This window comes from Micromonospora sp. NPDC049101 (assembly GCF_040648675.1).
GTDB lineage: Bacteria > Actinomycetota > Actinomycetes > Mycobacteriales > Micromonosporaceae > Micromonospora.
The window spans coordinates 111089-165089 of sequence record NZ_JBEZED010000006.1 but is presented as its reverse complement, the minus strand read 5'-3'; the positions used below and the strand labels follow the sequence as shown (position 1 = coordinate 165089).

61 protein-coding genes and 1 riboswitch (2 of these 62 cut by a window edge) are annotated in these 54001 nt (G+C 71.9%); of the genes, 33 read left to right on the top strand and 28 right to left on the bottom strand.

Going from position 1 to position 54001, the window contains the following annotated elements:
* The 5 genes from AB0B57_RS10570 to AB0B57_RS10550 form a co-directional block, all read left to right on the top strand.
* A protein-coding gene (locus AB0B57_RS10570) for a bifunctional nuclease family protein (RefSeq protein ID WP_357067563.1) crosses the window boundary here: on the top strand, window positions 1-54 show its 3' portion. Its footprint begins 411 nt before the window's first position; 54 of the gene's 465 nt are visible here — the last part of the coding sequence; its start codon lies off the left edge, out of view; the stop codon is at window positions 52-54.
* A gap of 198 nt (window positions 55-252) precedes the next feature.
* Window positions 253-849 (top strand): MerR family transcriptional regulator, encoded by a 597-nt coding sequence (locus AB0B57_RS10565; protein WP_357067561.1) that lies wholly within the window; start codon window positions 253-255, stop codon window positions 847-849.
* 258 nt (window positions 850-1107) lie between these two features.
* A complete protein-coding gene (locus tag AB0B57_RS10560) occupies window positions 1108-1506 on the top strand; it encodes a group 1 truncated hemoglobin (protein WP_357067559.1) in 399 nt (132 codons plus the stop codon).
* 2 nt (window positions 1507-1508) lie between these two features.
* A complete protein-coding gene (locus AB0B57_RS10555) occupies window positions 1509-2690 on the top strand; it encodes a globin domain-containing protein (protein ID WP_357067557.1) in 1182 nt (393 codons plus the stop codon).
* Window positions 2691-2742: 52 nt separating this feature from the next.
* Window positions 2743-3438 (top strand): cell division protein DivIVA, encoded by a 696-nt coding sequence (locus AB0B57_RS10550; RefSeq protein ID WP_357067555.1) that lies wholly within the window; start codon window positions 2743-2745, stop codon window positions 3436-3438.
* A 47-nt stretch (window positions 3439-3485) separates the two neighbouring features.
* Here AB0B57_RS10550 and AB0B57_RS10545 read toward each other — a convergent pair whose 3' ends face one another.
* The 3 genes from AB0B57_RS10545 to AB0B57_RS10535 are packed head-to-tail and all read right to left on the bottom strand — an operon-like array spanning window position 3486 to window position 5338.
* A complete protein-coding gene (locus AB0B57_RS10545) occupies window positions 3486-3764 on the bottom strand; it encodes a DUF1905 domain-containing protein (protein WP_357067553.1) in 279 nt (92 codons plus the stop codon).
* 23 nt (window positions 3765-3787) lie between these two features.
* Window positions 3788-4444: an NAD(P)H-binding protein gene (locus AB0B57_RS10540; RefSeq protein ID WP_357067551.1), complete on the bottom strand. Its 657-nt coding sequence runs from the start codon at window positions 4442-4444 to the stop codon at window positions 3788-3790.
* A gap of 9 nt (window positions 4445-4453) precedes the next feature.
* Window positions 4454-5338 (bottom strand): sigma factor, encoded by an 885-nt coding sequence (locus AB0B57_RS10535; RefSeq protein ID WP_357067548.1) that lies wholly within the window; start codon window positions 5336-5338, stop codon window positions 4454-4456.
* Window positions 5339-5485: 147 nt separating this feature from the next.
* On the opposite strand from AB0B57_RS10535, the gene AB0B57_RS10530 reads away from it, so the two are divergent.
* The 4 genes from AB0B57_RS10530 (at window position 5486) to gcvP (ending at window position 11186) form a co-directional block, all read left to right on the top strand.
* A complete protein-coding gene (locus AB0B57_RS10530) occupies window positions 5486-5842 on the top strand; it encodes a DoxX family protein (protein WP_357067546.1) in 357 nt (118 codons plus the stop codon).
* A 148-nt stretch (window positions 5843-5990) separates the two neighbouring features.
* Window positions 5991-7058 carry a MerR family transcriptional regulator gene (locus tag AB0B57_RS10525; RefSeq protein WP_357067544.1) on the top strand — a complete coding sequence of 356 codons (1068 nt, stop codon included), beginning with the start codon at window positions 5991-5993 and terminating at the stop codon, window positions 7056-7058.
* A gap of 221 nt (window positions 7059-7279) precedes the next feature.
* Window positions 7280-8125, top strand: coding sequence for an NAD-dependent protein deacetylase (locus AB0B57_RS10520; RefSeq protein WP_357067542.1), 846 nt, complete (start codon window positions 7280-7282; stop codon window positions 8123-8125).
* Window positions 8126-8189: 64 nt separating this feature from the next.
* Window positions 8190-8288: riboswitch (glycine riboswitch) on the top strand.
* 75 nt (window positions 8289-8363) lie between these two features.
* A complete protein-coding gene (gene gcvP / locus AB0B57_RS10515; protein ID WP_357067540.1) occupies window positions 8364-11186 on the top strand; it encodes an aminomethyl-transferring glycine dehydrogenase in 2823 nt (940 codons plus the stop codon).
* Between the two features lie 135 nt (window positions 11187-11321).
* On the opposite strand, the gene AB0B57_RS10510 is transcribed toward gcvP, so the two are convergent.
* Complete coding sequence (locus AB0B57_RS10510; RefSeq protein ID WP_007460326.1) at window positions 11322-11522, bottom strand: DUF5999 family protein; 201 nt, start codon at window positions 11520-11522, stop codon at window positions 11322-11324.
* A gap of 147 nt (window positions 11523-11669) precedes the next feature.
* Here AB0B57_RS10510 and AB0B57_RS10505 point away from each other — a divergent pair, with 147 nt between their 5' ends.
* Both AB0B57_RS10505 and def read left to right on the top strand, forming a co-directional pair.
* Window positions 11670-12956: a chorismate-binding protein gene (locus tag AB0B57_RS10505; protein WP_357067538.1), complete on the top strand. Its 1287-nt coding sequence runs from the start codon at window positions 11670-11672 to the stop codon at window positions 12954-12956.
* 10 nt (window positions 12957-12966) lie between these two features.
* Complete coding sequence (def, locus tag AB0B57_RS10500) at window positions 12967-13476, top strand: peptide deformylase (protein ID WP_357067536.1); 510 nt, start codon at window positions 12967-12969, stop codon at window positions 13474-13476.
* Here def and AB0B57_RS10495 read toward each other — a convergent pair.
* On the bottom strand, window positions 13456-14241 hold the full coding sequence (locus AB0B57_RS10495; RefSeq protein WP_357067534.1) for a GNAT family N-acetyltransferase: 786 nt from the start codon (window positions 14239-14241) through the stop codon (window positions 13456-13458). The two genes, def and AB0B57_RS10495, sit on opposite strands and share 21 nt — an antisense overlap.
* Entirely contained in the window at window positions 14241-15014 is a 774-nt protein-coding gene (locus AB0B57_RS10490; protein ID WP_357067532.1) for a TSUP family transporter, read from the bottom strand. The genes AB0B57_RS10495 and AB0B57_RS10490 overlap by 1 nt, the downstream gene beginning before the upstream one ends.
* Before the next feature lie 184 nt (window positions 15015-15198).
* Between AB0B57_RS10490 and AB0B57_RS10485 the strand changes: the two genes are divergently transcribed.
* Both AB0B57_RS10485 and AB0B57_RS10480 read left to right on the top strand, forming a co-directional pair.
* A complete protein-coding gene (locus AB0B57_RS10485; RefSeq protein WP_357067530.1) occupies window positions 15199-15978 on the top strand; it encodes an endonuclease/exonuclease/phosphatase family protein in 780 nt (259 codons plus the stop codon).
* Window positions 15979-16040: 62 nt separating this feature from the next.
* The gene (locus tag AB0B57_RS10480) at window positions 16041-16841 is read left to right on the top strand and encodes an alpha/beta hydrolase (protein ID WP_357067528.1); all 801 of its coding nucleotides are present in this window, start codon (window positions 16041-16043) and stop codon (window positions 16839-16841) included.
* A gap of 44 nt (window positions 16842-16885) precedes the next feature.
* On the opposite strand, the gene AB0B57_RS10475 is transcribed toward AB0B57_RS10480, so the two are convergent.
* Window positions 16886-17578, bottom strand: a complete 693-nt coding sequence (locus tag AB0B57_RS10475) for a TetR/AcrR family transcriptional regulator (RefSeq protein WP_357067526.1) — start codon at window positions 17576-17578, stop codon at window positions 16886-16888.
* Between the two features lie 52 nt (window positions 17579-17630).
* Between AB0B57_RS10475 and AB0B57_RS10470 the strand changes: the two genes are divergently transcribed.
* The gene (locus AB0B57_RS10470; RefSeq protein ID WP_357067524.1) at window positions 17631-18749 is read left to right on the top strand and encodes an NAD(P)/FAD-dependent oxidoreductase; all 1119 of its coding nucleotides are present in this window, start codon (window positions 17631-17633) and stop codon (window positions 18747-18749) included.
* Between the two features lie 24 nt (window positions 18750-18773).
* Here the strand turns inward: AB0B57_RS10470 and AB0B57_RS10465 are convergent, their stop codons facing one another.
* Window positions 18774-19775, bottom strand: coding sequence for a tyrosine-type recombinase/integrase (locus AB0B57_RS10465; protein WP_357067522.1), 1002 nt, complete (start codon window positions 19773-19775; stop codon window positions 18774-18776).
* Window positions 19776-20261: 486 nt separating this feature from the next.
* Here AB0B57_RS10465 and AB0B57_RS10460 point away from each other — a divergent pair, with 486 nt between their 5' ends.
* On the top strand, window positions 20262-21875 hold the full coding sequence (locus AB0B57_RS10460) for a DUF885 domain-containing protein (RefSeq protein WP_357067520.1): 1614 nt from the start codon (window positions 20262-20264) through the stop codon (window positions 21873-21875).
* A 44-nt stretch (window positions 21876-21919) separates the two neighbouring features.
* Here AB0B57_RS10460 and AB0B57_RS10455 read toward each other — a convergent pair whose 3' ends face one another.
* Entirely contained in the window at window positions 21920-22702 is a 783-nt protein-coding gene (locus AB0B57_RS10455) for an alpha/beta hydrolase (RefSeq protein ID WP_357067518.1), read from the bottom strand.
* Window positions 22703-22922: 220 nt separating this feature from the next.
* On the opposite strand from AB0B57_RS10455, the gene zwf reads away from it, so the two are divergent.
* The 3 genes from zwf to AB0B57_RS10440 all read left to right on the top strand — a co-directional run bounded on the left by zwf (window position 22923) and on the right by AB0B57_RS10440 (window position 25956).
* Entirely contained in the window at window positions 22923-24302 is a 1380-nt protein-coding gene (zwf, locus tag AB0B57_RS10450) for a glucose-6-phosphate dehydrogenase (RefSeq protein ID WP_357067516.1), read from the top strand.
* Window positions 24303-24421: 119 nt separating this feature from the next.
* Complete coding sequence (locus tag AB0B57_RS10445; RefSeq protein WP_357067514.1) at window positions 24422-25834, top strand: OFA family MFS transporter; 1413 nt, start codon at window positions 24422-24424, stop codon at window positions 25832-25834.
* Window positions 25831-25956 carry a hypothetical protein gene (locus AB0B57_RS10440; protein ID WP_357067512.1) on the top strand — a complete coding sequence of 42 codons (126 nt, stop codon included), beginning with the start codon at window positions 25831-25833 and terminating at the stop codon, window positions 25954-25956. The genes AB0B57_RS10445 and AB0B57_RS10440 overlap by 4 nt, the downstream gene beginning before the upstream one ends.
* A gap of 47 nt (window positions 25957-26003) precedes the next feature.
* Here AB0B57_RS10440 and AB0B57_RS10435 read toward each other — a convergent pair whose 3' ends face one another.
* Complete coding sequence (locus AB0B57_RS10435; RefSeq protein WP_357067510.1) at window positions 26004-26732, bottom strand: SDR family oxidoreductase; 729 nt, start codon at window positions 26730-26732, stop codon at window positions 26004-26006.
* 197 nt (window positions 26733-26929) lie between these two features.
* Here AB0B57_RS10435 and AB0B57_RS10430 point away from each other — a divergent pair, with 197 nt between their 5' ends.
* Window positions 26930-27391, top strand: a complete 462-nt coding sequence (locus AB0B57_RS10430) for a peroxiredoxin (RefSeq protein ID WP_357067508.1) — start codon at window positions 26930-26932, stop codon at window positions 27389-27391.
* Between the two features lie 83 nt (window positions 27392-27474).
* Entirely contained in the window at window positions 27475-28164 is a 690-nt protein-coding gene (locus tag AB0B57_RS10425) for a hypothetical protein (protein WP_357067506.1), read from the top strand.
* Between the two features lie 6 nt (window positions 28165-28170).
* Here the strand turns inward: AB0B57_RS10425 and AB0B57_RS10420 are convergent, their stop codons facing one another.
* On the bottom strand, window positions 28171-28623 hold the full coding sequence (locus AB0B57_RS10420) for a MarR family transcriptional regulator (protein ID WP_357067504.1): 453 nt from the start codon (window positions 28621-28623) through the stop codon (window positions 28171-28173).
* A gap of 97 nt (window positions 28624-28720) precedes the next feature.
* Between AB0B57_RS10420 and AB0B57_RS10415 the strand changes: the two genes are divergently transcribed.
* Window positions 28721-29179, top strand: coding sequence for a MarR family winged helix-turn-helix transcriptional regulator (locus AB0B57_RS10415; protein ID WP_357067502.1), 459 nt, complete (start codon window positions 28721-28723; stop codon window positions 29177-29179).
* Between the two features lie 60 nt (window positions 29180-29239).
* Here the strand turns inward: AB0B57_RS10415 and AB0B57_RS10410 are convergent, their stop codons facing one another.
* The 5 genes from AB0B57_RS10410 to AB0B57_RS10390 form a co-directional block, all read right to left on the bottom strand.
* Window positions 29240-30172: a CU044_5270 family protein gene (locus tag AB0B57_RS10410; RefSeq protein ID WP_357067500.1), complete on the bottom strand. Its 933-nt coding sequence runs from the start codon at window positions 30170-30172 to the stop codon at window positions 29240-29242.
* Window positions 30169-30753, bottom strand: coding sequence for an RNA polymerase sigma factor (locus AB0B57_RS10405; RefSeq protein ID WP_357067497.1), 585 nt, complete (start codon window positions 30751-30753; stop codon window positions 30169-30171). The genes AB0B57_RS10410 and AB0B57_RS10405 overlap by 4 nt, the downstream gene beginning before the upstream one ends.
* Window positions 30754-30807: 54 nt before the next feature.
* Entirely contained in the window at window positions 30808-32001 is a 1194-nt protein-coding gene (locus AB0B57_RS10400) for a GNAT family N-acetyltransferase (protein WP_357067495.1), read from the bottom strand.
* A 186-nt stretch (window positions 32002-32187) separates the two neighbouring features.
* Complete coding sequence (cydB, locus tag AB0B57_RS10395; protein WP_357067493.1) at window positions 32188-33186, bottom strand: cytochrome d ubiquinol oxidase subunit II; 999 nt, start codon at window positions 33184-33186, stop codon at window positions 32188-32190.
* Between the two features lie 14 nt (window positions 33187-33200).
* Window positions 33201-34613, bottom strand: coding sequence for a cytochrome ubiquinol oxidase subunit I (locus AB0B57_RS10390; RefSeq protein WP_357067491.1), 1413 nt, complete (start codon window positions 34611-34613; stop codon window positions 33201-33203).
* A gap of 162 nt (window positions 34614-34775) precedes the next feature.
* Here AB0B57_RS10390 and AB0B57_RS10385 point away from each other — a divergent pair, with 162 nt between their 5' ends.
* The 5 genes from AB0B57_RS10385 (at window position 34776) to AB0B57_RS10365 (ending at window position 39876) form a co-directional block, all read left to right on the top strand.
* Window positions 34776-35546 carry a lysophospholipid acyltransferase family protein gene (locus tag AB0B57_RS10385; protein ID WP_357067887.1) on the top strand — a complete coding sequence of 257 codons (771 nt, stop codon included), beginning with the start codon at window positions 34776-34778 and terminating at the stop codon, window positions 35544-35546.
* Window positions 35547-35868: 322 nt separating this feature from the next.
* On the top strand, window positions 35869-36843 hold the full coding sequence (locus AB0B57_RS10380) for a hypothetical protein (protein WP_357067489.1): 975 nt from the start codon (window positions 35869-35871) through the stop codon (window positions 36841-36843).
* A 78-nt stretch (window positions 36844-36921) separates the two neighbouring features.
* A complete protein-coding gene (locus AB0B57_RS10375) occupies window positions 36922-37689 on the top strand; it encodes a glycerophosphodiester phosphodiesterase (RefSeq protein ID WP_357067487.1) in 768 nt (255 codons plus the stop codon).
* Window positions 37690-37708: 19 nt separating this feature from the next.
* Window positions 37709-39103, top strand: a complete 1395-nt coding sequence (locus tag AB0B57_RS10370; protein ID WP_357067485.1) for an MFS transporter — start codon at window positions 37709-37711, stop codon at window positions 39101-39103.
* 164 nt (window positions 39104-39267) lie between these two features.
* Window positions 39268-39876, top strand: coding sequence for a thymidine kinase (locus AB0B57_RS10365; protein ID WP_357067885.1), 609 nt, complete (start codon window positions 39268-39270; stop codon window positions 39874-39876).
* Window positions 39877-39900: 24 nt separating this feature from the next.
* Here AB0B57_RS10365 and AB0B57_RS10360 read toward each other — a convergent pair whose 3' ends face one another.
* From AB0B57_RS10360 to AB0B57_RS10350, 3 genes are read right to left on the bottom strand one after another with little or no spacing between them, the layout of a single operon-like run.
* On the bottom strand, window positions 39901-41082 hold the full coding sequence (locus AB0B57_RS10360; RefSeq protein ID WP_357067483.1) for a low temperature requirement protein A: 1182 nt from the start codon (window positions 41080-41082) through the stop codon (window positions 39901-39903).
* Entirely contained in the window at window positions 41079-42272 is a 1194-nt protein-coding gene (locus tag AB0B57_RS10355; protein WP_357067481.1) for a low temperature requirement protein A, read from the bottom strand. The genes AB0B57_RS10360 and AB0B57_RS10355 overlap by 4 nt, the downstream gene beginning before the upstream one ends.
* Complete coding sequence (locus AB0B57_RS10350) at window positions 42259-42669, bottom strand: hypothetical protein (RefSeq protein ID WP_357067883.1); 411 nt, start codon at window positions 42667-42669, stop codon at window positions 42259-42261. The genes AB0B57_RS10355 and AB0B57_RS10350 overlap by 14 nt, the downstream gene beginning before the upstream one ends.
* A 185-nt stretch (window positions 42670-42854) precedes the next feature.
* Here AB0B57_RS10350 and AB0B57_RS10345 point away from each other — a divergent pair, with 185 nt between their 5' ends.
* Together AB0B57_RS10345 and AB0B57_RS10340 are read left to right on the top strand one after the other, a co-directional pair.
* Complete coding sequence (locus AB0B57_RS10345) at window positions 42855-44558, top strand: acyl-CoA dehydrogenase family protein (RefSeq protein WP_357067479.1); 1704 nt, start codon at window positions 42855-42857, stop codon at window positions 44556-44558.
* A gap of 28 nt (window positions 44559-44586) precedes the next feature.
* Window positions 44587-45750, top strand: a complete 1164-nt coding sequence (locus AB0B57_RS10340; protein WP_357067477.1) for a PQQ-binding-like beta-propeller repeat protein — start codon at window positions 44587-44589, stop codon at window positions 45748-45750.
* A 13-nt stretch (window positions 45751-45763) separates the two neighbouring features.
* Here the strand turns inward: AB0B57_RS10340 and AB0B57_RS10335 are convergent, their stop codons facing one another.
* A complete protein-coding gene (locus AB0B57_RS10335; RefSeq protein WP_357067475.1) occupies window positions 45764-46609 on the bottom strand; it encodes an LLM class flavin-dependent oxidoreductase in 846 nt (281 codons plus the stop codon).
* 75 nt (window positions 46610-46684) lie between these two features.
* Here AB0B57_RS10335 and AB0B57_RS10330 point away from each other — a divergent pair, with 75 nt between their 5' ends.
* Both AB0B57_RS10330 and AB0B57_RS10325 read left to right on the top strand, forming a co-directional pair.
* Window positions 46685-47050, top strand: a complete 366-nt coding sequence (locus AB0B57_RS10330; protein WP_357067473.1) for a VOC family protein — start codon at window positions 46685-46687, stop codon at window positions 47048-47050.
* 32 nt (window positions 47051-47082) lie between these two features.
* Complete coding sequence (locus tag AB0B57_RS10325; protein WP_357067471.1) at window positions 47083-47490, top strand: RidA family protein; 408 nt, start codon at window positions 47083-47085, stop codon at window positions 47488-47490.
* Between the two features lie 31 nt (window positions 47491-47521).
* Here AB0B57_RS10325 and AB0B57_RS10320 read toward each other — a convergent pair whose 3' ends face one another.
* From AB0B57_RS10320 to AB0B57_RS10285, 8 genes are all read right to left on the bottom strand, one after another.
* Window positions 47522-48520, bottom strand: a complete 999-nt coding sequence (locus AB0B57_RS10320) for a tyrosine-type recombinase/integrase (protein ID WP_357067469.1) — start codon at window positions 48518-48520, stop codon at window positions 47522-47524.
* A 67-nt stretch (window positions 48521-48587) separates the two neighbouring features.
* Window positions 48588-49013: an Hsp20/alpha crystallin family protein gene (locus AB0B57_RS10315; protein WP_357067881.1), complete on the bottom strand. Its 426-nt coding sequence runs from the start codon at window positions 49011-49013 to the stop codon at window positions 48588-48590.
* Between the two features lie 102 nt (window positions 49014-49115).
* Entirely contained in the window at window positions 49116-49604 is a 489-nt protein-coding gene (locus AB0B57_RS10310; protein ID WP_357067879.1) for a GNAT family N-acetyltransferase, read from the bottom strand.
* A gap of 222 nt (window positions 49605-49826) precedes the next feature.
* The gene (locus tag AB0B57_RS10305) at window positions 49827-50240 is read right to left on the bottom strand and encodes a DUF6069 family protein (protein WP_357067467.1); all 414 of its coding nucleotides are present in this window, start codon (window positions 50238-50240) and stop codon (window positions 49827-49829) included.
* Window positions 50241-50316: 76 nt separating this feature from the next.
* Window positions 50317-50793 (bottom strand): MarR family transcriptional regulator, encoded by a 477-nt coding sequence (locus AB0B57_RS10300; protein ID WP_357067465.1) that lies wholly within the window; start codon window positions 50791-50793, stop codon window positions 50317-50319.
* 52 nt (window positions 50794-50845) lie between these two features.
* Window positions 50846-51361, bottom strand: coding sequence for a DUF2087 domain-containing protein (locus AB0B57_RS10295; RefSeq protein ID WP_357067463.1), 516 nt, complete (start codon window positions 51359-51361; stop codon window positions 50846-50848).
* Between the two features lie 220 nt (window positions 51362-51581).
* Window positions 51582-51773: a DUF397 domain-containing protein gene (locus AB0B57_RS10290; RefSeq protein ID WP_357067461.1), complete on the bottom strand. Its 192-nt coding sequence runs from the start codon at window positions 51771-51773 to the stop codon at window positions 51582-51584.
* On the bottom strand, window positions 51764-52531 hold the full coding sequence (locus tag AB0B57_RS10285; protein ID WP_357067459.1) for a DUF5753 domain-containing protein: 768 nt from the start codon (window positions 52529-52531) through the stop codon (window positions 51764-51766). Before AB0B57_RS10285 ends, AB0B57_RS10290 begins: the two co-directional genes overlap by 10 nt.
* A gap of 221 nt (window positions 52532-52752) precedes the next feature.
* Between AB0B57_RS10285 and AB0B57_RS10280 the strand changes: the two genes are divergently transcribed.
* From AB0B57_RS10280 to AB0B57_RS10270, 3 genes are all read left to right on the top strand, one after another.
* The gene (locus tag AB0B57_RS10280; protein ID WP_357067457.1) at window positions 52753-53046 is read left to right on the top strand and encodes a hypothetical protein; all 294 of its coding nucleotides are present in this window, start codon (window positions 52753-52755) and stop codon (window positions 53044-53046) included.
* Window positions 53046-53291: a flavin reductase gene (locus tag AB0B57_RS10275; RefSeq protein WP_357067455.1), complete on the top strand. Its 246-nt coding sequence runs from the start codon at window positions 53046-53048 to the stop codon at window positions 53289-53291. Before AB0B57_RS10280 ends, AB0B57_RS10275 begins: the two co-directional genes overlap by 1 nt.
* A gap of 132 nt (window positions 53292-53423) precedes the next feature.
* A protein-coding gene (locus AB0B57_RS10270; RefSeq protein WP_357067453.1) for an SDR family NAD(P)-dependent oxidoreductase crosses the window boundary here: on the top strand, window positions 53424-54001 show its 5' portion. The gene runs 340 nt beyond the window's last position; only the first 578 of its 918 coding nucleotides appear in the window; its start codon is at window positions 53424-53426; its stop codon lies beyond the right edge, outside the window.

The window sequence follows — 54001 nt, the reverse complement described above, 5'->3', positions numbered from 1 at the left end:
GAGAAGTTCCGCGAGTTCCTGGAGCAGGTGCGTCCGGAGGATTTCGCGGGCTGAGTGGGCCGTGGGCTCTGCTCCCGGGTGTCACTGTGGGTGATGCCCCGCCGTGGTTGGTGATCTTTCTCGGTGGCTGCGCGGCGTGTCGTGTCGGTTCCTCCGTGGTAACCCCTGAAGGTGGCTATAGGGTTGCCGTGTCGAGGGGTGCGTGTCGGAAGGAAACGACGCGTTGCCGCACTGACGGGGGAGGTTGTCCGGATGCACGAGCCGCGGGATCCCGAGCCAGGCAGAGAGTTCGACGAGCCGGCTGCGTCGTCGCCAGGTGTGGCGGTCGACGGTGACGGTTCGGTCGGCTACCGGGGTGTGACGGCCTGCCACGCGGTGGGCATCAGTTACCGGCAGTTGGATTACTGGGCGCGGACGGCGCTGGTGGTGCCGAGCGTGCGGGACGCCTCTGGTTCGGGGACGCAGCGGTTGTACTCGTTCCGGGACCTGGTGGTGTTGAAGGTCGTGAAGCGGTTGTTGGATGCGGGGGTGTCCCTGCAGAACATCCGCAAGGCGATCGAGGCGTTGCGGTCGCGTGGTGTGGAGGATCTGGCCGGGATCACGCTGATCTCTGATGGGACGACGGTGTATGAGTGCCGGTCTCCGGAGGAGGTGGTCGACCTGTTGCAGGGTGGCCAGGGTGTCTTCGGGATTGCCATCGGTGGGGCGTTCAAGGAGATCCAGGGGTCGTTGTCGCATCTGCCGGCGGAGCCGGCGACGAGCGCTCCGGTGGAGTCCGCGGTGGCGTCGGGGTCGGATCCGGTGGGTGACGAGTTGGCGGCGCGGCGGGCGCGACGGCGGGCTGGCTGAGCGTAGGGGCGTTCGCCTTTTTTCGGGTTGGTTTTCTCGCGACCGTCGGTGACGGTGGGTGGCGGCGGTGGGTGAGTTCGCTCCACTGTGGACACGGTGGGTGTCGTTGTGGTGGCCCAGTGTGGAGATACCCGCCGGTAGTGGTGACGCTGCGTTTCGTCCCATTGTCGGGAACGCGATAGGGCGGCAATGACCCCGGGCGATTGACACGCTATGGTCCGACACGGTTATCGACCCTTCACCCCCGGAGGAACGACCGTGACGGTTACCGAAGAGGCTGCCCCCAAGTCGCACTACGACCGAATTGGCGGTGCCAGCTCGGTCAAGGCGGCTGTGGAGCTGTTCTATGACAAGGTGTTGGCCGACCCGGCTTTGGCGGGCTATTTCGCCGAGGTGGAGATGGTGGGTCAGCGGCGGCACCTGACGTTGATGTTGACCACGGTGCTGGGTGGCCCGAACGAGTACACCGGTCGTGGGTTGGCCGAGGCGCACCAGCCGCTGAACATCCCGGTGGAGCACTACGCGAAGGTGGGCGAGCACCTACTGGCGACGCTGACGGAGCTGGGTGTGCCGGGTGACGTCCTGGCCGACGTGCGGGTGGTGCTGGGGCAGGTGCAGGACCAGGTGGTGGCCTCCGGAGACCGGTCGGGCGCCTGAGCGTGGACGCGGCCCAACTCAAGCAGAGCTGGTCGGTGGTCGCCGGGCACGGTGATCAGGTGCCGCTCTATTTCTATTCGACGTTGTTCCTCGCTCATCCTGAGACGAGGCAGATGTTCCCGACGAACATGGCCGGGCAGCGGGACCGTCTGGTGACCGCGTTGGGGCACATCGTGTCCAACGTGGACCAGGTGGACCGGCTTGTGGGTTTCCTCCAGGATCTCGGCGCGGACCACCGCAAGTTCGCGGTCCGTGCGGAGCACTATCCGGCGGTCGGTGAGGCGCTGTTGGCGACGTTGCAGCATTTCCTCGCCGAGCAGTGGACCGACGAGTTGGCGGCGGACTGGGCGGCCGCGTACGGGTTGGTGGCGCAGGTGATGACGGAGGCGGCGCAGGCCGCCGAGGCGGTGAACCCGCCGTGGTGGGTGGCGGAGATCGTGGCGCACGAGCGGCGGGCGTTCGACGTGGCGGTGCTGACGGTGCGTCCGCAGTACCTGTTGCCGTTCACCCCGGGTCAGTCGATCGGGGTGTCGCATCCGTCGGTGCGGTCGTGGCGGTACTACTCGCCGGCGAACGCGCCGCGGGCGGACGGCACGTTGGAGTTGCATGTGCGGGCCGCGCCGGGTGGTGCGGTGTCGTCGCGGCTGGTGTACGGGTCGGCGATCGGGGATCGGATCCACCTGGCGGCGCCGGTCGGGGAGCGGCTGGGATTGTGGGCGGCGGGTTCCAGTGATCTGTTGTTGTTGGTCGCGGGGACTGGCTGGGCGCCGGTGAAGGCGTTGGTGGAGCAGGTCGCGGCGGAGGGTTCGCGGCGGCGGGTGGACCTGTACGTCGGGGCCCGTTCCCGCAGTGAGCTCTACGACAGCGAGGCCATCGACAAGTTGGCGTCGTCGTACCCGTGGTTGACGGTGACCTATGTGGTGGGTGCCGATGTGCATCGGCCCGGGGAGTTCCTGCACGCGGTGGACCGGGCGTTGGCCGACGGTGACTGGCGTTCTCGGCACGTGTTCGTGTGCGGTTCGGACGAGATGGTGTCGTACGCGGTGCGGGCGTTGCTGCAGGCGGGTTTCCACTCGGGTCAGGTGCATCACGAGGGCCTGGGTGAGCAGTGGTATGGCCCGGCGTGGCGTACGGCGGTGCAGCAGTCGACCGTCGGTGACATTTCGGGAGGTGGGCACAGGTGAGCGCGAGGAGTGAGCTGGCGGGCCCCGCAGTGGTGAACGGAGGCGGCCGCAGGTGAGTGCGACTCCGATCAGTCGGTACGACGGGATGCAGGTGTCCGGCGCGGTGCAGGTGCGGATGACCGCCGATCGGGTGCGGCGGTGGCAGTTCGGGGCGGCGTCGTTCGCGCGTCGTGGCTATGACAACGCCGACGTGGACCGGTTCCGGATGCAGATCGCCGACGAGTTGGATGTGTTGGCGACGCAGCTCGCGACGTTGCGGGCGGAGAACGAGCGGTTGACCGACCGGGTGGAGCTGCACCGGCACGGGGTGATCCCGAGCACGGGGGCGGCGGGGAAGACCCCGGCGGCGCGGGAGGTGAATCTGCTGTCCGCGGCGCAGCGGGAGGCGGAGCAGATCATCGCGCAGGCGCATGACTATGCGCGGCGGGTCGCCGAGTACGCCCGGGTGCAGTATGAGAGTTACCTGCACGCGGCGGAGGCGGAGGCGAAGCAGGAGGCGGAGCGGGCGGTGGCGGAGTACCGCAGCGCGGCGGGGTCGAGCTTCGACGACACGGTGGCGACCCGGGAGGCGTTGCGGATCTTCGGGGAGATGATGGTGTCGCACATGCAGGCGGCGGCGCGGCATCTCGATGACGGCAGTGAGCAGTTGGCCCGGACGATGGATCGGATCTCGGCGGAGACGCCGGGTGCGCCGTTCGTCGGTGGTGTGGTGGGTCAGTCGGCGTTGCCGCGGCACCAGCAGCGGTGATCACCCCGGGGTGGGGTTCGTCGACGCGAATCCCACCCCGGGGGTGGTCAGCTGAGGCGTTGGTGGAGGTGGAAGGTCACCTCGGTGCCGGCGTCGCTCTTGCCGATGGTCTTGCACAGGGCGGCCCGGATGGGTAGCCAGTGCGGGCCGGCGCCGGAGGGCATGAGGGTGGCGTTGAACGGGTGACCGTCGATGGTGCCGGTGACCTTGACGGCGCGGCGGGTGCCGAGGAGCTGCGCGGAGTCGGGGACTGTCACGTAGGTGGCGAACGCGCCGTCTTTCTCGATGGGCGCGGTGAAGCGGTGATCGAGTGGTTGTGGGTCCATTGTTCTCCTCGGTCGGTGGGTGCTCAGGTGGTGGCGGCGCGGATGGCGTCGGCGATCGGGGTGGGCCCGTCGACGAGTTCCAGGGTCGCGCCGGCGGTGCCCGGCTCGTCGAGCAGTGCGACGAGGACGTGGGCGACGTCGGCGCGGCTGATCGCGCCCCGCCCGGCGTGTCGGGTGAGGGTGACCCGGCCGGTGGGCGGGTCGTCGGTGAGCCGGCCGGGCCGCAGCACCGTCGCGGCCAGGTCGCGGCCGCGCAGGTCGTCCTCGGCGGCGCGTTTGGCGCGCAGGTACGCCGCCCACACGTCGTCGGTGCCGGCGGCTGGTGGGCCGTCCACGCCCATCGAGGAGACGAGCAGGTAGCGGCGGACACCGGCGCGGGTGGCGGCGTCGGCGAGCAGCGCCGCACCGGCCCGGTCGACGGTGTCCTTGCGGGCGGCGCCGCTGCCGGGGCCGGCACCGGCGGCGAAGATCACCGCGTCGGCGGTGTCGAGGTGCGCGGCGAGGTCGGCGACGTCGGTGTGTTCCAGGTCGCAGATGACGGGGGTGGCGCCGACGGCACGTAGCGTCGCGGCCTGCTGGGGGTTGCGGATCAGGCCGACGGCGCTGTCACCGCGCCCGATGAGGTGACGTTGGACGAGTAGGGCGATCTTGCCGTGGCCTCCGGCGATGACGACACGCATGTGCCGAACCTACCGGCGGTGGGCTCGGGCGCGGCCGTGGCGTGCCGTGACGGCGATCGTCAGGCGATCGAGCCGGTTCGGTTCGCCGATGACGTCGATCGTGTGGATGAGTCCGGCGACGATGCCCAGACGCAGGGCGGCTTGCAGCCGCCCGCGTGGGGCGATCACGATGCCGGGCGCCCCGTCGACCCAGGCCACGGCGCTGGCGCGGGAGCGTGAGGTGAACAGCTTGGTCTCCTCGGCCACCAGGCGCGCGCCGCGGATCTCGGTCGCGACGTCATCGGGGACCAGAATTCGGTCGACCCGGCGGACCACGTCGGGGGCCAGCAGGTCGAGCAGCGCCGGTAGGTCACCACCACGGGACGCGGCGAGGAAGGCGTCCACGAGGAGCAGGTGCTCGGCCGTCTGCCGCTGGTGGACCGGCTGCTCGCCGGCGGCCGGGTAGACCCGGTCGCGGGCCCGGCTGGCCAGCTTCTTCGCCGCTGCCGGTGAGCGGTCCATCAGTGGGGCGACCCGCTGCGCCGGGGAGAGCCGGTCCAGCACCACCAGCAGCGCCAGTCCTACCGACTCGGCGAGGAGCACCTCCTCCTCGCCGGTGCGGGTCACGGCGGTGGGGCGCGACGTCATCCCGGCCGTCTCGATGCCGTCGCCGAGGACGACCTCGCCGCGGCGGCGCCTCGCCCGCAGCAGGTCCAGACACTGCCGGGCCGTCACCGTGGTGAGCCACCCGCGCAGATTCGCGACGTCGCTCAGATCCGCCTGACTGGCCTTGATCCAGGTCTGCTGCACCACATCATCGGCGTCGTGCCCGGAACCGACCAGGCGGTGGGCCACCGCCCGCAGATGGTGCCGGTGTTGCTCGAACCGTGCGGCCAGAGCCTCGTCCGAATCCACAGGGGTCACCTTTCCGCGACGGGCGACGTCATAGGGGTGACCAACCCGCGACGACCGTAGCGACCCTGAGGAGTCCGACACCGTGAACCTACCGCTCTCGAAGGTCCTCCGCGACCACCAAACGCCCGGGTGGGAGGGCTGACACCTGTGGCTGCCATCTACCTGATCGTGACCATCGCGACGATGAGCGCGAACGCCGCCATCGCGATCGCGGATTTCCGCCGCGCCGCCTTCGTGCTCGCGAACTCCGCGGCGGTCGGCGTGCCGTCCTCCTGGCTTCCGCTGCTGGGCAGCCTCAAGGCCGCCGGAGCGGCCGGTCTGCTTCTCGGTCTTGTCGGTGTTCCGCTCGTCGGCTCTGCCGCCGCCGCCGGCCTCACCCTGTTCTTCATCGGCGCGGTCGCCGCGCACCTGCGCGCCGGAGTTCACCACAATCTGATCTTCCCCGGCGCGTACCTGGCCCTGGCCGTCACGACCTTCGCCCTCAGTGTCAGCACCGCGAGGTAGGCGTGCGGGAGCCCGACGGTCGGCTGGACGTCGGGGGTGCGAGGGGCGTCGTTGCTCGGATCCGACCGCCGGGCTTGACCTTGACCTTCGGGCAACCCCCAGCCTGGGGTGTGCCGGTCGCCGTGACCGGCACGAGGAGGATGGCGACGTGGGGCTGTGGACCATCGGGGTGTTCGCCCGGGCGGCGAGGCTGACGCCGAAGGCGCTGCGCCTCTACGAGCAGGTGGGGCTTCTGCTGCCGGCCGCTGTCGATCCCGAGTCCGGGTATCGGCTCTACGACCCGGAGCAGTTGCCGGTGGCTCGGCTGGTCGCCCAGCTACGGCGCATCGGTATGCCGCTGGCGACGATCCGGGTCGTGTGTGCGCTGGAGCCCGTGGCGGCGGCGGAGGTGGTCGCCGCGTACTGGCGGGAGGTCAGCGCCGACACCGCGGTCCGGGCCCGGCTCGCCACCGTCCTCGTGGAGCATCTTCTGGAAGGGGACGTCACCGTGTCTCGAACGAATCCCGAGCTTGCCGTTCGCTGTGCCGCCGGGTGTGCCACCGGGGCGGCGCGCGACAGCAACGAGGACGCCGCGTACGCCAGTGAGCGGCTGTTCGCCGTCGCCGACGGTATGCGGGGGCCCGGTGGGGCTGCCGCCAGTGCCGCCGCCATCGACGCTCTCCTGCCGTTGGCGCTCGCCGACACCCCGGCGGTGGACCTGCTGACCATGCTGGCCGGTGCGGTCACCGACGTCGACCGCACCGTGCGGGCGTTGGCCACCGACGAGTACCAGCCGGTCACCACGTTGACCGCGTTGCTGCGCAGCGGCTCCCAACTGGCTCTGGTGCACATCGGTGACACCCGGGCGTACCTGTTGCGCGGCGGGGAGTTGTCGCTGCTGACGCAGGATCACACCTGGGTGCAGACCCAGGTGGATCAGGGTCGTCTCGACTCCGACGAGGCCGCCGCGCATCCGCAGCGGGCGGTGCTGGTGCGCGCGCTGGGTGGGGGCCGGCAGGTCGAGGCTGATCTGGCGCTGCGGACCGCGGTGCCCGGCGACCGGTACCTGCTGTGCTCCGACGGGCTGTGGGCGGTCGTGGATCGTGCTGATCTGCACGCGACGCTGGGTGCCGGCGGCGGTCCCGAGGACACCGTGGGTGCGCTGATCGACCTGGCGCAGGCGCACGGTGGACCGGACAACATCGCCTGCGTCATCGCCGACGTCGCAGCGGCGTAGTCCCCACCCCCACCCCACCCCCACCCCCACCCCGTCCCCACCCGAGGCGGTTGATCATGGGGTTATTGTCACGACACGCCGCGACGGCCGACTATAACTCCATGATCAACGGGGTGGGGGTGGGGTGGGGGTGGGGTGGGGGTGGGGTGGGGGTTTCCTGCCGAACCGGCGACAGTCCCGGGGGTTCGGCGGGGGCGGGTGGGTTGAGGCAGCATGGAGGGGTGACGGACAGTTTCGAGGCGTTGCGGGCGCTGGTGGCCGGTGGTGGGGTGGTGGTGCTCAGCGGCGCCGGCCTGTCCACCGAGTCGGGCATCCCGGACTACCGGGGGCCCAGCGGGGTGGCGCGGCGGCACACCCCGATGACCTTCCAGGCGTTCACCCGGGATCCCCTCGCGCGGCGGCGTTACTGGGCGCGCAGTCACCTGGGGTGGCGGTTGATCGCGGGTGCGGCGCCCAACGCCGGGCACCGGGCGGTGGCCGGGCTGCAACACGCCGGCCTGGTCGATGAGGTGATCACCCAGAACGTCGACGGTCTGCACGGTGTGGCGGGCAGCACGTCGGTGATCGAGTTGCATGGTCGCCTGGACGAGGTGATCTGCCTGGACTGCGGCAACCTGACCTCCCGGGAGGAGGTGGACCGGCGGTTGCGCGAGGCCAACCCGGACTTCGTGGCCCAGGTCGCCGCGGTGAACCCGGACGGTGACGTGGATCTCCCCGATGAGCAGGTGGCCGCGTTCCGGCCGGTGGACTGCGGCATCTGCGGCACCGGGATGTTGAAGCCGGACGTGGTGTTCTTCGGCGAGACGGTCCCGCCGCAGCGGGTGGCGCGGTGCTTCGCCGCCGTGGAGCAGGCCCGGTCGTTGCTGGTGCTCGGGTCGTCGTTGACGGTGATGTCGGGGCGCCGTTTCGTGATCCGCGCCGCGAAACGGGGCATCCCGGTGGCGATCGTCAACCAGGGGCCGACCCGTGGTGACGGCCACGCCACCATCTGCGTCGACGCGCCCCTGGGCGCGCTGCTGTCGGAGTTGGCCGGCCGGGTGGGTGGTGCGGCGCCGGTCGGGGTGTGACAGCCCGGCCGGGGGTCGGACATCTGCCGGAAACACCGGCGCTGGTAGCGTTGACCATGCCGGTAACACCCACGTGGGAGAGACCGCCCGAGGGCACTCAGGGCGGCGCCGAAGGGGCAAATCCTCCCCGGAACCTCTCAGGCAAAAGGACCTCGTGGGCAGGCACTGTGGAGCACCCCTGCGCGGGTGCGACAGAGGGGGAGGCCGACACGTCGACCTCGCCCCGGGAGTGCCCCTGATGACCGTAGAGCAGTTCGCCACCCGTCACATCGGTCCCGGCCCCGACGACGAGCGTCGGATGTTGGAGGTCGTCGGGCATCACTCGATCGACGAGCTGATGGACGCCGCGATCCCCGAGGTGATCCGCTGGCACGGCACCCTGGACCTGCCCGATCCGGCCACCGAGGCCGAGACGATCGCCGAGCTGCGGGCCCTCGCGGCGCGTAACACCGTCGCCGTGTCCATGATCGGGTTGGGGTACCACGGCACGCACACCCCGGCGGTGATCCGCCGCAACGTCCTCGAAGACCCGGCCTGGTACACGGCGTACACCCCGTACCAGCCGGAGATCAGCCAGGGCCGCCTGGAGGCGCTGCTGAACTTCCAGACCATGGTCACCGACCTGACCGGCCTGACCACCGCGAACGCCTCCATGCTCGACGAGGGCACCGCCGCGGCGGAGGCGATGACCCTCGCCCGCCGGGCCTCCAAGAGCAAGAGCCGGGTGTACGTCGTCGACGCCGACGCGTTGCCGCAGACCATCGCGGTGATCACCAGTCGGGCCGAGCCGCTCGGCATCGACGTGCGGGTCCTCGACATGCAGCGCGACGAGTTGCCGGCGGAGTTCTTCGGCCTGCACCTGCAGTACCCGGGGGCGTCCGGGGCGGTACGCGAGCACGCCAGCCTCGTGCAGGCCGCACACGCCGTCGGTGCCCTGGTCACCGTCGCGGCGGACCTGCTGGCGTTGACGCTGCTGCGCGCACCGGGGGAGATCGGCGCGGACATCGCCGCCGGCACCACCCAACGCTTCGGCGTACCCATGGGCTTCGGTGGGCCGCACGCCGGTTACCTCGCGGTACGCGCGGGCCTGGAGCGGATGCTGCCCGGGCGTCTGGTCGGGGTGTCGCGCGACGCGGACGGCAACCCGGCCTACCGATTGGCGTTGCAGACCCGCGAACAGCACATCCGGCGGGAGAAGGCGACCAGCAACATCTGCACCGCGCAGGTGCTGCTCGCGGTGATGGCCGGCATGTACGCCGTGTACCACGGCCCGGACGGGCTGCGCGACATCGCGGCGCGTACCCATCAGATGGCGGCGCGGCTCGCGGCCGGGCTGCGCGCCGGTGGCGTCGACGTCGCGGACGTCGCGTTCTTCGACACCGTCACCGCGCGCGTGCCGGGCGCGGCGGCGCAGGTCGTCGCGGCGGCCGCCCAGCGGGGCGTGAACCTGCGGCTGGTCGACGCCGACCGGGTGGGGATGTCCTGCGACGAGACGACCACCGACGCGCACCTGGCACTGGTGTGGGAGGCGTTCGGGGTGCCCGCGTTCGACGGGCCCGTGGACGCGGCCCTGCCGGCCGACCTGACGCGCGGCAGCGACTTCTTGACCCACCCGGTGTTCCGCAGCCACCACTCCGAGACGGCGATGCTGCGTTACCTGCGGCGGTTGTCGGACTTCGACTACGCCCTGGACCGGGGCATGATCCCACTCGGGTCGTGCACGATGAAACTGAACGCCACCACCGAGATGGAGCCGGTCAGCTGGGCCGAGTTCGCGAACGTCCACCCGTTCGCACCGGACGCGCAGACCGTCGGGTACCGCGAGATGATCGGCCAGCTGGAGTCGTGGCTGGCCGAGGTGACCGGCTACGACGCGGTCAGCGTGCAGCCCAACGCCGGGTCGCAGGGTGAGCTGGCCGGGCTGCTCGCGATCCGCTCCTACCACGCGTCGCGGGGTGAGTCGCACCGCGACGTGTGCCTGATCCCGTCGTCGGCGCACGGCACGAACGCGGCGTCGGCGGTGATGGCCGGCATGCGGGTCGTCGTGGTGGCCTGCGACGAGGACGGCAACGTCGACCTGGTCGACCTGGACGCGAAGATCGACAAGCATCGGGACGCGCTCGCCGGGATCATGGTGACGTACCCGTCGACGCACGGCGTGTACGAGACGGGCATCGCGTCGCTGTGCGCGAAGGTCCACGACGCCGGCGGTCAGGTGTACGTCGACGGGGCGAACCTCAACGCCCTGGTCGGGTTCGCCAAGCCCGGCAAGTTCGGCGCGGACGTGTCGCACCTGAACCTGCACAAGACGTTCTGCATCCCGCACGGCGGCGGTGGCCCCGGTGTGGGCCCGGTCGCGGTGCGCGCGCACCTGGCGCCGTTCCTGCCCGGCGACCCGCTCGGGGCGCACGCGGACGCCACGCCGGCGATCTCGGCGGCGAAGTACGGGTCGGCGGGCATCCTGCCGATCCCGTGGGCGTACCTGCGGATGATGGGCGCGCAGGGCCTGACCCGGGCCACCGGGGTGGCGGTCCTCGCCGCGAACTACGTGGCAGCCCGTCTGCGGGGACACTTCCCGGTGCTCTACGCCGGCAACAAGGGCCTGGTGGCCCACGAGTGCATCCTCGACCTGCGGCCGTTGACGAAGTCGACCGGGGTGAGCGTCGACGACGTGGCGAAGCGGCTGATCGACTACGGGTTCCACGCGCCGACGATGTCGTTCCCGGTGGCGGGCACGCTGATGGTGGAGCCGACCGAGAGTGAGGACCTGGCCGAGCTGGACCGGTTCTGCGACGCGATGATCGCCATCCGGGCGGAGATCGACCAGGTGGGTTCCGGGGCGTGGCCGCTGGGGGACAACCCCCTGGCGAACGCGCCACACACCGCGGCGATGGTCAGCGGTGACGAGTGGTCGCACGCGTACCCGCGGTCGGTGGGCGCGTACCCGGCCGGGGTGGACCGGGCCGAGAAGTACTGGCCGCCGGTGCGGCGCATCGACGGCGCGTACGGCGACCGGAACCTGGTCTGCTCGTGCCCGTCGCCGGAGGCGTTCGAGGACTGACAACGCCGTTCGACGGCGCGCCGGGGCGGGCGGTTACGGCCTGCCCCGGCAGCCGCTGCGACCTGGGCGGGGACGTCCCTTACCGGGGGACTAGCCTGGGTCGGCGGCGGCTAAACGGTGACGCTGGGTGGTCAATCAGGCCACGAGGGCGTGGCGGGCAGGACCGCGGTGCGGTGCGATGCTGCTGCCGTCGGGCAGCAACTCGCCGGTGTCCTCGAAAACGATCACACCGTTGCAGAGCAGGCTCCAGCCCTGCTCACGGAAGCAGGCGAGGACTCGCGCGGCTTCCCGGTCGGTGGCTTCAGCGGAGGGGCAGGTCGGTTGGTGCTGGCACATCGGGTTCTCCGGACTGTGGGGGCACTGTGTCATGGTTCACATGACCAGTGACGCACAGTACCAAGCGAAAGTGTCCAGCATCGAGCAGGTGTCGGCCCGGCGCACGGGAAATCCACTGAACGGATGAGGAAGGTCGGACCATACGGCGTGGAAACGCTCCCACAGGCGTATACCGCGGGCAGCAGCGCGGCTGCGGTGGCCGCGGGCAGCGGCCCGGCCGCGGCGTACCGCAGCGCGGCGGCGTCGCTCGATGTGCCGGCGGCATCTGTCGATGTGCCGGCGGCACCCGCCGCGTGTCGGGACTCGCTCACCGAACGCACCCGCCTGCAGTGGCACCGCCGCGACGGCGGCGACCCGGCGGCACTCGCCGAGGAGTTCCTCGCCGCGCACGGTCTGCCCCTGCACGACCTGACCCGACCCGCCCGCCCCCACCAGGACAGCGGGGTGTGCGGCGCCGCGCTCTACCTGTCCGCCGCGGCCGGCGCGCACCTGGCCGGCGCACCCACCACCGCACCCGAACCCGCGCCGACCCTGCCCGACCTCACCGTCGTCGTCTACCAGCACGGCCCCACCCGGGCCACCCCACCGGCCGCACCCACCCCCTGGTGGCTCGGCCCGTGGACCGACAGCTGGACCACCCGCCAACACGCCGACGCCGTCGACGCGGTCCGCGCCGCCATCAGCCGCGGCGACGTCTACCAGACCAACCTCGTCGGGCACGCCGCCGCCCGCTACACCGGCGACCCCCTACCCGCCCTGAGTCGCCTCGGCGCGCTCCCCGGCGCCCGCTACGGCGGTGTCCTCACCGGCGACGGCTGGGCGATCGGCTGCGCCTCCCCGGAAACCCTCATCGAGGTCACCGACGGGCAGCTGATCACCCGACCCATCAAGGGCACCCGCCCGGCCACCGCCGCCGGCCGCGCCGACCTGCTCGCCAGCGCCAAGGAACGCGCCGAACACATCATGATCGTCGATCTGGAACGCAACGACCTCGCCCGCATCGCCCGCACCGGCACCGTCACCGTCGACGACCTGTTCGCCGTACGCCGCTGGTGCGACCTGTGGCAGGCCGAGTCGACAGTCCGCGCCACCGCCGCCGACGGCCTCGGCCTCGCCGACCTGCTGCGCGCCACCTGCCCCGGCGGCTCCGTGACCGGCGCACCCAAACACGCCGCCCTCACCCAGATCAACGCCCTCGAACCCGTCGGCCGAGGCGCCAGCATGGGCGCACTCGGCTGGGTCACCCCCGGGCACGTCGACCTGGGCCTGACCATCCGCACCGCCGCCGCCGACGGCCAGCACCTGCACACCTGGGCCGGCGGCGGCATCACCTGGGACAGCGACGCCCACGCCGAGGTCGCCGAAGCCGCCGCGAAGACCGCCCCGATCCGCGCCACCCTGGCCGGACGCGGAAGCACCCACCACCGGCGATAAACTCACCCCCATGACCATGCGGCCCATCCGGATCATCGGCGACCCCGTCCTACGCACCGGATGCGAGCCGGTCACCACCTTCGACGCCGAGCTGCGCACGCTCGTCACCGACCTGATGGACACCCTGCTCGGCGCCCCCGGCCGCGCCGGCGTCGCCGCACCACAGATCGGCGTCAGCGCCCAGGTGTTCGTCTACGACGCCGACGGGCACCGCGGCCACCTCATCAACCCCACCCTCGAGCTCTCCGACGAGCTCCAGGACGACGAGGAAGGCTGCCTGTCCATCCCCGGCCTGTACTTCCCGACCGTCCGGGCGCTGCACGCCACCGCCCACGGCGTCGACCAACACGGTGAGCCGCTCACCATCACCGGCAGCGGATTCCTCGCCCGCGCCCTGCAACACGAGACCGACCACCTGCACGGCACCCTGTACGTCGACACCCTGCGCGGGGACACCCGCCGCCGAGCCCTGCGCGAGATCCGCGCCGGGCGCTTCGACTCACCCAGCCGCCGCGCCTAGCGCCGTCAACGTCCACTCGTCGTAGTCGGCGACCCGGGTGAAACCCACCCGCTCGTACAGCCGCACCGCAGCCGCGTTGTCCGCCCTCACATTCAGCGTCACATGCGGCACGCTCTCCCGCAGCCGCGCGCACAACGCCGCCACCACCGACGCGGCCAGCCCCCGCCCCCGCCACCGCGGATGCGTCGTGACGTTACCCAACGCCGCCACCCGGTACGTCGGCGAGAACACGTGCACCCCGGCCACCGCGACCAACGCACCCCCGTCGCGTATCCCCAGGTACTGCCCGGTCTGCATCATCCGCTCGTCGAACCCGTTACCCGGGTACGCCTGCGCGTACAACTCCCGCACCTGCGGCAGATCCGCCGCCCCCAACACCACCCCCGCCGGGGACACCGCGCCCAGCCGCCCCGGATCGGTCAACGCCATCCGGTGGTGCCGGCCACCGGCATCCAGGCGGAACGACCCAGCCAGCACACCGGTCAGACCGGGGGACAGGTGCGCGTACAGCCGGGCCGGCAGCACCGGCGCCACCTGCGCCAGCAACACCGACAGCGCCGCGGTGTCCGCCGGCGCGGCGAACGCCAACAACGTCGGCAGGTCGGTGCCGTGGTACAGCAACGCCACCTGGTCAGCACGGCGAAACCACGACGTGTACGGCCAGAAGAAGTCGTCCAGGTCACCCAACTGGTAGGCGTGCAGCACCGGGTCACGCCCCAGCAGCCGCGCCAGCACCGCCCGGTCGTGCTCCGCCCGTACCGGCATCAGCGAGCCACCCACTGATCGTGCCCCAGCTTCGCGACCAACGCCAACACCACCACCAGCAGCACCACCCGCACGAAACCCGACCCACGGCGCAACGCCATCCGCGCACCCAGCACCGCCCCCGCGATGTTGCACACCGCCATGCCCGCGCCCAGCAACCACCACACATGCCCGGTCAACCCGAACACCACCAACGCACCCAGATTCGTTCCCGCGTTGACGACCTTCGCCATCGCCGAACCGTGCACGAAATCCGCGCCGACAAGGGTGGTGAACGCCAACACCAGGAACGTGCCGGTGCCCGGACCGATCAACCCGTCGTACAGGGCAATGCCCACCCCCGCGACCGCGATCACCACCGCCACCCGCACCGGGGTACGCCGCCGCGGCACCGCCACCACCCCCAACCGGGGACGCAGCAGCACGAACACGGCCACCGCCACCAACACGACAAGCACCACCGGCCGGTACGCCGACGCCGGCACCGCCCCGGCCAGCGCCGCGCCCACGCCGGCACTCACCACCGCCAGCCCCGCCGCCGGCGCCACCACCCGCCAATCCACCTCGGTCCGCCGCGCGTACGTCGCCGCCGCCGTGGCCGTACCGAAGATCGCAGCCAGCTTGTTCGTGCCCAGCGCGGTGGCCACCGGCAACCCCGGCGCGGCCACCAGCAACGCCGGCAGCAGCAACAACCCACCACCACCGACCACGGCGTCAACCCACCCCGCCATCGCGGCAGCGGCCAACAGGGTACTCAGCGATACGGCGTCCACGGGCGGCAATTCTCCCCACCGGGGCACCCCCGACCGGCACCGGAGTGGCCAGCCTCACCCGGTCAGCGACCCCGGGAACGCCGCAACCACACCCCCAACGCGCCGACCGCCACGAACACCAGCACGGAACACAGCAACACCTTCGCCACCCGGTAACCCTGTCACGGGGACGTAGGGTGCAGACGTGCGCCTGGCCACCTTCAACGTGCTGCACGGACGATCCCTGAGCGACGGGCTCGTCAACTCCGACCGCCTCGCCGCCGCCGTCCGCGCCCTCGACGCCGACGTCCTCGCCCTCCAGGAGGTCGACCGCGACCAACACCGCAGCGGCAACCTGGACCTCACCACCATCGCCGCGCACGCCCTCGACGCACCACAGCACCGCTTCGCCGCCGCCCTCGTCGGCACCCCCGGCGAACAGTTCCGCCCACTGCGCCACGACGACGACGGGCACGGCGAACCCTGCTACGGCATCGGCCTGATCAGCCGCCACCCCGTGCGCAGCTGGCACATCACCCGGCTCAAGCCCGCACCCGTCCGATCCCCGGTCTACGTACCCGGCCCCCGCGGCGGCCTCATCCTGCTGCACGACGAACCCCGCGTCGTCCTCGCCGCCGTCCTGGACACCCCACACGGCCCACTCACCGTCGCCGCGACCCACCTGTCCTTCGTACCCGGCTGGAACGCCCGCCAACTGCGCCAGACCGTCCGCGCCCTGCGCGCACTACCCGGCCCCCGCATCCTGCTCGGCGACCTCAACCTGCCCGCCGGCCCCGCCCGACTCATCTCCGGCTGGCACCCCCTGGGCCGCCGCCCCACCTACCCCTCCGGGCAGCCCCGCGTGCAACTCGACCACATCCTCGCCGACCGGCACGCCCTCGACCAGCTCCCACCCGTACGGGCCGTCACCGCACCACCGTCCACCGTCTCCGACCACCGCCCCCTGCTGGTCGACCTCGGCTGAACCCGCCGGCCACCCGCCCGGCGGTGCGTAGGTTGGAAACCACCACCGCCACGGAGCTGACCATGAGCGACACACCGGACACGATCGTGCTCATCCACGGGTTCTGGGTCACCCCCCGCAGCTGGGAACACTGGGCCACCCACTACCGGGCCAACGGCTTCCAGGTGCTCACCCCCACGTACCCCGGGCTGGAAGCCGAGGTCGAAGCGATCAACGCCGACCCCAGCCCCCTGGAGACACTCACCGCGCCGCAGATCATCGCGCACCTGTGCGCCGTACTCGACGCACTGCCCACACCGCCGATCATCATGGGCCACTCCGCCGGCGGGGCGTTCACGCAGGTGCTGCTCGACCGCGGGTACGGCACCTCGGCGGTCGTGCTCAACTCCGCACCCACCGAAGGCGTCACGGTGACCCCCTTCTCGCAGCTGCGCTCCACCTTCCCGGTCCTGAAAAACCCCGCCAACCGGCACCGGGCCGTCGGCTTCACCTTCGACCAGTGGAACTACGCGTTCACCAACACCTTCGACGAGGACGAGGCCCGCGCCCTGTACGAGCGCTACGCCATCCCCGCCGCCGGCGGCATCCTCTGGGACGGCGTCCTGGCCAACCTGCTGCCCGGCCCGCAGGACATCGCCGTCGACTACCACAACGACAAACGCGCCCCGCTGCTGTTCATCTCCGGCTCCGAAGACCACATCATGCCGCCCAGCGTGCAACGCGCCAACGCCGCGCACTACCAGGGCGACACCATCACCGAGGTCGAGCTCTACGACGGGTACGCCCACCTGCTGCCCGCCCAGCACGGCTGGCAGCGCATCGCCGACCACGCCCTCGACTGGGCGCTGCGGCACGCCCGCTGACCGGCGCGGACGCTCGCTGTTCACGGTCAGCGGGCGGTTGCGCGCTACGCCGGCGGTCGGGTCAGCTTGGCGGCCACGGCGTCGAGGACCCAGTCCAGACCGGTCGCGAAGGACACCTCGGCGTCCACCTCCGCGCCGTCGTGCACGGCCCTGCTCAGCGCCGGGAAGCGGCCCGTGGCCAACATCGTCGTCAGGTGCGGGCCGGAGGCGCGCTGCCAGTCGCGCTTGGACAGGCCCGTGGCACGCTCGGCCCGCAGGTTCGCGACCTCGCGCCTGATCGCACCGGTGACGTAGGCGCTGACAGTTTCCACGGCCCGCAGCACGGTGTCGACGTCGGCGAGGCCGTCGAGGGCGGCCAGCTTGGCCTCGGTCACGGCGAAACCGTTCGGCCCCAGGGTCGGGCGACCACCGAGCAGGTCGGCCAGCCACTCGTGCCGCAGAACAGCCCGTCTGGTGCGGTGGGCGAGGACACGCAACGCCTCCCGCCACTCACCGGGCTGCTCCCCGGGGAGCAGCTCGGCGTGCACCTCGTCCACCATGAGGTCGAACAGCTCGTCCTTGGTGGAGATGTACCCATACAGCCGCATCGGGCCGGCGTTCAACCGGGCCGCGACCTTGCGCAACGACACCGCCTCCAGCCCACCCTCGTCGGCCAGCGCGACGGCGGCCGCGATGATCCGCTCCCGGTCGAGCGGCACCGGGGAAGTCGGCGGCTCCGGCCGGTCCCACACCGTCATGGTCACTCCCTGCTGTTGCGACGCATTCTACGAGCCGATACGGTGTATCGCCATGAGACAGCGTATCGCGGTGGTCGGAGGTGGCCCCGCAGGCCTCACCTTCGCCCGCGTCCTGCACCGCCACGGCCACCCCGTCACCATCCTCGAACGCGACCCTGCACCCGACGCCCGCCCCCCAGGCGGCACCCTCGACCTGCACGAAGGGCTGGGCCAACTGGCACTGGACAAAGCCGGCCTGCTCGCCGACTTCCAGGCACTGTCCCGCCCCGAAGGGCAGGCCATGCGCATCCTGGACACCGCCGGCACCGTCCTGCGGGACTGGCAACCCCGACCCGACGAACAGACCAACCCGGAAATCGACCGCGGACACCTCCGCGACCTCCTGCTCGACACACTCGACACGCAGTGGGGGCGAGAGGTGACACAGGTGCTGCCCAGGACCGCCGACGGCACGCCTGTCCACTTCGCGGACGGACGGCAAGAGACGTTCGACCTCGTGGTCGGCGCGGACGGCGCCTGGTCCCGCGTCCGCCCGGCAGTCTCACCGGTCACACCGCACTACACCGGCGTCACCTCGGTCGAGACCTCCCTCGACCACATCGACACCCGCCACCCCGACCTCGCCCAGTTGATCGGCGACGGCTCAGTGGCCGCCTACGGCGTCAACCGATCCCTCGTCGCCCAACGCAACAGCGGCGGCCACGTCAAGGTGTACGCCAAACTCCGCGCCCCGCTGGACTGGCACGCGGACCTGGACCCCACCGACGTCGAGGCCACCCGAACGCGCCTGCTGGCCCTGTTCGACGGCTGGGCCCCGCCCCTCCTCGACCTCCTCGGCCACGGCACCGCCTTCGTCCACCGCCCCTTCTACGTCCTGCCCGAATCCCACACCTGGACCCACGTCCGCGGGGTGACGCTACTGGGCGACGCCGCCCACCTGATGCCACCACTGGGCGCAGGCGCGAACCTCGCCATGCTCGACGGCGCCGAACTCGCCGAAGCCATCGCCGCCAACCCCCAAGACCTGGACCAGGCCGTACGCGCCTTCGAGGAACAGATGTGGGCACGAGCCGCCACCTGGGCGAAGATCACGACAGCCGGCCTGGAACGCCTCGTGAGCCCCGACCCCGCCGAAGCCCTCGCCCTCTTCGACGACGTCCAACCATCCTGACCCCAGCACCACGCGGCCACCCGCTCAATCCCGGTCCACCCCCATCAGCGACGCCAACACCCGATTGGTGCGGTTGGCCCGCACCGCCTCACGCTGCTGCCCCGCCGTCACCTCGATGTACGTCTGCGACGACGCCAACGACGCGTGCCCCAACAACCGCATGATCTCCGCCGCGCTCGCCCCGTCCTCCGCCAACCGGGTCGCGAACGTGTGCCGCAACGCGTGCAGCCGCGCCCCACGCGGCACCCGGTCCCCGATGCCCGCCCGCCGATAACACGACTCCACCAGATACTGCAGCCCACCACGACGTAGCGGCTCACCCTGCCGATCCACAAGCAACGCCGAATCGGAGCGCACCGACCGCACCCCGAAGCGCCGACGCCGACTGTCCAGGTAGTCCGCCACCACCCGATCCAGATCGGACTCGATCGGCACCACCCGGGGCCGCCCGCCCTTGCCGGCCACCTCGATGCGCCGCTCACCCGGCCGACCCACCAGCGAACCAACCCGCAACGCCAGCAGCTCCGACAGGCGCAGCCCCGCGCACAACGCCACCGCCAACACCGCCACGTCCCGCTCCGGCCACGGGTCACGCTGCCGGCCGTCGTCGCGCGCCACCGACGCGAGCAGCACCTCGGGGGTGTCCGTGCCGCGCAGCGGCTTCGGCTGGGGGAGTAGTGCCCGAGGTCGCCCGACCGCCGGCATCGGGTTGCCCGCCATCAGCCCCTCGGCCACCAAAAACGAGCAGAAGCTGTTCCAGGTGGACCAGGCCCGGTGCACCGACGCGGCCGCCCGGGGAGCGGCGAACCGAGCGAAGGCCGCGCGCATCACCCGGGGGGAGAGGTCGGTGATCGACAGCGCGGCCAGGGGCAGGGGAGGGGCGGCATCTTCGGCGATCAGGGCGGCCACCGTGTGCAGATCCCGGCGGTACGCGTCCAGGGTGTGCGGGGAGGGCTTGCGGGTGGCCCGGGCGGTCAGGAACTCCTCGATCAGCATCCCGAGCGATTCGTCCTTTTTGTCATGCATAAGGGATATTATGCAGCATTTTCGCCTTTCCGGGAAGGGTGAGCGAGGGGAGAGGCGGGGCCTCGCTCAGGCGGCCAGGGCCGTCGCCGCCTGCTGTTGAGCGCCTGTCGAGCTGCCCCACTGACGGGGCGGGTCGTCCGCGGACTGCGGGGCAGCCCGTCGCGGCGCCGAGCAGCCATGACCCAATCAGCAGCCGTGACCCATTCATCGGGCAGCTCGACAGGCACCCAATGCCACACCTGCCCGACACGCGCCGCAGCCGGCACCACCGCGAGAACGGCCGGCCTGGCCGGTCGGCGCGCCACCGCATTCCGCCGGTCGACGCGCGCCTCGTCCGATCCCATGAGGATGCCTGCCCGCCGGGCCTGACGCGCGACCGAAGACCGCGAGGGGACCAGCCAACCCGGCTTACTTTACATAATGTGCATTATCGAATCGGCTCTGGCGCTGCTGCGGCACACCCCGCAACGCCCTAGCATTGCCGGCGTGATCGAGGACTTCGCGGATCGACTCCTGTGCGACATGGCTGGCCTCGACCCCTGCACAGCGGTCGTCGAGGCTGGCGAGCAGGATGTCGACGGGCTTACCGACTACAGCCCGGAGGGCCACCAGGCCCGCGCCGACCTCGCCGCCCGCGCCCTGCGCCAGCTTGAGATCTTGGGTGACGCACCGCCGGCCGCGACCCCGCTGTACGCCCACCTCGCGGAACGGCTGCACACGCGTGTCGCCATCCACGACGCCGGGGAGGATCTGCGCGAACTGCACGCGGCGGCCACCGGTCCGCCCCAGCTCATCCGCCAGGCCGTCGAGGCCGCGGTGCCCGGCCGCGGCACCGAGGGCGCGGCCTTCGAGGAGGGCTGGGCTCGGGTCGGCGCACGCCTGGCCGCGATCCCCGCGGCCCTGGACGGGTACGCCCGCAGTCTTCTCCTCGCCGCGGAGCGCGGCAATCTGCCGGCGCGCCGTCAGGTGGAGCTCGTCGCGCAGCGCTGCCGTAACTGGGTCGACGACGATGTCGCCCTGGTGGATCGCTACGGCGAGGGGCGTCAGCGGGCGTCGTTGCAGGCCGCGGCGACGGGCTCGCGAGAGGCGTACCGGAAACTGGCCGAGATGCTGACCGCGGACCTGGCACCGCGGGCCGTTGCGCAGGAGGCGTTCGGCCAGCAGCGGTACGCGCTCTGGGTGCGCACCTTCCTCGCCGCCGAGCCCGACCTGCGCGAGCTGTACGAGTGGGGCTGGGACGAGTTCCGGGCGACCGAGGCAGAGCTGATCGCGGAGGCGAACGTGCTGGGCGGGAGCGTGCCAGAGGTGCTCGCCCGGTTCGCCAGCCCCGACGCGCCCGGCACGCTGCACAGCAGGGAGGCGTTCGGTGCGTGGCTGCAGGAGCTGTTGGAGGCCGCCACCGAGCGGCTGGACGGCGTCCACTTCGATATCCCCGCCCCGCTGCGGCGCATCGAGTCGCGGTTGACCACGTCGTCCGGCATTGCCTACACCGGGCCGTCGCGGGACCTGACGCGACCGGGTCGCATCTGGTGGTCCCTCCCCGAGGACGCGGCGAGTTTCCCCACCTGGTATGCCCACAGCACCGCCTACCACGAGGGTGTCCCCGGCCACCACCTCCAGCTCGGCTCCGAGGTCTGCCGGGGAGGTCTCGGGCAGCGGCTGAACCTGCTCGGCGGTCTTTCGGGCAGCCAGGAGGGCTGGGCGCTGTACGCCGAGCGGTTCATGGACGAGCTCGGGTTCTACGAGCAGCCGGGTGCACGATTGGGGTACCTGTTCATGCAGCTGCTGCGGGCGGCACGGGTCGTGCTCGACATCGGCCTGCACCTGCGACTTGCGATGCCCTCAGGTGACGGGGCGGTGTGGACGCCGGATGCCGCGCTGGCGCTGCTGCGGGACCGCTGCCACCAGGGGCCGTACGCGTCCGCCGAACTCGCGCGTTATCTGGGCCGGCCAGGGCAGGCACTGACCTACAAGGTGGGTGAGCGGGTGTGGCTGGCAGGCCGCTCGTCCTTCCCCGGCGACCGGCGCGCATTCCATCGGCAGGCCCTGGAGCTGGGTTCGCTGGGCTTGGATCAGTTGACGGCCGCCCTTCCAGGGTGACCGGGCACCACTCGTGCACGGCCCCGCTCCCCCAGCTCGCGCTGTCAGGTGTGCGTACGGCGCAGCCAGTCCTGGGTGAGTGATCGCAGCGGGGTGGGCTGTTCGTACGGGAGGTAGTGTCCGGCCGCGTCGAGCACGGTGTAGGTGCCGCGGGGATAGCGGCGCATGGCGCGGAACTGGTCGGCGTAGCCGACGATCCGGTCCTGGCGGCCGGTGAGCACGGTGACCGGGCCGTCGAAGGCGACCTCGGTGGTCTCGTCGGGCAGCGCGTAGTCGGGGCTGGACTGCAGTTTCTGCTGGAACGTCGCGTCGCCGGGGCCGCCGGAGTCCAGTGCCGCGAGCACCGTCGCGACGACCTCGGGGGTGCGCTGGCCCAGGGCGGCGTCGAAGTGCTGGTGCAGGGCGGTGGGGGCGGCGTCGAGCCAGCCCGGGGGCGCGGTGAGCGGTGGGTCGTCGGGCAGGTCGCGGCTGTCGCGGGCGATGGTGACTCCGGGGCAGACGAGGAGCAGGCCGCGGACGAGGTCGGGTCGTTGGCGTGCGATGCCGGCGGCCAGGTACGCGCCGTAGGAGCCGCCGGCCAGTAGGGCCGGTGCGTCGAGGTGGTGGTCGAGCCACGCGCAGACGGTGTCCAGCACTGCCTGGGAGGTGGGTGCGCAGTTCGCGGGGGTTTCTCCGTGGCCGGGCAGGTCCGGGTAGATCTCGCGGAGGCCCGCGCCGGCGAGGGCGGGGCTGAAGGCGGCGGCCGTGGCGGCGCGGCTCAGGCTGAACATGGGCAGGCACACCACCGCTGGTCCGGTTGCCGCTGTTTGGTGGAACGCCAGGTTCATGGGAGTCCTTGTGGGTGGTGGTGGTGCACCAACGTCTCATGCCGTGGCGGTGCGGTGAAGGGGATGGTGGAGGGCGCTGGTCCATCGGGTCGGTAAGCCTGCACGGTAGGCGCCGTCGCTGTCGCCGACCTCACGCGCGCCGGCCGCCGGGGAATTCTCGGTACGGGTCGTGCCGTTGTCCGTTCGGAAGATCAGGACAACGTGATCGAATGGAAGTGCCATGCACATGCGCTCAGATGCGGTAGTGCTGTTCGGCGTCACCGGCGACCTCGTCTCGAAGAAGCTGTTCCCGGCGCTGTACGAGTTGACTCGGCGCGGCCGCCTCGATGTCCCGGTGATCGGCGTGGCCCGGTCCCCCTGGGATGATCAGCAGCTCGTCACGACGGCTCGTAAGTCGGTCGCCGAGGCCAACGACGAGGTCGACGACGAGACCTTCGACGTGCTGGCGCACAACCTGTCGATGATCTCGGGTGACTACGCGGATCCGGCCACGTACCAGCGGCTGGCCGAGCGTCTGCGGGGTGCTGAGCGGCCGGTCTTCTATCTGGCGATCCCTCCGGCGGTGTTCGGTGCCGTGGTGCAGGGTCTCGCGGCGGCCGGTCTGGCCGATCGGGGTCGGGTGATCGTGGAGAAGCCGTTCGGGCGTGACCTGGAGTCCTCCCGCGAGTTGGATCGGACGCTGCGGGGGGCTTTCGATCCGGAGCGGGTGTTCCGTATCGACCACTACCTGGGCAAGGAGGCCGTCGAGGGTCTGTATGCCTTCCGGTTCGCCAACCGGTTGTTCGAGCCGTTGTGGAACAACCAGCACATTGACAACGTCCAGGTCACCCTGGCTGAGGGTTTCGGCACGCAGGGCCGCGCCGGCTTCTACGACACGGTGGGTGCCACCCGGGACGTGTTGCAGAACCACATCCTGCAGGTCGTCGCGTTGATCGCGATGGAGGCACCCGACAGCGAGGACGTCGATGCGTTCCGTGCGGCGGAGGTGTCGGTGTTGCGGCAGATCGTGCCGTTGTCGCCGGAGTTCACCGTGCGGGGTCAGTACGCCGGTTACCGGGACGAGCCGGGGGTGGCAGCGGATTCGAACACGGAGACGTTCGTGGCCACCCGGTTGACAGTCGACTCCCCCCGCTGGGCCGGTGTGCCGTTCTACCTGCGGGCCGGTAAGTCGTTGCCGGGGACGGCGACGGAGGTCGTGGTCGAGTTCAAGCAGCCGCAGCGTTCGCTGATCCCGGCCGAGCGGGGCACGGCGACGGCTGCGAATCTGCTGCGGTTCCGGCTCGGGCGTGGGGACGGCATCACGATGTCGATCCAGGCGAAGAGTCCGGGTGCCGAGGTGGCGAGTCGTCCGGTGGATCTGTCCGTCGACTTCGGCGCGGCTTTCGGTCGTCGTCAGGAGGCGTATGAGCGGCTGCTCGACGACGCGATGGATGGGCTGCACCTGCGCTTCGCGCGCGAGGAGACGATCGAGCAGGAGTGGCGCGTTGTCGAGCCGATCCTGGACTTGCCGGCGGCGGTGCAGTCGTACGACAGGGGCAGTTGGGGTCCGGCGGACGCCGAGGCGTTGGCGGGTGGCTGGCACACGCCGGACCTGCGGTAGCTGACTGACCGCTCAGCTCAGCGGAGGGACCGTCCGGCGCTGGTGAGGTTTGCCGCCTGGGTGTGCTGTGGGCACGTTGTGCGGGACGTCTCTCGTCCTCGTCGGAGAGGAAGCAGCGCATGCTTTCCGCACTCGATCGTCGGCACACCGTCGCGCCGCCCGGCTACAGCCGGTGGCTCATTCCCCCGGCGGCGTTGGCCATCCACCTCTGCATCGGTCAGGTGTACGCCACAAGCGTCTACAAGAACTCGCTGATCGCCCACTTCGACACCAGTCAGACCGCGATCGGGGTGATCTTCAGCATCGCGATCGTGATGTTGGGGTTGTCCGCGGCGGTCGCCGGGACCTGGGTGGAGGCGAACGGGCCGCGTAAGGCGATGTTCGTCTCGGCCTGTTTCTGGGCGGCGGGCTTCCTGGTGGGTTCGTTGGGTATCGCCACGAAGCAGTTGTGGTTGCTGTATCTGGGCTACGGGTTGCTCGGCGGCATCGGTCTGGGCATTGGGTACATCTCCCCCGTCTCCACGTTGATCAAGTGGTTTCCGGATCGGCCGGGTCTGGCCACCGGGTTGGCGATCATGGGGTTCGGTGGTGGGGCGATGGTCGCCTCTCCCCTGTCGCGGCAACTGTTGTCGTTGTTCGACGCCGGCTACGATCCGGCCAACGCGGGCTCGACGGCGTCGGGCAGCGCGCTGGTGTGGTTGTTCGTGACGCTCGGCCTGGGCTACTTCGTGATCATGATGTTCGGGGTGGCGAACGTGCGGGTGCCGGCGCAGGGTTGGCGCCCGGCCGGGTTCGACCCGGCGAGTGTGGCGGCGAAACCGCTTGTCACCACGGCGAACGTGTCGGCGGCGAACGCGGTGCGGACCCGCTCGTTCTGGCTGCTGTGGGTGGTGCTGTTCTGCAACGTGACCGCGGGCATCGGCATCCTGGAGCAGGCCAGCCCGATGATCCAGGACTTCTTCCGGGACAACGGCACGTCGGCGGTGTCGGTGGCGGCGGCCGGCGGGTTCGTGGGGCTGCTGTCGCTGTTCAACATGGCCGGCCGGTTCGTGTGGTCGTCGACGTCGGACGTCATCGGTCGCAAGCCGATCTACCTGGTGTACCTGGGGGTCGGCATGGTGCTGTACGCGCTGTTGGCCCTGGTCGGGCAGAGCGCGACGGCGTTGTTCGTGCTGTTGGCGTGCGTGATCCTGTCGTTCTACGGCGGTGGGTTCGCCACGGTGCCGGCGTACCTGCGGGATCTGTTCGGCACGTTCCAGGTAGGTGCGATCCATGGCCGGTTGCTGACCGCCTGGTCGGCGGCGGGGATCGCGGGTCCGCTGATCGTCAACGGTTTCCTCGACGCGCAGGGTGAGCCGGGTTCGTTGACGGCGGCGGCGTACCGGCCGGCGTTGTTCACGATGGTGGGTGTGTTGGCCGTGGGGTTCGTGGCGAACCTGCTGGTGCGGCCGGTGCCGCAGCGCTACCACGAACCGTCGTCGGAGCGTGGCGTGGATGAGGACACCGTGGCGGAGAGGAGTGGCACGCGATGAGCGACGACAGCCGATCCGGGCAGCAGGCCCGGTTGTGGACCTCCTGGTTGGTGGTGGCGGTGCTGCTCGGCTACGGGGTGGTGCAGACGGTCATCACGGCGGCGAAGCTGTTCACGCACTGAGGGTGTGCACGCCCTGAGCGGTGAGCCGGGGTGCCGCGCGCCCCGGCTCACAGGCCGCCGGAGACCCGCAGGACGGTGCCGGTGGTGTACGAGGCGTCGGGGCCGAGCAACCAGGCGATGGCGGCGGCGATCTCGTCGGGTTCACCGGCGCGGCCCAGGGGGATGCGACCGACGGCGGTGTCGGCGCGGTCGGGTACGCCGGAGTCGGCGTGGATGTCGGTGCGCACGATGCCCGGTGCGACGGCGTTGACCCGGATGCCCCTGGGGGCGAGTTCCTTGGCGAGGCCGATGGTGAGGGTGTCGGTGGCGGCCTTCACGGCGGCGTAGTGCACGTACTCCCCCGGGCTGCCGAGGGTGGCGGCGGCCGACGAGACGTTGACGATCGCGCCGCCGTCGGTGAGTCGGCGGGCGGCCTGTTGGGCGCAGAGGACGTAGCCGACGAGGTTGACGTCGACGACGCGGCGCAGGTCGTCGACGCGTAGCTCGGTGAAGGGCCCGATGGGGCTGGTGACGCCGGCGTTGTTGACCAGGCCGGTGAGGGGGCCGAGTTGGGTGGCGGCGTCGAACAGGCCGGCGACCTGGTCGGGGTCGGTGGTGTCGGCGCGTACCGCGATGGCCTGTGCTCCGGCGGTGCGCAGGTCGGTCAGGACGGTCGCGGCGGCGGTGTCGTCGCGGCGGTAGCACAGGGCGATGTGGTGACCGGCCTGGGCGAGGCGGCGGGCGGTGGCCGCGCCGATGCCACGGCCGCCGCCGGTGATGACGGTGACGGGTGCCATGGTGCCTCCCGAGCTTCTGTCGGCTGCGCGTCGGTCGCGCCGACGCTACCGTGACCGGCGCGGCCGGGTTCGTCGGGAGGAGGGTCACCTGCGGCGGGCGGGCGCGGCGCGGGCGGGCCCAGGCCGACGAGGTGGCGGCGTTCCGGGTGTGATCGCTTACGCTCACCGCGCGTTCGATCGGACAACGGAGGTGTGCGGTGGCGGGTGTGGGTGTCGGCGACGTGGTGCGGGATTTCGAGCTGCCGGATGAGACGGGCACGCCGCGGCGGCTGTCGGAGTTCCTGGCGACCGGGCCGGTGGTGTTGTTCTTCTATCCGGCGGCGATGACTCGGGGGTGCACGGCGGAGAGCTGCCACTTCCGGGACCTGGCGGCGGAGTTCACGGCGCTGGGTGCGTCGCGGGTGGGCATCAGTCGGGACCCGGTGGCCAAGCAGGCCGAGTTCTCGAAGTTGCACGGTTTCGACTATCCGCTGCTGTCGGATGTCGACGGCACGGTGGCGCAGCTGTTCGGGGTCAGGCGGCGGGTGCCGTTGGGGCCGTTGAGCATGAAGCGGATGACGTTCGTGATCGGTACGGACCGGCGGATCATCGAGGTGATCCACAGCGAGGTCAGCATGAACGACCATGCGGACCGGGCGCTGCGCGCCTTGGGCGGCTGAGCGGCGGTGAGCCCCGTGCGGCGGGTGTCGCAGCCGGCTGGTATCAAGACAGCAATCAAACAGGTGTACGGAAGAGGGTTGTGATGGATGCCGGCCAGGGTTTGTCCACTAGCGAGGTGCAGAGCATCCGGGAGGCGTTGGCGGCCGGGCGCAAGCCGCGGGTGGTGTTCACCGCGGCGGCGGGGCAGATCGCCGGTCAGGTTGGTCAGGTGGTCGAGCTGACCGACCCGGAGGTGTCTGACGAGTTCGTGGTGGTGCGCTTCGGTCGCGACGAGTTGCCGTTCTCCCCCGCCGACCTGGCGGTGGCGCCCAAGGGTGCGGGTCGTCGGGTGGTGGAGGCGAAGCCGGAGCCGGAGCCGCAGGAGGCGCCCGTGACGCCGCCCGCGCCGGAGTTCGTGTTGGACACGCCGCGGGTGCCCGCGCAGCGACAGGAGGAGCCGAAGGTGGAGCAGACGGAGAAGCCGCCGGCGCGGCGGGCGGTCAAGGCCGTCAAGCCGAAGGGTCCGGCGGGGCTGACGGTGACGTTGGCGTACGCCGACGGTGAGTGGACCGTCGCGGCGCAGCAGGGCAGCAAGGCTCTCGCGAAGCCGTACGTGGTGAAGCCGGCGGAGGCGTTGAAGATGGTGGCGCTGGTGGACGTGCCCGGGGTGCAGGAGGCGGTGGAGCAGATCCTCGGCACCGAGCGGGCCGAGGCGGAGCAGCAGGCGGAGAAGCTGCGCGCCGAGTTGGCCGAGATCGAGGCCCGGCTGGCGGAGCTGCGCGAGGCCCGCTGAGGCGGGTCAGGGCCGGCTGTGGTGCTCCAGTAGCCGAGTGAGCAGTCGGGTCAGTTGGGCACGCTCGGTGGTGGACAGCGGGGCGAGCAGGTCGTGTTGGACGCGGTCGAGGGTGTCGCCCAGCCGGCGGGCCTCGGCGGCGCCGGCTTCGGTGCTGCTGATGATGTTGCGGCGGCGGTCGGCCGGGTCGGGGGCGCGCACGACGAGCCCTCGGCCGGCCAGGTCGTTGACGGCGGCGACGACGTCGCTGCGGTCGATGCCGCAGCGGCGGCCGAGGTCGGCCTGGCTGGCCGGCCCGTCCTCGGCGAGGGTGGCGAGCAGCCGGTAGTGGTAGCCGCGCAGGTCGTGCGCGGCGAAGGCCTCGCTGATGAGCCGGCCGGCGTGGGTGGCGGTCTGGTTGAGCAGCCAGGTCGGGGTGGTGCGCAGCCCGGCGGGTGACTGCGGGGCCGCGTGGTCCATGGGGTGCAGTCTACCAGTAATCGTTGGCGCAACCCACAATCGAGTGTTACGTTGGCGCGACCAACGTTGGCCCGGCCAACGTTTCGAAGGAGGCGTCATGTCCACCGTCCCCACCCTCAACGGGCAGGTCATCGGCCAAGCCCACTACGCCACCCGCGCCCTGCTCGAACGGGCCACCGCACCCCTGGGCGTCACGTTCACCCAACTGGTCGCCCTCAACGCCCTCGCCCAGGGCCCGGTCGAGGCCGCACACCTCACGCAGCGGGTCACCAGCACCCTCAAGGTCGACGAGCCGACCGTGCACCAGCTGATCGCCCACCTCGTCGACGCCGGCCTGGCAACGGTCGAGCGCCCCTCCTCCCCGGCCGGCGAGGAGCCGTTGGTGGCGCTCACCGACACCGGTCACGCCGCCCAGCGCGGCGTCGTCGCCGCCGTCGCGGACCTCAGTGCCCGGCTGTACGCGGACATCCCCACCGACGAGGCCAGCACGGCAGCCCGGGTGCTCACCCTCGTCACCCACCGCGCGAACGCCGAGCTGGCGGCGATCCCAGCCTGACCGGACGCCGGCAGTCAGGCGGCCGGCACCCAGCGCGTTGGGTGCCGGCCGCCTGGTCACCTACCGCGCCGGGCGCTGCCCGAGCTGCGACACCACGGCCCGTTGCAGCACCGCGGTCGTGCCCAACACCGTCCCGGCCGGCCCGTCGGCGGTGTCCGCCACGAGATAGCTGCGCTCACCGAGATAGTCGAACGTCTGCTCATCGAAGATCCACTCGTCGCGGCGGCTGCGTTCGGTGTGCGCGACGGCTATCCCCCGCCGTCCGGCCGCGTCGGTGGCTCCGCGCACCATCTCGACCCCGGGGATCTTCGCCGCGGCCCGGTAGAGCGCGGCGCTCGTGCGCGGCGGCACCAACGACTCGCGCAGGATGTCGCCGATCGCGGTGAACGCCGCACCGTCGCGGCTGGTGCCCGGGCCCCGCTGGGCGCGCTCGGCGTACAGCTTCGCCAGCAGGGCGTCTGGGTCCTCGGGCAGGTCGACCAGCGCGGCGTTCGGTGTCACGTCGGTAAGCGTCTCGCGCTCAGGAATCACGCCGACGATCGGCGCGTCGAAGAACGGCTGCCGCAGCAGGCCCTCACCCCGCTCGTCGCGGGGGATCCAGATCTCCCGCTCGTGCACCTGTCGCAGCCGCGCCGGGCCGTCGCCGAGTTCGGCGAAGGCCCCCCGGCTCCTGATGTAGACGTAGCGGCCCGTGCCCGCCGGTGGCACCGGCTTCGCGGCGGCGGCCGCGGCCATCCGGTTGAGCAGCAGCGTCGCGCCGAGGCGTTCGCCCTGCGCGACCGGGACGACGAGTGGCGCGCTGTCCGGTGCCCACGGCTGGGTGATCATCCCGGTCGTGATCGCGACGGCCAACGCCGCCGACACCGGCACGAGCACCCGTACCCGTCGGGGCCGCCGCGACGGCCGCCGGACCTCGGTCAGCAGATGATGCCGCAGCGCCTGTCGGCGCACCGCCGGCAGAGCCGGCACGGGCGGAGCGGACGGCTCTGTCATCGGTACTCTCCCTGCTCGACGGGGGTCATCGGGGTGCCGGCCAGTTCCTGCTGCGCCAGCGCGCGCAGTCGGACGCGGGCCCGCGACAGCCGGGAGCGCACGGTCCCGACGGGTACGCCCAGCGCCTCGGCCGCCGCCGCGTAGTCCAGTTGCGACCACACACAGAGCAGGAACACCTCCCGGTCCGCGCGGCGCAGCGCCCGCAGCCCGGCCAGGGCGGCAGCCACCTGCTCGGCGTCGTGCATCCGGTCGACCACGGCGTCGGCGAAGTCCGGGACGGTGTCGCGCACCGGCAACCGCCGCAACGCCTCCCGGTGTCGGCGCGCCGCCCGGCGGCGGTTGCGCAGCACGTTTGTCGCGATCCCCAGCAGCCACGGCCGCAGACTGTCCCCGTCCGGGCGCAGGGACTCGCGGATCCGCCACGCCTCCAGGAAGGTCAGCGACACCACGTCCTCGGCGTGCGCCGGATCGCTCCCGCTCCACAGCGCATGTCGATGAACCGCGTCGGCGTGCTCGTCGAAGAGCTCACCCAACGCGTCGGAGTCTCCGGCCCGGATCCGGGCCCGCATCTCGGCTGTCACACCTGTATCTGTCCGCTGCCGCTGGCGAGTTCCCGATCAATCATCGGCCGCCGGTCAGAAGTAGTCGAGCAACTGCGCCGGACCCCCGGCGCCCAGCAGGTCGAGCGCGGCCGGGTCGACACCCGGGCCGTGGTGCAGCAACCCGGCCTGTGCCACCGAGCGGGCGCGGGCCGCCCCGGCGTAGAGCAGGGCGAAACCGCGCACGTCCAGTCGCAGGTCGACCTCGCCGCCGACCCGGGTCAGCTCGGCGGCGCCGTCGGCGACTGTCAACCGCCAGGTGCCGGTGTTCCAGTCGGCGAGCGCGTCGGTGAGGCCGAAGTCGACCACGCCCCGGGCATGGGCGGGCCACCCCCGTGCGCTCACGGCGCGGGCGACGTCGACCGGTCGGTGCATCCACAGGTCCCGTTCGTGGTCGCGGGCCGACTCCAGCGGCAGGTGCGGGCTGACCGCGTCGCCGTCGAGCGGGCACAGCCGCAGCGTCGGTGCGACGCTGGCCCAACTGCCGAGCACCCCGACGAGCTCCCGGGCGGCCTCGGCGGTGACGGCCAGGGCCTCGTCCACGGTGAGCACCGAGTCGGCGCCGTAGCCCCGGCCGCGCTGCCAGGTGGCGTACCCGACCAGGTGGCCGTCGTCCTCGACCAGGGTGAGACCGTCGCCGGGCAGGCCCCGGTCGGCGGCGAAGAAGTCGAACAACTCGCCCCGACGGGTCAGCATGCCGTTGCGGTGCCGCGCGACCCGCTCGTACAGGCCGGCGACGGCGGGCAGGTCGGCCGTCGTGCCGGCCCGCACCGCCAGATCCGGCGACGGCCGATGCCGGGGCAGCGCGGCGGTGGCCAGATCGACGGTACGCAGCACACCGCCGGCTTCCCACCCGCACGCCCGGTACGGGGCGGCGATGGTCGGGTAGAGGGCGCTGACCGCCGCCTGACGCTCGCGGGCCCCGCGCAGCAGAGCGGTGAGCAGGGCACGGCCCACGCCCCGGCCCCGGGCCTCGGGGGCGACCGCCACCCCGGCGACGTCGGCGGCCGGCACCGCCCGGCCCGACCACCACTGGTCGTGGTGCAGGTCGACGGCCTTGCCGACGAGCCGGCCACTGTCGTCGAACGCGCCGTAGCGGGTCATGCCGGCAGGCGTGACGGTGGCGTGCGCGGGGGGCTGCGGGTCGGAGCCGAACGCGAACCGTCCCAACTCCCAGGCGGCGTCAAGGTCGTCGGTGCTGAGTTCACGAACGTGCACAGGCTCGGACATCGGCACACCCTAGCGGGGGCCGACCGGAGCCGACCGCCGATTCCCCCGCCCCGCCCCCGCCGCCCTCTGCCGTCGATCAAGGAGTTGTGGTGGGTGACAAAGGACCCGAACTGGCCCAGGCCGGGCACCACAATTCCATGATCGACGGGGTCGGCACGGGCGCGATCGTGCGCCGGCCTACTTCGCTCAGTGCTGGGGGATGTTGACCACGCCGATGCGCTTGCGGAACACCCAGTACGTCCAGGCCTGGTAGCCGAGCACGACCGGGGTGAAGATCACCGCGACCCAGGTCATGATCTTCAGAGTGTACGGGGTGGAGGCGGCGTTGGTGGCCGTGAGCGTGCCGGCCGCGTCCAGGGTGGAGGGCAGCACGTTCGGGAACAGCGCCGCGAACAGGGTCGCCACGGCCAGGCCGATCGCCACGGCGGTGCCGGTGAACGCCCAGCCCTCCCGGCGTACCCGGGCGGCGGCGAGCCCACCGAGCAGGGCGAGGGCCGCGGCGACGGCGAGCACGACGGCGGCGGTGCTGGAGCGGATGCTCAGCGTCCAGGCCAGGAAGGCGACCGCGAGCACGGCGGCGCCGACGCCCAGGCGCACGGCGAGCGCGCCCGCGCGCTCGCGGATGTCGCCGGTGGTCTTCAGGGCGAGGAACACCGCGCCGTGGGTCGCGAACAGCGCAAGGGTGGTCGCGCCGCCCAGCAGGGCGTACGGGTTGAGCAGGTCCAGCAGGCCGCCGACGTACTCGTGGTCGGCGTCCAGCGGCACACCGCGCAGGATGTTGGCGAAGGCGACGCCCCACAGGATCGCCGGCACCACCGAGCCCACCACGATCGCGGTGTCCCAGCGGCGCTTCCAGGACGCCTCGGGGCGCTTGTGCCGGTACTCGAAGGCGACGCCGCGGGCGATCAGGGCCAGCAGGATCAGCAGCAGCGGCAGGTAGAAGCCGGAGAACAGGGTGGCGTACCACTCCGGGAACGCGGCGAACATGGCGCCGCCGGCGGTGATCAGCCAGACCTCGTTGCCGTCCCAGACCGGGCCGATGGTGTTGATCAGAACGCGGCGTTCCCGGTCGTCGCGGCCCAGGACGGGCAGCAGCATGCCGACGCCGAAGTCGAAGCCCTCCAGGATGAAGTACCCGGTGAACAGCACGGCGACGAGGAGAAACCAGATGGTGGTCAGGTCCACGATGGGCTCCGGGATCAGTAGGCGAAGGCGAGCGGGCGCTCGGCGTCGTCGGTGTCGTCGGTGGGGGGTTGTTCGGTGACGTCCGGTACGCCGGCCTTGGCGTAGCGCAGCAGCAGCTTGACCTCGATCACGGCGAGGGTGGCGTAGATCAGCGTGAACGCGGTGAACGAGGTGAGCACCTCGGCCAGCGAGACGCTGCGCGACACTCCGTTGCGGGTGAGCATCTCGCCGAAGACGATCCACGGCTGGCGGCCCATCTCGGTGAAGATCCAGCCGAAGGAGTTGGCCAGCAGCGGCAGCACCGGCATCGCCAGCCCGGCGCGCAGCAGCCACCTGCTGCTGGGGGTGCGGCCCCTGCGCTGGCTCCACAGGACCAGCAGGGCGATGGCGCCGGCGGCCATCCCGAAGGCGATCATGAAGCGGAAGCTCCAGTAGGTGACCGGGATGATCGGGGTGTAGCCGCCCGCCCCGTACTGGGTGGCGTACTGGGCCTGCAGGTCGTTGATGCCGTGCACGGTGCCGTGCGGGTCGCCGGTGCCCAGGTACGACAGCAGGTACGGGATCTTGAGGGCGAACACCTCGCGGCTGCCGTCGAGGCTGCCGATGGTGAGTACGGAGAACGAGGCGGGGCTCTCGGTGGTGTAGAGGCCCTCGGCGGCGGCCATCTTCATCGGCTGCACGTCCGTCATGATCTTGCCTTGGATGTCGCCGGTGAACAGCACGGCGGCGGAGGCGACCAGGACCACCCAGGAGCCGAATTTGGTGGCGAAGCGGTACGCGCCGGTGTCGGCCGAGTCGCGGTTGCGGATCAGGTGCCACAGGCCGACGGAGACGACCAGCGACCCGGCGACCAGGAACGAGCCGGCCAGGGTGTGCGGGAAGGTGATCAGGGCGACCTTGTTGGTCAGCACGGCCGGGAAGTCGGTCAGCTCGGCGCGCCCGCTGTCGGGGTTGATCCGGTAGCCGACCGGGTTCTGCATGAACGAGTTCGCGGCGAGGATGAAGTACGCGGACAGGTTCGTGCCGATCGCGGCGGCCCAGATGCTGGCCAGGTGGGCGCGCTTGGGCAGCCGGTCCCATCCGAAGATCCACAGGCCGATGAAGGTGGATTCGAGGAAGAACGCGACGAGCGCCTCGATGGCCAGGGGCGCGCCGAAGATGTCGCCGACGAAGCGGGAGTAGTCGCTCCAGTTCATGCCGAACTGGAATTCCTGCACGATGCCGGTGACCACGCCCATCGCGAAGTTGATCAGGAACAGCTTGCCGTAGAACTTGGTGAGTTTCAGGTAGCGCTCGTTGCCGGTGCGGTGCCACATCGTCTGCAGGATGGCGACCAGCACGGACAGGCCGATGGTCAGTGGCACGAAGAGAAAGTGGTAGACGGTGGTGACACCGAACTGCCAGCGGGCAACGTCCAACGCGTCCACTCGAAACCCCCACCCATTCGTACTACGAGACGTAGTAAATACTACTGCTCGTCGTAGCGGATTCGGCAGGGCCGGGCGACCCGAACCGACCCGGGACCAATGACCCTGATCACCCCGACCCGCGCTCGCGACCACACCGCCGCGTGCGACGATGGCGCGCTGATGGACACCGCACACTCCCCCTGGCAGCCGCCGCTGATCTGGCGCGCCGCCCTCCTGCTGGTGCGGGGCCTGGTCGGCCTGCTGGCCCGCCTCGAGGTCACCGGCGACGTCCCGGCGCACCTGCGCCGCGGCCCGCTGGTGCTGGCCGCCAACCACATCAGCCCGTTCGACCCCCTCGTCATGGCCGCCGCCTGCCAGACCCGCGGCATCGCCCCCCGGATCATGGCGACCGCCGGGCTGTTCCGCGTGCCGGTGTTCGGTGCCGCCATGCGCCACGCCGGGCACATCCGCGTCGACCGGGGCACCAGCGCCGTACACCGGGCACTCGACGACGCCGCCAGCGCCGTCGCCCGGGGATCGGTGATCCTCATCTACCCCGAGGGGCGCATCGGCCTGGACCCCGGCATGTGGCCCGAACGCGGCAAGACCGGCGCGGCCCGACTCGCCCTGGCCTGCGGCGCTCCGGTCGTGCCGATCGCCCAGTGGGGCGCCCACGAGGTGCTGCCCTACCGGGCGCCGCGCGGAATGCTGCGCGGCATCGCCCGCGCACTGTGGCGCCGCCCGGTGATCCGGGTGCACTTCGGCGCTCCCGTCGACCTGGGCGAGACGAACACCGAGACCCCCGGCGCCGCCCGCCGGGCCACCGACCGGATCATCGACGCGCTCACCGACGCCCTCACCCCGCTGCGCCCCGACGAGCCGGACCGGCCCCGGCACGTCGATCCGGGCCGCCCGACCGACCTCAGCCGGGCGCACCGCCGGTCGAGCTAGCCGACCGCGGCAGGCGCCGATGATCGACTCGGCTTCCGGAAAACCGGGGCATACCCGCGCCCCGGACACCCCGCCTTTCCGGAAGCCGAGTGGATCACGGGCCGCACCGCCCTCCCCCACGCACAGGAGGTATCTCCCGTGGTCGGGGGATCCGTGACGCCCACGAACCGTCGACGATCGACCCGATCGGTTCGGCAAGATACCGCGGCCCGCTTCTTCGGTGCCGGCCACGCAGGCACGCAGGCAGGCAGGCAGGCACGCGGGCGAGAAGGTGCCAGCACGTCGCGGAACCGCCCGCGCGCGTTCACCAGGGAGGTCGGTCATGACGGCGGAGACCAACGGCGCGGGAGAGCGGTGGACGACGCTACGACGCTTCGCCGGGTACGGAGCCGCTCTCGCGATGACGCCGTACCTCATCGTCAAGATCGTCTGGACGCTTGACGGTCTCCGTGGCGGCGGCCTGCACGACGGCGCCTGGAGCAGGCTGAACTGGACGGCGGTCAACGGACTGACTGTCGCGATGGCCGCAGCCGCCATCCTGCTCGGCCTGGCGCTGGGGCAACGGTGGGGCATGCGGATCCCGGGTTGGCTGATCCTCCTGCCGGCGTGGGTCGGCACCGGGTTCCTCGTACCGATGATCCCGATCCTGCCGGTGCTGGCACTGACCGACAGCGGAGGTGACACCGCGGCCGACGCGGTCGTGCCCGCCTGGGAGATCGCTCTGCTGTCGGTGTCCTTCGCCGGATTCGGCCTCGGGGTGGCCGTCGCCGTTCCCCTCTACGTCTGGCAACGCTGGCCGCAGGCCTTCACCGACCCGACACCCGCGAGGTCGGCCGTGGAAGGCACGACCTGGGCGGTGCAACGCACCGTGGCCAACCTGGCGGCGGCCGTGAGCGTCGCACTCGGGCTACCGCAGATCTACTGGTCGCTGGGCGGCAGCGTCGGACTCGACCAGGCGGCCCTCGACCACCGTGATGCCCAGTGGTACATCTGGACCGGCAACAGCGGACTCTGGGCCCTGATCGCCGCCGGGGGAACGTGGGCTGTCCTGCGCCGGCGCGCCGGCGCGGGCCTCCGGACACCCATGCTGCTGACCTGGGTGGCGTCCGGAGGGCTGTTCGCCTGGGGATCGTGGAAGGCGATCTTCACCTACGCGGTCGCGTCCTCGTTCCCTTCGCCGGAGCCCCCGTTGACACTGGCGGCACAGAACCACCTCGGCGCGCTCGCCGGGGCGATGCTGCTGGTCGTGCTGCTGCTGGTCGCCGCGCACCGGGCGACCGCCGAGAAGCTGGCCTGACCCCGGGCGGCGGCGCGCACGGGCGACAGACGCCGGCCGGTCACCCCCCGGCCACCAACCGGGGGCATACTGCGTCGCGTGTTGACCCGATTCGGCTACCTGGACGCGCCCGCGCCGCTGGCGTTCGCCCACCGTGGCGGTGCCGCCGAGGGAGACGAGAACACCACCGAGGCGTTCGCCCGCGCCATCGGGCTGGGCTACCGGTACGTGGAGACCGACGTGCACGCCACCGCGGACGGCGTGGCGGTGGTCTTCCACGACCCGACGTTGCGACGGGTCACCGGCGAGGCGGGGCGCATCGCCGAGCTGAACTGGGCCGACCTCGCCTCGGTACGCGTCGGCGGCGCCGCCGTCGTACCCCGGCTCGACGAGGTGCTGGGCGCCTGGCCGCAGGTCCGCTTCAACATCGACGTGAAGGCCGACGGCGGCGTCGAGCCGGCGGTCGCGACGGTGACCCGGGCCGGCGCCGGCGACCGGGTGTTGCTCGCGTCGTTCAGCGACGCCCGGCTGACCCGGCTACGCGCGCTCACGCAGGGGCGGGTGGCGACCAGCCTCGGCATGCGCGGGGTCGCCCGGCTGCGGCTCGCGTCGCTGCACGGGCGGCCGCTGCGGCTGCCCCCGTCGGTGGTCGCCGCGCAGGTGCCACCGCGCTACGGGCGGGTGCCGGTGGTGGACCGCCGGTTCCTCGACTACTGCCACCGACTCGGCCTTCAGGTGCACGTCTGGACGATCGACGAACCCGCCCAGATGCACGACTTACTGGATCGTGGCGTGGATGGCATCATGACCGATCACGTCGGCGTGCTGCGCGACGTCTACCGCAGCCGCGGCCACTGGGCCGCCTGATCCGTCGAAGGACCCCCGGATGGCCGAGACCGTGACCCCCACGGTGGACGACACCCCGCCCGCGTCGAGCACCCGCCGCGAGCGTCGGGGCTGGTACATCTACGACTGGGCCAACTCCGCGTTCCAGACCACGGTGATCACCGTGTTCCTCGGCCCGTTCCTGACCACCGTCGCCGAGCTGGCCGCCGGCTGCGAGTTGGGCGCGGACACCTGCGACGGGTCCGTGCACCCGCTGGGCATCACCATCGCCGCCGGGTCCTACTACCCGTACCTGATCTCGCTGTCGGTGTTCCTCACCGTGTTCGTGCTGCCGGTCATCGGGGCGATCGCCGACCGGTCGGCGCACAAGAAGCGGCTGCTCGGCGGGGCCGCGTTCACCGGTGCCGGCGCGACCATCGCGATGGCCTTCGTCACCGGCGACCGCTACCTGCTCGGTGGGGCGTTGTTCCTGGTCGCCAACATCTCCTTCGGCGCGGCGGTCGTGGTCTACCACTCGTTCCTGCCGCAGCTCGGCGGCCCCGACGAACGCGACGGCATCTCCAGCCGCGGCTGGGCGATCGGCTATCTGGGCGGTGGTCTGCTGCTGGCGCTCAACCTCGTCGCGATCACCCTGCTCGACGAGGGGGACAACCCGCAACGCACCCTGGACCTGGCCCGCTGGTCGATCGTGTCCGCCGGGGTGTGGTGGGCGGTGTTCACGCTGGTGCCGCTGCGCTGGATGCGCGAGCACCCCAGCGCGGCGGCCCTGGCCGGTGGCGGCGGCAACGTGGTCACCGACGGGTTCCGGCAGCTCGGTCGGACCATGCGGGAGATCAAGGCGTACCCGTTGACGTTGTTCTTCCTGCTCGCCTTCCTGGTCTACAACGACGGCATCCAGACCGTCATCACCCTGGCCAGTCAGTACGGCACCGAGGAGCTGCGCCTGGAGCAGAGCACCCTGATCATCACGATCCTGTTGGTGCAGTTCCTCGCCTTCGGTGGCGCGCTGAGCCTCGGCGCGTTGGCCAGGCGCATCGGCGCGTGGAAGACCGTGCTGCTCAGCCTGGTGCTCTGGACCGGTGTGATCATCGCCGCGTTCCGGCTGCCCGCCGAGGCGCCGGTGCCGTTCATGATCCTCGGCGCGGGCATCGGCCTGGTCCTCGGCGGCAGCCAGGCGTTGAGCCGGTCGCTGTTCAGCCAGCTCATCCCGGTCGGCAAGGAGGGCGAGTACTACGGCTTCTACGAGATCAGCGACAAGGGCACCAGTTGGCTCGGCCCGCTCGCCTTCGGCCTGGTGTTCCAACTCACCGCCTCCTACCGGGTGGGCCTGGTCTCACTGCTGATCTTCTTCGTGGTCGGTTTCCTGCTCCTGGCCGCCGTGCCGATCCGCCGTGCCATCGTCGCCGCGGGCAACACGCCACCGCGGGTGCTCTGAGCACGCGTCCCGCGCCCGACAGATCAGCCTCGGCCGATCGGCTAGGCTGCCCGACCGTGACAGACGACGCCGCCACCGCTCCGACCTGCCTGGCTCACCCGTTCCCCGGCCAGCCGCACGCACCGGCCGGGTGCGCGGCCGCGCGCGGGCTCGACGGACGGCCGGTGCACGCCGCGGCGTTGAAGTTCTTCTGGGGGCCGATGGACTGCGGCAAGTCGACGATGGCGTTGCAGATGAACTACAACCACGCCCGGCAGGGCCGCCGTGGGCTGGTCACCACCCGCATCGACAGGTCGCTGGGGCCGCAGGTCACCACCCGCATCGGCCTGGCCCACGAGGCCATCGAGGTCACCGACGACCTGGACCTGCGGGCCCTGGTGCGCGGGCGGTGGGCCGACGGGGTACGCGTCGACTACCTGATCTGCGACGAGGCGTGCTTCTACACCGTCGAGCACGTCGAGCAGATGGCCGAGCTGGTCGACAGCTTCGACGTGGACGTGTTCGCGTTCGGCCTGGCCACCGACTTCCGCTCGCAGCTGTTCCCCGCCGCGCAACGGCTGTTCGAGCTGGCCGACGAGGTGGCCCGCATCCAGGTCGAGGTGCTCTGCTGGTGCGGCCGGGAGGGGTTGCTCAACGCCCGCGTGGTCGACGGGCGGGTGGTCCGCGAGGGCGCCCAGGTCGTCATCGGCGACACCGTGGACACGGCCGAGGTGCGCTACCAGGTGCTGTGCCGCCGGCACTACCGCAGCGGCGACCTCGGTCCCCGCGACTGAGCCACCCGCCGCGCCGACACCCGATCATCCCGACTGAGCCGCCCGCCGCGACGAGACCTGGTCGGCCACGATCACCCCGACCGTGACCAGCAGCGCCGCAGCGGCGGCCACCGCGACCGGGGACCGCAGCGCGACCGCCGCCGGCGACAGGGCGAGCAGCAGCGCCGCCGCCGCGAACCGGGCCACCGCCCCGTCGGCGCGCAGCACCAACTGGTACGCGCCGTGCCCGGCCAGGAACAGCGCCGGACCGCCCAGCATGACCAGCGCGGTCGCCCACTCGACCGGTTCACCGGGAGCGTTGAGCAGCCGCTCGTCGCCGACCGCGGTGACGACGATGCCGGCCACCATGACCGGGTGCAGATAGTTGAACACCAGCCGCGAGAGCCCACCGGCGCGCTGCCCGGCACCGGCCAACGCCGCCGTGACGGCCTGCGCCCGGTCGAAGTACACCCACCACAGGGCCACCGAGCCCGCGAAGGCGAGCAGGAACGCGGCGATCGTCACCCGGTCCAGCCGCTGCGTCAGCGTTCTTCCGGTGATCAGGATCGACTCACCCAGCGCGATGAGGATGAACGCCTGGCAGCGTTCGGCCAGGTGCCCGCCCTCCACCTCCCAGTGCTCCGGGGTGCTGCGCCCCAACCCGGGCACCGGAAACCCGGTCGCCAGCCCGATCGAGTCGACGACGATCACCGCGATCCAGATCACCTCCCGGGCCGGGGTGTCGACAAGCCCGCCGATGACCGCGAGCGTGCCGGTACCGGCGATCCAGACGACGCACTGGCGGAAGCTGTCGCCGAGCCAGGGTTGTCCGCGGATGGCCCACATGGCGAAGACCGTCCGCCCCACCTGCACCGCCGCGTACGCCCCGGCGAAGAGCAGCCCGTGATCGCCGAACGCGCCGGGCAGCGCCGCCGCGAGCAGCAGACTGCCCAGCGTCACCAGCAGCAGGACGGCTCGCACCGGCGCCCGGTCCGGGTGCAGCCAGTTGCCCGCCCACACGGTGTAGATCCAGACCAACCAGACCAGGCCCAGCAGGACGGCGGTCCGCCCGGCGCCCGACCAGCCGAGGTCGTTGCTCAGGTAGTGCGACAACTGGGTGATGGTGAAGACGTAGACCAGGTCGAAGAACAGCTCGGTGGAGGTGGTCCGCTCCACGCCCCGACGCGGGCGCAGCAGATCCGGGTGCAGCGGCTCGGAGCGGGTCACCGCGCACCCCGCTTCACCCGGGACCGGTCGGCCACGATGACGGCGACGGTCACCGCCACCGCCAGCGCGGCGCACACCGCGACGGGCAGGCCCAGCCCCACACCGGCCGGCATCAGCGCGAGCAGCACCAGCACCGCCGTGATCCGGCTGGTCGGCAGGTGTCGCCACAGCAGCGCCTGGTACGCGCCGTGCCCGGCCAGGAACAACGCCGGCCCGCCCAGGACGAACAGTGCGGCGACAGTGGTGGCGGGCGCGTCGGGCTCGCGTAGCAGCGACTCGTCGCCGGCGGACACGACGATCACGCCGGCGACGATCACCGGGTGCAGGTAGTTGAACGCGACCCGGCTCAACGCGCCGGTGCGCTCGCCCGCCCCCGCGATGACCTCGGTCGCGGCCGGGGCCGACCGGGCGAAGTACACCCACCACAGCGCCACCGAACCGGCGAACGCCAGCAGGAACGCCCCCGACGTCTCCAGGTCCACGTGCGACGTGAGGGTGCTGCCGGTGACCAGGATCGACTCACCCAACGCGATCAGGACGAACGCCGCGCACCGTTCGGCCAGGTGCCCACCCTCCACCATCCACCGTTCGGGGCGGCTGCGACCCCGCCCCGGCAGCGGGTAACCGATCAGTAGGCCGACGACCTCGATCACGATCACCGCCGCCCACAACGCCTCCCGGGCAACCCCGGCGGCCAGGCCGCCGAGCACCACGAGCACCGATGTCCCGGTGATCCACGGCAGCGACTGTTGGAACCCGGCGACCAACCACGGGGTGCCCCGCACCGCCCACAACGCGAACACGGTGCGGCCCATCTGCACGACAACGTAGATCACCGCGAAGAGCAGGCCGGTCCCGGCGAACGCCTGTGGGATCGCCGCCGACAACGACAGGCTGCCCAGCGCCACGCCGATCAGCAGGACCCGCACCGGCCCCTGATCCGGTTGCAACCAGTTGGTCAGCCAGGTGGTGTAAACCCAGACGAACCAGACCAGGGCCAACAACAGCGCGGTACGCGCGGCGCCCCGCCAATCCGGGTGGGCGATCAGGTAGTGCGACAACTGGGTGATGGTGAAGATGAAGACCAGGTCGAAGAAGAGCTCCGTCGAGGTGGTCGGTTGCACTCCTTCGCGCGGGCGCAACAACTGCGGACGTACCGGGGTGGTGGCCGGTGACTCAGAAGGGGTCACCGCACACCCGCCAGTCCCCGCCCTCGCGGACCACCGGTAGGCGGCGTTCCTCGCTGCGCCCGCCGTCGCGGGTTACCTTCACCGTCACCGTCCCCTGCGGGCGTCCGCTGCGGGTGGCCACCGACACGTCGGTGATCTCGTAGTCGGTGACCATCGGCGGTGTCCGCACCCAACTGGTGAAGCCGATCGCGCTCCACCGGCTGCGGGCGTCGGCGCAGAGCCGCTCGTACGCGCGGTCGCTGTCGCCGAGCGCCACCTCGCTGAGGAAGTCGTCGGCGGTTTCCCGGATCGGGCCGGCGGCCTGCCGGACGGTCTGGAGGTTCCAGGCGGCCAGCCCGGCCACCCCGACGCAGCACAGCGCCACACCGAACCCGGCGAACGCGAGCCCGGTGCGCATCGGGCGGTTGCGCCGGGCCGGTCGGCTCCACGACTGGCCGGCACCCACGACTACCGACCGTAGAGAACGTGATCGCGCTGAAGTGTGACAAGTCGGAAATCAGCGACAGGTGACTGCCCTGTTCGGACCGGCCACGGATCGTCTACGGTCGGCGCACACCCCCGAGCAGTGCCAGGAGCCGATCGATGAGCCGCTTCGTGCAGCCGCCACCACCTCCCGTCGACCCGTACGCCGGTGACGGCCTGCTGCGGTCCTGGCTGGAGCGCCACCTGGGCCCGGCCGGGCACGCCACCGCGAAGGGCCGCCTCGCCGACCTGGCCGCCGACGTCACCGGGCCGCTGCGCGCGGCGCACGCCGACGCGGAGGCGCACCCGCCGACGCTGGTCCGCTACGACCCGTGGGGCGCGCGGATCGACCGGATCGACACCTCCGCCGGCTGGCAGGCGCAGCGCGCCGCCGCCGCCCGACACGCCGTGGTCGCGCTGCCCTACCTGCCGGACGCGCGCGGCACCTGGGGTGCCGCCGCGCGGGTCGTGCAGCACGCCCTGCTGCACCTGTACGGGCCGGAGTCGGCGACGTTCTCCTGCCCGGTGGCGATGGCCGACGGGGCGGCGGCGCTGCTCAGCACGCCCGACGTGGACGCCGGGGTCCGCGTCGCGTGGCTGCCCCGGCTGATCTCCACGGACCCGGCCACCGCGATCACCAGTGGGCAGTGGATGACCGAGTCGCAGGGCGGCTCCGACCTGGGCCGTTCCAGCACCATCGGCCGACCCGCGGCGGACGGGTCCTGGCGGCTGACCGGGGAGAAGTGGTTCTGTTCCGCCGCCGACGCGGCGATGGCGGTGGCGCTGGCCCGGCCGGAGGGCGCCGGGCGGGGCAGCCGGGTGCTCGCACCGTTCCTGGTCCCCCGCTACGCGGCCGACTCGCCGTTGAGCATCGGCGAGGCGCCGGGCGCGCCCGCGTCGGGTGTCACCGTGCACCGCCTCAAGGACAAGCTCGGCACCCGTGCGCTGCCCACCGCCGAGATCGGTCTGCACGACGCGTACGCGCTTCCGCTGGGTGATCCGGCGGTGCCCGGCCTGGTGCGGGCGATGACCCTGGTCATGGTGACCCGGGTGCACAACGCCGCCGCGGCGGCCGGTGGGATGCGCCGCGGGCTGGACTACGCCCGCGCGTACGCCGAGGTGCGGCACGTCGCCGGTGGGCCGCTGGCGTCCTCGCCGCTGCACCGGGCCACCCTGGGCACCCTCGCGGTCGACGCGGCGGGCGCGTTCGCCCTCGCCGGGCACGCGTTCGCGCTGCTCGGGCGGGTCGAGGTGGGCGCCGACCCGGAGGCCACGGCGGAGCTGCGCATCGTGGCGCCGCTGGCGAAGCTGGCCACCGGCCGGCTCGCCGTCAGCTCCGCCAGCGAGTACCTGGAGAGTTTCGGCGGGGCCGGTTACGTGCAGGACACCGGCGTGCCCCGGCTGCTGCGCGACGCGCAGGTCCTGCCGATCTGGGAGGGCACCACGAACGTGCTGGCCCTGGACGTGCTGCGGGCGTTGACCCGGGAGGACGCCGGGGCACCGGTGCTGAGCCGGCTCGCCGCCGCCGTCGACCTGGCCCGACCGCTGTCGCCGACGCTTGCCGACACCCTGGCCGCCGCCGCCTCGGAGTTGGGCGACACCATCGCCGCGGTCACCGCCGATCCGAGCGCCGCGGCGGTGCAGGCCGGTGCCCGTGGTCTGGCGCTGCGCCTGGCGTACGCGCTGACCACCGCGCTGCTCGTCGAGCACGCCGCGTGGGGTGACGAGCGGGCGGAGTTGGCGGCCCGGCTGTGGGCGCGACGCTGGCTGCGGCACGAGGAGATCGCCGAGGACGCCCACCACCACCTGGAGCTGCTCTGCTGAGCGGCCGAGGCGAGCGCGGGCAGGAGCCATGTCGGTGCTGATCGAGCTGGGTGACGACCGGGGCGCACCCCTGGACGAGCCCGGGCCGCCGCCGCCGGTGTCGCGCCGTTGGCGGGTGGCGCTGCTGCTGGTGGCGTGCGCCCTGCTCGGCGGCGCGACCGGGCCCGCGTACCTGACGCCCCAGGTCGGGCCGGCGGTGCCCGCCGGGGCGACAGTGCTCGGCGCGGGGCCGCTGCTGCTTGTCGTCGACCCCGGCACGAACCCGCCGACGCTGAGCGCCTACGACTCGGCCGCGCCGAACGGCCCGCCCCGGTGGCGGGTCACCGTGCCGTCCGCCGCCGGGTGGTTCGCCGAGGCCGCCGGCGAGCTGCTGCTGCTTGTCGAACGCGACCAGACGCGCGGGGCGAGGATGACCACCGCGCGGTCGATGCGGACCGGCCAGCTCATGTGGGGGCGACGCGAGCGGGTGTACGCGGCCGGAGACGCGCCGGTCGCGGTGCGCGAGGTGCGCAGTGCCTCCGAGCCGGGACGGCGGGTCGAGGGCACGGTGCACGGTGTCGATCCGGCGACCGGCGCGACCCGCTGGTCGGTTCCGGTGCCCTCCACGGCGGTGCTGCGGGCGCTGCCCGGGCGGTTGCTGCTGGTGCAGGACGACGGGCTGGCCCGGCTACTCGACGCCCGCGACGGCACGGAACGGGGGCGGGGACAGCTTCCGCCGGCCGACTACGGCCCGGACAACCCCCAGGTCGTGGGCGGGCACCTGGTGCTGCGCCACCCGAGCGGCAGTGGGCCGGCGCTGACCGGCTACGACCTGCCCGGCCTGGCGCAGCGGTGGCGGTTGCCGGTCGAGCCGGGTGAGCTGACCCTGCGGCCCTGCCAGGGTCTGCTCTGCGGGCAGGACGAGCGGGGCCGCTGGGCGATCGACGCCGGCACCGGGGAACGGCGCTGGACGTGGCCGGCCGGGACGCGCTGGCGCACGGTGGCGGGCGCACGGCCCGACATCGAGCCATTGGTGCTGGTGGGACTGGCGGCGGACGGCCGGCGTGTCCTGGTCGCGACGGTGGGCCGCGACGGTCACCGGGTGACCGCGGTGCTCCCGGCGGGGCTGACCGACTGCCGGCGGGTCGGCGCGGGGCTCATCTGCCGCGACGGCACCGACCGGGTGACGGTCTGGCCGCTCGGCGCCCGCTGACCGACCACCACGGTCAGCGCAGCGGGCCTCGCGCGACGGCGGCGCGCATCGTCTCCGGGTCGCCCGCCGGGACGAACTCCAGCCACCAGGTCGCACCGGCCGCCGCGAGCTCGTCGAGGTACGCCCGTTCGGCGCGTTCGTCGGGTCGTCGCCGCCGGCCGCCGATCGCCACGTCGAACAGCTGGCCGTCGGCGCGGGTGGGTGGCAACGCCTTGACCAACTCGCGGACTTCGTCGGGGGTCAGGTCGGACCACCCGTCGGTGTCGGTGAGCTTGTACGGCACGATGCCGTCGGCGCGGGCCGCGCGGCGGCGCACCGCCCCGGCCTGGAGGCTGCCGCCGACCCAGACCGGCACCCGGGGCGACTGCACCGGCGGGGGTCGCAGTGCCACCCCGTCGGCGCGGTAGTGGGTGCCCTGATGGCTGACCCGCTCGCCGCCGAGCAGCCCGGTCAGCAGGTCGAGACCCTCGTCGAGCATCGCGGCGCGCACGGACACGTCGGTCTGCTCGCCGAACGCGGTCAGCCCCCGGTCGGCGGGGTCACCGACGCCGACCGCGACGGTGGCGCGGCCGGCGCTGAGATGGTCGAGGGTGAGGACCTCCCGCGCCAGCTTCGCCGGCCGACGCCGGGGTAGCGCGGTGACGGTGGTGCCCAGGCGCACCCGGGCGGTGCGCCCGGCGATCGCGGCGAGCACCAGCCACGGGTCGTAGGTGGACGGCTCGTCGCCGGAGTAGTGGATCAGATAGTCCTCCAGGAACACGCCGTCCCACCCGGCGCGCTCGGCGACCTCCCCCAGCTCGACCAGGGTGGACACCGCGAGGGAGCCGCCGCCGCAGGAGATTTCCAGGCCATGTCTCATCGGTCGACCGTACGAGTGGGGTACGACGGGTGTCGGGGGAGCGCTCCTGTCGGACCCCGGGGACATACTGCCGACGTGACGACTTCTGCCGACCTCGCCATGGTCAACCTCGACAGTTCCGACCCCGCCGGCCACGCCGCGTTCTATCACGAGGCGCTCGGTTGGGAAGTCACCCACAGCAACGCCGAGTACGCGATGATCAGCTCCGGGGCCGTCTCCATCGGCTTCGGTCTGGTCGAGGGCTACCAGCCGCCGGCCTGGCCCGACGGCGACAAGCGCTACCACCTCGATCTCTATGTCGACGACCTCGCGGCGGCGGAGGACAGGTTCGTCGCGGCGGGCGCGTCCAAGCCGGATTTCCAGCCCGGCGGCGACAAGTGGGTGGTGCTGCTCGACCCGATCGGGCAGCCGTTCTGCATCTGCCCCCGCCCCCAGAGCTGAGACGGTTCGGCGCAACCACCGAAGGAGCCAGGATGGCCATCACTCTCGTCAACCCCGATGGGTTGCCGAAACCGGACGTCTACCGTCAGTTGTCGATCGCGACCGGGTCCAAGCTGGTCTTCCTCGCTGGTCAGGTGGCCCGCGACGCCGACGGGCGCAAGGTCGGCGAGGGAGACTTCGCCGCCCAGGTGGAGCAGTGCTATCTCAACATCGGCACCGCCCTGGCCGAGATCGGCGGGTCCTTCGCCGACGTGGCGAAGCTGACCATCTACGTCGTCGACTGGTCTGCCGACAAGATGCCGCTGTTGGGCGAAGGTGTCGCCCGGGCTGCCGCGAAGCTGGGAGTCGACCCGGTCAAGCCCATCACGCTGCTGGGTGTCACTGCTCTGGGCGAGCCCGATCTGCTCGTCGAGGTCGAAGCCACAGCGGTTCTCGACTGACCGCGCAGCCCCACCGTCGCGCGTGCGGCGGTCAGGCCCGGCGACGGGAACGGGCCGCCCACACCGCGTACGCCGGGTCGCGGTCGAGGTTGTGTCGGTCGCGGTCGTAGCGGCGGGTGGTGCGCGGGTCGGCGTGGCCCATCGCGTCCTGCACGTCTTCCAGCGGCACGCCCTCGGAGCGGGCGGTGGTGGCGAAGGCGTGTCGCAGCGAGTGCGGGGACAGCTTCGCCCAGGCCGGGATGCCGGCGGCGCGGGCGAGCCGGCGGACCATCCGGAACACCGAGTGCCGGTCCAGTCGGGCGCCGCTGGCGGTGACCAGCAGTGGGCCGGTCAGCTGTGGCACCGGCACGCCGGTGGCGGCGGCCCGCTGGGCCAGGTAGGCGTCCACCGCGTACCCGGTGCCGGGGGTGAGGGCGCGGCGGCGTTGCTTGCCGCCCTTGCCGACGAAGCGCACGCTGCGGTGTCCGCGTTCGGTGCCGAGGTCGGTCAGGTCCAGCGAGATCAGCTCCCCGACCCGCAGGCCCAGGTCGGCCAGGAGCGCGAGCGCGGCCCGGTTGCGCGCGGCGGTCGGGCCGGTGTCGGCGTCGGCGGCGCCGAGCAGCGCGTCCACCTCCTCCGGGGTGAGCCCGATGGTCGCGGAGTGGTCCCGGTCGACGCGGGGCCGGTCGACTCCGGAGACCGGGTTGGCCGCCACGCCGCCGAGCTTGACGAGGAAGTCGTACCAGCTGGACAGCGCGGAGAGCCGACGGGCCACGGTGGCCGGGGTCAGCGGCCGGCCGCTGCGGGCGCCGATGGTGGACTCCAGCGCCCGGGCGTACTCGTTGACGTGCAGGAACGTGACCCGCAGCGGGTCCAGGTCGCGGCTGGCGCACCAGTGCAGCCAGCCGGTGACGTCGCGGCGGTAGGCGTCGCGGGTGTGCTCGGACAGCCGCCGGTTACGCAGCCACGCCTCGGTGACCTCGATTGGTCCGCTCGGCAGCGCGGGCGGCGCGGACGGGCGGATCAGCGCCGGAGCGTCGGAGATCACCATGTGAAAAAGGCTCTCAGCCTCGGGTGGGATCAGCGCGCAGGCGCGCCGAACCCACCCGTCACCGTGATCAGGCGTTGATCTGCCGGCGCCCGTCGCCGTTGGAGCTGATGGTCACGCGGCGCGGCTTGGCGCGCTCGGCGACCGGGATGCGCAACGTCAGCACCCCGTGCTCGTAGCCAGCTTCCAGCTTGTCGGTGTCCAGGGTGTCGCCCAGGAAGAGCTGCCGGGTGAAGGTGCCCATCGGGCGTTCGGCGGCGACCAGCTCGACGCCGTCACCGGCGGGCCGGCGACGATCGGCGCGGACGGTGAGCACGTTGCGCTCGACGGTGCAGTCGATGGTGTCCGGGTCGACGCCGGGAAGGTCGAACGCCGCGTAGAAGTGGTCGCCGTCGCGGTAGGCGTCCAGGTGCATCATCGCGGGGCGGGCTGCCGTACCGAAGAACTGCTCGGCGAGTCGGTCGATCTCGCGGAAGGGGTCGGTACGCATCAACATGGTCATGCCTCCTCGGTTCTCCTGGCCGAAGGTGATGAGTTGAGCCGGAGTGACTCAACTTCCTCTTCTTGTTTAACGCATCCGCCGACCGGCGTCAACCGCTCACCGCAACCGCTTCTCGAACCAGTGCTCGGCGTAGGGGCCGTGCGAGTACGCCGGGATCTCGGCGTAGCCGTGCCGGGCGTACAGGGCGCGGGCCTCGACCAGGTCGGCGCGGGTGTCGAGCCGGATCCGGTCCGCCCCGGCCGCCGCCGCCCGCTCCTCGACGGCGGCCAGCAGCGCGGCGCCGCCACCCGTGCCCCGATGGGCGGGTCGGATGAACACCCGGGTCAGCTCGGCTGCGCCGGACTGCCAGCGCAGCCCGGCGCAGCCGGCCACCTCGTCGCCGCGGTGGGCGAGCAGGAGCAGCCCGGTGGGGGCGGTCAGGTCGTCGCTGGGCAGCTCGGCCAGAGCCCGTTCGACCTCGCCGGGCAGGGCCGGGCGACGGTGGTAGCGAACCACCATCTCGGTCATGTACTCGTGCAACAGCAGCACGGCGTCGGGGTGGTCGGGCCGGGCAGCGGTGGTTGCCCAGGCGGACCGGGCGGTCATCGTCACCTGCTGATCATGACCGCCCGGTCAACGGTTTTATCCGGCCGCCTGGGCTCGCGCGCCCGGTGCCGACGACTCGCCGATCCGCAGGCGCGGCCAGGCGGACAGGTCTCGCAGTAGTTGCCGGTCGTGGGTGGCGGTGCCCCGACCACACGGTTTGCGCCCACCCCGTCGCCCCGGAGGGCTGGGGTGGGCGGCGACAATCCAGCGGGCCGGGTGCCGTCAGCGGCGAGGGCGGGGCAGCAGGGCGATCAGGGGGATCGCCACGGCCAGGTGCGTCGCGCCGAGGGTCAGCTTGGCACCGCCGGTGGCCTCGACGCCGAACAGGGGGACGAGGGACACGACCGTCACCACCACGGCGAGGGAGATCCAGACCGGCCGGGCGACCCGTGGGGCGAACCGTTCCAGCAGCGCCAAGGCCGCCCAGCCGAGCAGGGCGGCGCCCAGGGCGACCACGAGGATCGCGCCCGCCCCGATGTCGATGGCGGGTTGACCCGGGTTCTCGACGGTGTAGTCGACGCCGGCCAGCGCGCCGATCGCCCAGATGGCCAGGGCGGCCACCACGGCGGCGGCGACGCCGAGGGCACGGCGGCGCAGGATCGAGGTGGTGGGGGTCGTGACGGCGGTAGCGCTCATGACGGCTCCTCGTTCAGGGGAAACGAACGAGTACGACCGTAGCAGATAGTCTTGTTCGGAACTATCTTTCTCGGAACTAACAGCCCGAGCGGGCACCCGGCGCGTACGGGGAGGTGTGGGCCAGTGGGCCGCCCACCAACGCCAGCAGGGCCCGCAGGAACGCCTCCCGGTCCTGCTCGGGCAGGGTCGCGAGCAGGTCGTCCTGAATGCGCTGGACCACCTGCCGCGCCCGTTGCAGGACCTGCTCCCCCGCCGGCGTAACCACGACCAGCCGGGCCCGCCGATCCGTCGGCGCCGGACGGCGCTCGGCCAGCCCGGCCCGCTCCAACTGGTCGAGCGTGACGACCATCGTGGTCTTGTCCACGCCACACCGCTCGCCGATCTCCCGCTGGGTCAGCTCACCGGTGTGAGCCTGCGCCAGCACGTAGTGGGCCCGCGGCGAGATGCCCAGCTCGGCCAGCCCCGCGGCGTGCTCGGTCTGCAACGCGTGACTGGCCCAGGAGAGCAGGAACAACAGGTCCGGTGGGCCGTCGGCGGGCGTGCAGGAGGTCATGCGCCGAGGCTAGCAAGATCCGCCGCGACCAGACGGTTTGCGCCGTGGACGATCAGGCCCGCTGGTAGATGCCGTGCTCACGGGTGAGCAACCGCTCGTCGATGAGATATCGACGCAGCGTGGCGTGGTCCGACCCGCCCGCCGCGCACCACACCTTGAGCGCCTCGTCGACGGCCCGCTCCGGATAGCGGGTGCCCGGCGCGAACGACCGCTGCGCGATGTGGATGAGCAGGACGCGCCGCCGTTTCGGCTGCGCCGGCAGGCCCACCAGGACGTCCCCGCGCAGGAAGGTCCGCAGCACCGGATCGGCGGCCGGGTCGGTGTCGTCGGCCGGGCGGCTGTCGCGGGCAGCCGCCCGCAACGACGTCTCGTCGGCCGCGAGCGCACCGTCCACGTCGGTGACGAGACCCGCGTCGGCGAGCCGGCGGACCCCGGTGAGCACGACCCGCGCCGGCAGGCCGGTCCGCTCGCCGACCTGCGCCGCGCTTGTCGCGCCCAGCACGATCGCCGCGAAGATCCGTCGCCGTCCGTCGTCGGCCAGGGCCCCGGCCAGAGCATGCGCAGTCACGCCGGTCACCCTCGCATCAGCGGTACGCGGACCGCCAGGCGTTTTCCGGCCCGCCCAGGCGTTTTCCGGCTGCTCGACAACTGGCTCAGCCGATTGCCGCCTGACCTGGACGACGGCCCCGTAACCGCAACCGGCCAACCTCGCCGGCGTCCGCTGATTCCGGCCGGTCCACGCGAAAGGCCCCCGACCAGCGTCGGGAGCCTTCGTGCGGGTTCCTCGGTCAGCCGGCGTCGCGGGTCATGGCGACGAAGCCACGCCACGCCTGCGGGCTGAAGATCAGCGTGCCGCCGTCGCGATCCTTCGTGTCACGCACGAGGACCACCCCCGGGAGGTTGTCGGCGACCTCGACGCAGTTGCCGCCGTTGCCGCCGCTCTTCGTGCTCTTACGCCACCGCGCACCGCTCATGTCCATGATGCTGCCGCTTCTCTGAGAAGGTCCAGGGAACGCCCTCGGGGCAGTGCCTCTCCGCGAATACGCTCCCACCGCCGTTCCAGATTAACAAGCTCCGATGCCTGGTCGAGGATCTGCGCCTGGGCCGGGCCGTCGACGTGCCCGACCCGCGACCCGTCCGGCATGTCGGCGATGGTGAAGGGGCCGTCCAGCCCGGGATAGCTGGGCGCGTCCACCGGGACGATGTGCAGCTGGACGCTGTCGGTCTCGGCGTGCCCGAGCAGGCGGGTGAGTTGCGCCGCCATCAGGGCGCGGTCGTCGCCGACGCGCCGCCGGAGCACCGCCTCGTCCAACACGGCGATCAGCAGCGGCCCACTGTCGCGGGTGAGGATCGCCTGCCGAGCAATCCGCGCCTCGGCGAACTCAACGACCGCGTCCGGTCTCAACACCCCACCCGCCAGGGTCGCCCGCGCGTACGCCTCCGTCTGCAACAGGCCGGGCACCCAGGCCAGCTCGAACGACCGCAGCGTCACCGCCTCGCGTTCGATGTCGACCCACCGCCGGAACCACACCGGTTCGCGACGACGGACGACGTCCGGCCAGAGCGCGTCGCTGTCCCGTGCCAGCAGCTCCGCCACGGTGGAGCGGTGGCGACTCTGTGGAATGTGGCCGGGGTTCGCCCATCTCGCGACGGTCTTCGGGTGCACACCGATTCGACCGGCGAGGCTCTCGGCGGTGTGCCCCGCCTCGGCGAGCGCAGCGACAAATGCGTGGTTCATGCCGTCCCTCCCTGGGGGCAAATCAGCCGTCCGAAGGAGATTACACAACGCTGTGTGATTGTCCGACAACCCTGGGCAATGTGGTGTGTGGACGGTGCGACCGGCGAGGTTCCGAACCCGACGGAAGCGCCCGACGCGGGGGCCGCCCCGATGGCAGGGCGGCCTCTTCCCACGCCAGCAAGGGGAGAGCAGATGCCAGACGAGCGAGCGGAGGAGCGGCGATGACCGACCCACTGCGGGCCGGCGACGTGGTCCGGTTGACCACCGCCGCGAGCGTGCAGTTCAGCAAGCCGATCGTCGTACGCGTCATCCGGGAACTAGCCGACCGGCACACCTACGACGGCTGGCTCTGGCTGGACGCCTACGAACTGAGCCCGAAGGGCGAAGCGATCGCACGCCGCGAGCTGTACGTGCGGCGCCACGGCGTGCAGGTGCAGTTCCGGGCTCCCCGCCGGGGCAACGAGACCCGCCCGCCCGCGCCGATCCGGCGCACCGGCCCCGTGCGGGTGCTCTGATGCCCGACCGCCGCAAGCACCTCCCACTGCGCCCGTCGTGGCGCTGCCCGGTCTGCGGCATCCTGTGGCCGTGCTCGGCCGCGAAGCTGCGCCTGCTCGGCGAGTACCGCGAGGACCGGCCGGGCCTGTTGGCGCACCTGGCGACGGTGCAGGAGGCAGCCGAAGCCGACCTCACCACACTCAACCCGGGCGTCGCGCTGCCCGACCTGACCCCGCGTTTCGTCGGCTGGGCCGAGGCCCGCTAGGTGCCACTCGCCGGCAGCTCGTGCGGCGGGCGCGAACCTGGCCCTGCCACTACCCGGAAAAGCGGGACCAAGCCTGAATCCGGGGGATGCGGGAAGAGTGGGTCACCAGGCACGACGAGAGGAATGGGACACATGGCACAGCGCATCGAGACTCCGTTCGGGTTCAGCTCCACCGCCGCCGAGGTGCTCGCTGGCGTGGACCTGACCGGCAAGCGCGCGATCATCACCGGCGGCGCGGGCGGAATCGGTGTGGAGACCGCCCGTGCCCTCGCCGGCGCGGGTGCGGAGGTCGTGTTGGCGGTCCGCCGCACCAGCGTCGCCGAAACGGCCATCGCGGACATCACGGCGACAACGGGAAACACCGCCATCAGCGCCCGGGAACTCGACCTGGCCGACCAGGGGTCGGTGCGCAGATTCGTCGACGGATGGGACCAGCCCTTGCACATCCTGGTCAACAACGCCGGAATCATGGCGCTGCCGCACCTCCAGCACACCCCCGAGGGCTGGGAGATGCAGTTCGCCACCAACTACCTGGGCCACTTCGCGCTGACCCTCGGGCTGCACGACGCGTTGGCCGCCGCCGGTGGCGCCCGCGTCGTCTCGGTCGCCTCCAGCGGGCACCTGTTCTCCCCCGTCATCTTCGACGATCTGCACTTCCGATTCCGCCCGTACGACCCGTTCCTCGCCTACGGGCAGTCCAAGACCGCGGA

Coding starts and splice junctions, on each gene's coding strand:
- AB0B57_RS10565 (WP_357067561.1), top strand. CDS start 253: ATGCACGAGCCGCGGGATCCCGAGCCAGGCAGAGAGTTCGACGAGCCG.
- AB0B57_RS10545 (WP_357067553.1), bottom strand. CDS start 3,764: ATGGACCCACAACCACTCGATCACCGCTTCACCGCGCCCATCGAGAAA.
- AB0B57_RS10540 (WP_357067551.1), bottom strand. CDS start 4,444: ATGCGTGTCGTCATCGCCGGAGGCCACGGCAAGATCGCCCTACTCGTC.
- gcvP (WP_357067540.1), top strand. CDS start 8,364: ATGACCGTAGAGCAGTTCGCCACCCGTCACATCGGTCCCGGCCCCGAC.
- AB0B57_RS10510 (WP_007460326.1), bottom strand. CDS start 11,522: ATGTGCCAGCACCAACCGACCTGCCCCTCCGCTGAAGCCACCGACCGG.
- def (WP_357067536.1), top strand. CDS start 12,967: ATGACCATGCGGCCCATCCGGATCATCGGCGACCCCGTCCTACGCACC.
- AB0B57_RS10495 (WP_357067534.1), bottom strand. CDS start 14,241: ATGCCGGTACGGGCGGAGCACGACCGGGCGGTGCTGGCGCGGCTGCTG.
- AB0B57_RS10480 (WP_357067528.1), top strand. CDS start 16,041: ATGAGCGACACACCGGACACGATCGTGCTCATCCACGGGTTCTGGGTC.
- AB0B57_RS10475 (WP_357067526.1), bottom strand. CDS start 17,578: ATGACGGTGTGGGACCGGCCGGAGCCGCCGACTTCCCCGGTGCCGCTC.
- AB0B57_RS10470 (WP_357067524.1), top strand. CDS start 17,631: ATGAGACAGCGTATCGCGGTGGTCGGAGGTGGCCCCGCAGGCCTCACC.
- AB0B57_RS10465 (WP_357067522.1), bottom strand. CDS start 19,775: ATGCATGACAAAAAGGACGAATCGCTCGGGATGCTGATCGAGGAGTTC.
- AB0B57_RS10455 (WP_357067518.1), bottom strand. CDS start 22,702: ATGAACCTGGCGTTCCACCAAACAGCGGCAACCGGACCAGCGGTGGTG.
- zwf (WP_357067516.1), top strand. CDS start 22,923: ATGCACATGCGCTCAGATGCGGTAGTGCTGTTCGGCGTCACCGGCGAC.
- AB0B57_RS10445 (WP_357067514.1), top strand. CDS start 24,422: ATGCTTTCCGCACTCGATCGTCGGCACACCGTCGCGCCGCCCGGCTAC.
- AB0B57_RS10440 (WP_357067512.1), top strand. CDS start 25,831: ATGAGCGACGACAGCCGATCCGGGCAGCAGGCCCGGTTGTGGACCTCC.
- AB0B57_RS10435 (WP_357067510.1), bottom strand. CDS start 26,732: ATGGCACCCGTCACCGTCATCACCGGCGGCGGCCGTGGCATCGGCGCG.
- AB0B57_RS10425 (WP_357067506.1), top strand. CDS start 27,475: ATGGATGCCGGCCAGGGTTTGTCCACTAGCGAGGTGCAGAGCATCCGG.
- AB0B57_RS10420 (WP_357067504.1), bottom strand. CDS start 28,623: ATGGACCACGCGGCCCCGCAGTCACCCGCCGGGCTGCGCACCACCCCG.
- AB0B57_RS10415 (WP_357067502.1), top strand. CDS start 28,721: ATGTCCACCGTCCCCACCCTCAACGGGCAGGTCATCGGCCAAGCCCAC.
- AB0B57_RS10410 (WP_357067500.1), bottom strand. CDS start 30,172: ATGACAGAGCCGTCCGCTCCGCCCGTGCCGGCTCTGCCGGCGGTGCGC.
- AB0B57_RS10400 (WP_357067495.1), bottom strand. CDS start 32,001: ATGTCCGAGCCTGTGCACGTTCGTGAACTCAGCACCGACGACCTTGAC.
- AB0B57_RS10385 (WP_357067887.1), top strand. CDS start 34,776: ATGGACACCGCACACTCCCCCTGGCAGCCGCCGCTGATCTGGCGCGCC.
- AB0B57_RS10380 (WP_357067489.1), top strand. CDS start 35,869: ATGACGGCGGAGACCAACGGCGCGGGAGAGCGGTGGACGACGCTACGA.
- AB0B57_RS10370 (WP_357067485.1), top strand. CDS start 37,709: ATGGCCGAGACCGTGACCCCCACGGTGGACGACACCCCGCCCGCGTCG.
- AB0B57_RS10350 (WP_357067883.1), bottom strand. CDS start 42,669: ATGCGCACCGGGCTCGCGTTCGCCGGGTTCGGTGTGGCGCTGTGCTGC.
- AB0B57_RS10345 (WP_357067479.1), top strand. CDS start 42,855: ATGAGCCGCTTCGTGCAGCCGCCACCACCTCCCGTCGACCCGTACGCC.
- AB0B57_RS10340 (WP_357067477.1), top strand. CDS start 44,587: ATGTCGGTGCTGATCGAGCTGGGTGACGACCGGGGCGCACCCCTGGAC.
- AB0B57_RS10335 (WP_357067475.1), bottom strand. CDS start 46,609: ATGAGACATGGCCTGGAAATCTCCTGCGGCGGCGGCTCCCTCGCGGTG.
- AB0B57_RS10325 (WP_357067471.1), top strand. CDS start 47,083: ATGGCCATCACTCTCGTCAACCCCGATGGGTTGCCGAAACCGGACGTC.
- AB0B57_RS10320 (WP_357067469.1), bottom strand. CDS start 48,520: ATGGTGATCTCCGACGCTCCGGCGCTGATCCGCCCGTCCGCGCCGCCC.
- AB0B57_RS10315 (WP_357067881.1), bottom strand. CDS start 49,013: ATGTTGATGCGTACCGACCCCTTCCGCGAGATCGACCGACTCGCCGAG.
- AB0B57_RS10310 (WP_357067879.1), bottom strand. CDS start 49,604: ATGACCGCCCGGTCCGCCTGGGCAACCACCGCTGCCCGGCCCGACCAC.
- AB0B57_RS10305 (WP_357067467.1), bottom strand. CDS start 50,240: ATGAGCGCTACCGCCGTCACGACCCCCACCACCTCGATCCTGCGCCGC.
- AB0B57_RS10300 (WP_357067465.1), bottom strand. CDS start 50,793: ATGACCTCCTGCACGCCCGCCGACGGCCCACCGGACCTGTTGTTCCTG.
- AB0B57_RS10290 (WP_357067461.1), bottom strand. CDS start 51,773: ATGGACATGAGCGGTGCGCGGTGGCGTAAGAGCACGAAGAGCGGCGGC.
- AB0B57_RS10285 (WP_357067459.1), bottom strand. CDS start 52,531: ATGAACCACGCATTTGTCGCTGCGCTCGCCGAGGCGGGGCACACCGCC.
- AB0B57_RS10280 (WP_357067457.1), top strand. CDS start 52,753: ATGACCGACCCACTGCGGGCCGGCGACGTGGTCCGGTTGACCACCGCC.
- AB0B57_RS10275 (WP_357067455.1), top strand. CDS start 53,046: ATGCCCGACCGCCGCAAGCACCTCCCACTGCGCCCGTCGTGGCGCTGC.